This is a genomic window from Streptomyces sp. F63 (genome assembly GCF_018070345.1).
Classification (GTDB): domain Bacteria; phylum Actinomycetota; class Actinomycetes; order Streptomycetales; family Streptomycetaceae; genus Streptomyces.
This window is the reverse complement of sequence record NZ_JAGPXX010000006.1, coordinates 1-56825: the sequence shown is the minus strand read 5'-3', so window position 1 is coordinate 56825 and position 56825 is coordinate 1. Positions and strand designations below refer to the sequence as shown.

The 56825-nt window shown below is 69.5% G+C and carries 50 protein-coding genes and 3 pseudogenes (1 of these 53 running past the window's edge); 21 read left to right on the top strand and 32 right to left on the bottom strand.

The features are described from left to right. The 4 genes from KBZ10_RS08895 to KBZ10_RS08880 all read left to right on the top strand — a co-directional run. On the top strand, window positions 1-1893 hold the end of the coding sequence (locus KBZ10_RS08895; protein ID WP_210986967.1) for a non-ribosomal peptide synthetase. The gene continues 3210 nt to the left of window position 1, outside the view; the window shows 1893 of its 5103 coding nt (coding positions 3211-5103); its start codon lies beyond the left edge, outside the window; it ends in the stop codon at window positions 1891-1893. A 29-nt stretch (window positions 1894-1922) separates the two neighbouring features. Beyond that, on the top strand, window positions 1923-2204 hold the full coding sequence (locus KBZ10_RS08890; RefSeq protein WP_210986966.1) for an acyl carrier protein: 282 nt from the start codon (window positions 1923-1925) through the stop codon (window positions 2202-2204). After that, entirely contained in the window at window positions 2201-3544 is a 1344-nt protein-coding gene (locus KBZ10_RS08885; RefSeq protein ID WP_210986965.1) for an NAD(P)/FAD-dependent oxidoreductase, read from the top strand. Before KBZ10_RS08890 ends, KBZ10_RS08885 begins: the two co-directional genes overlap by 4 nt. A gap of 126 nt (window positions 3545-3670) precedes the next feature. Next, entirely contained in the window at window positions 3671-4654 is a 984-nt protein-coding gene (locus KBZ10_RS08880; RefSeq protein ID WP_210986964.1) for a MarR family transcriptional regulator, read from the top strand. Here KBZ10_RS08880 and KBZ10_RS08875 read toward each other — a convergent pair. The 5 genes from KBZ10_RS08875 to KBZ10_RS08855 all read right to left on the bottom strand — a co-directional run bounded on the left by KBZ10_RS08875 (window position 4584) and on the right by KBZ10_RS08855 (window position 18169). Continuing rightward, window positions 4584-5099, bottom strand: a complete 516-nt coding sequence (locus KBZ10_RS08875; RefSeq protein WP_210986963.1) for a flavin reductase family protein — start codon at window positions 5097-5099, stop codon at window positions 4584-4586. The genes KBZ10_RS08880 and KBZ10_RS08875 overlap by 71 nt on opposite strands. Window positions 5100-5204: 105 nt before the next feature. After that, window positions 5205-6755, bottom strand: a complete 1551-nt coding sequence (locus tag KBZ10_RS08870) for a tryptophan halogenase family protein (RefSeq protein WP_210987122.1) — start codon at window positions 6753-6755, stop codon at window positions 5205-5207. A 403-nt stretch (window positions 6756-7158) separates the two neighbouring features. Next, window positions 7159-12432 (bottom strand): type I polyketide synthase, encoded by a 5274-nt coding sequence (locus KBZ10_RS08865; protein ID WP_210986962.1) that lies wholly within the window; start codon window positions 12430-12432, stop codon window positions 7159-7161. A 23-nt stretch (window positions 12433-12455) separates the two neighbouring features. Beyond that, window positions 12456-13517, bottom strand: a complete 1062-nt coding sequence (locus tag KBZ10_RS08860; protein ID WP_210986961.1) for a ketoacyl-ACP synthase III family protein — start codon at window positions 13515-13517, stop codon at window positions 12456-12458. Window positions 13518-13606: 89 nt separating this feature from the next. After that, window positions 13607-18169, bottom strand: a complete 4563-nt coding sequence (locus tag KBZ10_RS08855) for a non-ribosomal peptide synthetase (RefSeq protein WP_210986960.1) — start codon at window positions 18167-18169, stop codon at window positions 13607-13609. 212 nt (window positions 18170-18381) lie between these two features. Here KBZ10_RS08855 and KBZ10_RS08850 point away from each other — a divergent pair, with 212 nt between their 5' ends. From KBZ10_RS08850 to sbnB, 3 genes are all read left to right on the top strand, one after another. After that, complete coding sequence (locus KBZ10_RS08850; protein ID WP_210986959.1) at window positions 18382-19326, top strand: TauD/TfdA family dioxygenase; 945 nt, start codon at window positions 18382-18384, stop codon at window positions 19324-19326. Window positions 19327-19472: 146 nt separating this feature from the next. Continuing rightward, a complete protein-coding gene (locus KBZ10_RS08845) occupies window positions 19473-20402 on the top strand; it encodes a cation:proton antiporter (protein WP_210986958.1) in 930 nt (309 codons plus the stop codon). 34 nt (window positions 20403-20436) lie between these two features. Beyond that, entirely contained in the window at window positions 20437-21477 is a 1041-nt protein-coding gene (gene sbnB / locus KBZ10_RS08840) for a 2,3-diaminopropionate biosynthesis protein SbnB (RefSeq protein WP_210986957.1), read from the top strand. On the opposite strand, the gene KBZ10_RS08835 is transcribed toward sbnB, so the two are convergent. Beyond that, on the bottom strand, window positions 21468-22199 hold the full coding sequence (locus KBZ10_RS08835; RefSeq protein ID WP_210986956.1) for an AfsR/SARP family transcriptional regulator: 732 nt from the start codon (window positions 22197-22199) through the stop codon (window positions 21468-21470). The two genes, sbnB and KBZ10_RS08835, sit on opposite strands and share 10 nt — an antisense overlap. A 989-nt stretch (window positions 22200-23188) precedes the next feature. Here KBZ10_RS08835 and sbnA point away from each other — a divergent pair. Together sbnA and KBZ10_RS29250 are read left to right on the top strand one after the other, a co-directional pair. Continuing rightward, complete coding sequence (gene sbnA, locus KBZ10_RS08830) at window positions 23189-24136, top strand: 2,3-diaminopropionate biosynthesis protein SbnA (protein WP_210986955.1); 948 nt, start codon at window positions 23189-23191, stop codon at window positions 24134-24136. 136 nt (window positions 24137-24272) lie between these two features. After that, a pseudogene (locus KBZ10_RS29250) lies at window positions 24273-24545 on the top strand (IS4 family transposase); the annotation flags it as partial. Between the two features lie 164 nt (window positions 24546-24709). On the opposite strand, the gene KBZ10_RS08825 reads toward KBZ10_RS29250, so the two are convergent. Then, the gene (locus KBZ10_RS08825) at window positions 24710-26407 is read right to left on the bottom strand and encodes a lamin tail domain-containing protein (protein WP_210986954.1); all 1698 of its coding nucleotides are present in this window, start codon (window positions 26405-26407) and stop codon (window positions 24710-24712) included. A gap of 282 nt (window positions 26408-26689) precedes the next feature. Here KBZ10_RS08825 and KBZ10_RS29245 point away from each other — a divergent pair, with 282 nt between their 5' ends. After that, window positions 26690-27139, top strand: coding sequence for a helix-turn-helix domain-containing protein (locus tag KBZ10_RS29245; RefSeq protein ID WP_374223326.1), 450 nt, complete (start codon window positions 26690-26692; stop codon window positions 27137-27139). Between the two features lie 127 nt (window positions 27140-27266). Here the strand turns inward: KBZ10_RS29245 and KBZ10_RS08815 are convergent, their stop codons facing one another. Together KBZ10_RS08815 and KBZ10_RS08810 are read right to left on the bottom strand one after the other, a co-directional pair. Further along, window positions 27267-28385 carry an acyl-CoA desaturase gene (locus KBZ10_RS08815; protein ID WP_210986953.1) on the bottom strand — a complete coding sequence of 373 codons (1119 nt, stop codon included), beginning with the start codon at window positions 28383-28385 and terminating at the stop codon, window positions 27267-27269. Window positions 28386-28392: 7 nt separating this feature from the next. Continuing rightward, the gene (locus KBZ10_RS08810) at window positions 28393-29448 is read right to left on the bottom strand and encodes a ferredoxin reductase (RefSeq protein ID WP_210986952.1); all 1056 of its coding nucleotides are present in this window, start codon (window positions 29446-29448) and stop codon (window positions 28393-28395) included. Window positions 29449-29534: 86 nt separating this feature from the next. Between KBZ10_RS08810 and KBZ10_RS08805 the strand changes: the two genes are divergently transcribed. Next, window positions 29535-30674, top strand: a complete 1140-nt coding sequence (locus tag KBZ10_RS08805; RefSeq protein WP_210986951.1) for a CdaR family transcriptional regulator — start codon at window positions 29535-29537, stop codon at window positions 30672-30674. Window positions 30675-31082: 408 nt separating this feature from the next. Here KBZ10_RS08805 and KBZ10_RS08800 read toward each other — a convergent pair whose 3' ends face one another. After that, window positions 31083-31283: a hypothetical protein gene (locus KBZ10_RS08800; RefSeq protein WP_210987151.1), complete on the bottom strand. Its 201-nt coding sequence runs from the start codon at window positions 31281-31283 to the stop codon at window positions 31083-31085. Continuing rightward, window positions 31282-31669 (bottom strand): annotated as a pseudogene (locus KBZ10_RS08795) (IS5/IS1182 family transposase); the annotation flags it as partial. The gene KBZ10_RS08800 and the pseudogene KBZ10_RS08795, both read right to left, overlap by 2 nt. Before the next feature lie 183 nt (window positions 31670-31852). On the opposite strand from KBZ10_RS08795, the gene KBZ10_RS08790 reads away from it, so the two are divergent. After that, on the top strand, window positions 31853-32248 hold the full coding sequence (locus KBZ10_RS08790; RefSeq protein ID WP_210986950.1) for a VOC family protein: 396 nt from the start codon (window positions 31853-31855) through the stop codon (window positions 32246-32248). Between the two features lie 158 nt (window positions 32249-32406). Here the strand turns inward: KBZ10_RS08790 and KBZ10_RS08785 are convergent, their stop codons facing one another. Together KBZ10_RS08785 and KBZ10_RS08780 are read right to left on the bottom strand one after the other, a co-directional pair. Then, complete coding sequence (locus tag KBZ10_RS08785; protein ID WP_210986949.1) at window positions 32407-32853, bottom strand: NAD(P)-dependent oxidoreductase; 447 nt, start codon at window positions 32851-32853, stop codon at window positions 32407-32409. Further along, entirely contained in the window at window positions 32850-33629 is a 780-nt protein-coding gene (locus KBZ10_RS08780; RefSeq protein ID WP_210986948.1) for a ScbR family autoregulator-binding transcription factor, read from the bottom strand. The genes KBZ10_RS08785 and KBZ10_RS08780 overlap by 4 nt, the downstream gene beginning before the upstream one ends. 180 nt (window positions 33630-33809) lie before the next feature. On the opposite strand from KBZ10_RS08780, the gene KBZ10_RS08775 reads away from it, so the two are divergent. Together KBZ10_RS08775 and KBZ10_RS08770 are read left to right on the top strand one after the other, a co-directional pair. Then, window positions 33810-34205, top strand: a complete 396-nt coding sequence (locus KBZ10_RS08775; protein ID WP_247702080.1) for an AfsA-related hotdog domain-containing protein — start codon at window positions 33810-33812, stop codon at window positions 34203-34205. Then, on the top strand, window positions 34187-34360 hold the full coding sequence (locus KBZ10_RS08770) for a hypothetical protein (protein ID WP_210987150.1): 174 nt from the start codon (window positions 34187-34189) through the stop codon (window positions 34358-34360). Before KBZ10_RS08775 ends, KBZ10_RS08770 begins: the two co-directional genes overlap by 19 nt. 117 nt (window positions 34361-34477) lie before the next feature. Here the strand turns inward: KBZ10_RS08770 and KBZ10_RS08765 are convergent, their stop codons facing one another. Then, window positions 34478-35413 carry a LysR family transcriptional regulator gene (locus tag KBZ10_RS08765; protein ID WP_210986946.1) on the bottom strand — a complete coding sequence of 312 codons (936 nt, stop codon included), beginning with the start codon at window positions 35411-35413 and terminating at the stop codon, window positions 34478-34480. Window positions 35414-35561: 148 nt separating this feature from the next. Here KBZ10_RS08765 and KBZ10_RS08760 point away from each other — a divergent pair, with 148 nt between their 5' ends. Beyond that, window positions 35562-36620, top strand: a complete 1059-nt coding sequence (locus KBZ10_RS08760; protein ID WP_307847293.1) for a DMT family transporter — start codon at window positions 35562-35564, stop codon at window positions 36618-36620. Beyond that, window positions 36617-37135, top strand: a complete 519-nt coding sequence (locus tag KBZ10_RS08755; RefSeq protein ID WP_247702056.1) for a cyclase family protein — start codon at window positions 36617-36619, stop codon at window positions 37133-37135. Before KBZ10_RS08760 ends, KBZ10_RS08755 begins: the two co-directional genes overlap by 4 nt. 69 nt (window positions 37136-37204) lie before the next feature. Here KBZ10_RS08755 and KBZ10_RS29240 read toward each other — a convergent pair whose 3' ends face one another. From KBZ10_RS29240 to KBZ10_RS08710, 10 genes and pseudogenes are all read right to left on the bottom strand, one after another. Beyond that, complete coding sequence (locus tag KBZ10_RS29240) at window positions 37205-37567, bottom strand: hypothetical protein (RefSeq protein WP_247702055.1); 363 nt, start codon at window positions 37565-37567, stop codon at window positions 37205-37207. Next, on the bottom strand, window positions 37564-37851 hold the full coding sequence (locus KBZ10_RS08750; RefSeq protein ID WP_210986945.1) for a colicin immunity domain-containing protein: 288 nt from the start codon (window positions 37849-37851) through the stop codon (window positions 37564-37566). The genes KBZ10_RS29240 and KBZ10_RS08750 overlap by 4 nt, the downstream gene beginning before the upstream one ends. 366 nt (window positions 37852-38217) lie before the next feature. Further along, window positions 38218-38916 (bottom strand): contact-dependent growth inhibition system immunity protein, encoded by a 699-nt coding sequence (locus tag KBZ10_RS08745; RefSeq protein ID WP_210986944.1) that lies wholly within the window; start codon window positions 38914-38916, stop codon window positions 38218-38220. Window positions 38917-38955: 39 nt separating this feature from the next. Then, the gene (locus KBZ10_RS08740; RefSeq protein ID WP_210987120.1) at window positions 38956-39261 is read right to left on the bottom strand and encodes an RNase A-like domain-containing protein; all 306 of its coding nucleotides are present in this window, start codon (window positions 39259-39261) and stop codon (window positions 38956-38958) included. A gap of 29 nt (window positions 39262-39290) precedes the next feature. Continuing rightward, window positions 39291-39992 (bottom strand): hypothetical protein, encoded by a 702-nt coding sequence (locus tag KBZ10_RS08735; RefSeq protein ID WP_307847291.1) that lies wholly within the window; start codon window positions 39990-39992, stop codon window positions 39291-39293. Window positions 39993-40017: 25 nt separating this feature from the next. Further along, window positions 40018-41745, bottom strand: a complete 1728-nt coding sequence (locus KBZ10_RS29235; protein ID WP_247702054.1) for an RNase A-like domain-containing protein — start codon at window positions 41743-41745, stop codon at window positions 40018-40020. Continuing rightward, window positions 41745-42059 carry a WXG100 family type VII secretion target gene (locus KBZ10_RS08725; protein WP_210986943.1) on the bottom strand — a complete coding sequence of 105 codons (315 nt, stop codon included), beginning with the start codon at window positions 42057-42059 and terminating at the stop codon, window positions 41745-41747. Before KBZ10_RS08725 ends, KBZ10_RS29235 begins: the two co-directional genes overlap by 1 nt. Window positions 42060-42117: 58 nt before the next feature. After that, entirely contained in the window at window positions 42118-42549 is a 432-nt protein-coding gene (locus KBZ10_RS08720) for a WXG100 family type VII secretion target (protein ID WP_210986942.1), read from the bottom strand. A 113-nt stretch (window positions 42550-42662) separates the two neighbouring features. Then, window positions 42663-42916 (bottom strand): annotated as a pseudogene (locus KBZ10_RS08715) (RNA polymerase subunit sigma-24); the annotation flags it as partial. A gap of 89 nt (window positions 42917-43005) precedes the next feature. Continuing rightward, window positions 43006-43308: an integrase core domain-containing protein gene (locus KBZ10_RS08710; protein ID WP_210986941.1), complete on the bottom strand. Its 303-nt coding sequence runs from the start codon at window positions 43306-43308 to the stop codon at window positions 43006-43008. 81 nt (window positions 43309-43389) lie between these two features. Between KBZ10_RS08710 and KBZ10_RS08705 the strand changes: the two genes are divergently transcribed. Both KBZ10_RS08705 and KBZ10_RS08700 read left to right on the top strand, forming a co-directional pair. Then, the gene (locus KBZ10_RS08705) at window positions 43390-44328 is read left to right on the top strand and encodes a MerR family transcriptional regulator (RefSeq protein WP_210986940.1); all 939 of its coding nucleotides are present in this window, start codon (window positions 43390-43392) and stop codon (window positions 44326-44328) included. 98 nt (window positions 44329-44426) lie between these two features. After that, the gene (locus KBZ10_RS08700) at window positions 44427-44969 is read left to right on the top strand and encodes a GNAT family N-acetyltransferase (protein ID WP_307847314.1); all 543 of its coding nucleotides are present in this window, start codon (window positions 44427-44429) and stop codon (window positions 44967-44969) included. Window positions 44970-45004: 35 nt separating this feature from the next. Here the strand turns inward: KBZ10_RS08700 and KBZ10_RS08695 are convergent, their stop codons facing one another. The 7 genes from KBZ10_RS08695 to KBZ10_RS08665 all read right to left on the bottom strand — a co-directional run bounded on the left by KBZ10_RS08695 (window position 45005) and on the right by KBZ10_RS08665 (window position 49508). After that, on the bottom strand, window positions 45005-46132 hold the full coding sequence (locus tag KBZ10_RS08695; protein ID WP_210986938.1) for an IS256 family transposase: 1128 nt from the start codon (window positions 46130-46132) through the stop codon (window positions 45005-45007). Between the two features lie 163 nt (window positions 46133-46295). Next, on the bottom strand, window positions 46296-46754 hold the full coding sequence (locus KBZ10_RS08690) for a hypothetical protein (RefSeq protein ID WP_210986937.1): 459 nt from the start codon (window positions 46752-46754) through the stop codon (window positions 46296-46298). A 573-nt stretch (window positions 46755-47327) separates the two neighbouring features. Continuing rightward, window positions 47328-47546, bottom strand: coding sequence for a hypothetical protein (locus tag KBZ10_RS08685; RefSeq protein ID WP_210986936.1), 219 nt, complete (start codon window positions 47544-47546; stop codon window positions 47328-47330). A gap of 121 nt (window positions 47547-47667) precedes the next feature. Then, the gene (locus tag KBZ10_RS08680) at window positions 47668-48030 is read right to left on the bottom strand and encodes a hypothetical protein (protein WP_210986935.1); all 363 of its coding nucleotides are present in this window, start codon (window positions 48028-48030) and stop codon (window positions 47668-47670) included. Beyond that, window positions 48027-48299: a colicin immunity domain-containing protein gene (locus tag KBZ10_RS08675; RefSeq protein ID WP_210986934.1), complete on the bottom strand. Its 273-nt coding sequence runs from the start codon at window positions 48297-48299 to the stop codon at window positions 48027-48029. The genes KBZ10_RS08680 and KBZ10_RS08675 overlap by 4 nt, the downstream gene beginning before the upstream one ends. Beyond that, window positions 48299-48457, bottom strand: a complete 159-nt coding sequence (locus KBZ10_RS30495) for a colicin D domain-containing protein (protein ID WP_374223329.1) — start codon at window positions 48455-48457, stop codon at window positions 48299-48301. Before KBZ10_RS30495 ends, KBZ10_RS08675 begins: the two co-directional genes overlap by 1 nt. Window positions 48458-48503: 46 nt before the next feature. Further along, window positions 48504-49508 (bottom strand): IS3 family transposase, encoded by a 1005-nt coding sequence (locus KBZ10_RS08665; protein ID WP_210987117.1) that lies wholly within the window; start codon window positions 49506-49508, stop codon window positions 48504-48506. Window positions 49509-50591: 1083 nt separating this feature from the next. Between KBZ10_RS08665 and KBZ10_RS08660 the strand changes: the two genes are divergently transcribed. The 3 genes from KBZ10_RS08660 to KBZ10_RS08650 all read left to right on the top strand — a co-directional run bounded on the left by KBZ10_RS08660 (window position 50592) and on the right by KBZ10_RS08650 (window position 55779). Beyond that, entirely contained in the window at window positions 50592-50903 is a 312-nt protein-coding gene (locus tag KBZ10_RS08660) for a CU044_2847 family protein (protein WP_210986932.1), read from the top strand. 5 nt (window positions 50904-50908) lie between these two features. Continuing rightward, window positions 50909-51730 carry a trypsin-like serine protease gene (locus tag KBZ10_RS08655; RefSeq protein ID WP_282107792.1) on the top strand — a complete coding sequence of 274 codons (822 nt, stop codon included), beginning with the start codon at window positions 50909-50911 and terminating at the stop codon, window positions 51728-51730. Window positions 51731-52857: 1127 nt separating this feature from the next. Continuing rightward, window positions 52858-55779: a BTAD domain-containing putative transcriptional regulator gene (locus tag KBZ10_RS08650; protein WP_210987116.1), complete on the top strand. Its 2922-nt coding sequence runs from the start codon at window positions 52858-52860 to the stop codon at window positions 55777-55779. A gap of 656 nt (window positions 55780-56435) precedes the next feature. On the opposite strand, the gene KBZ10_RS08645 is transcribed toward KBZ10_RS08650, so the two are convergent. After that, complete coding sequence (locus KBZ10_RS08645; protein ID WP_210986930.1) at window positions 56436-56642, bottom strand: hypothetical protein; 207 nt, start codon at window positions 56640-56642, stop codon at window positions 56436-56438. Window positions 56643-56825 lie beyond the last annotated feature (183 nt).

Sequence of the window (56825 nt, the reverse complement as noted above, 5' to 3'; positions counted from 1 at the left end):
CACACCCCGGCACCCGAGGTGACGGCATCCGTGCCGGCGCTGATCGCGGCGCGGGCCGCGGCCGAACCGGACGCCACGGCGCTCGTCGCCGACGGTGCGACGGTCACCTTCGCCCAACTCGACGCCCGGGCCAACCAATTGGCCCGTCTGCTGCGCGGGCTCGGCGTAGGGCCCGAATCGGTGGTCGGCGTCCTGGCCGATCGGGGCATCGACCTGCCGGTGGCCCTGCTGGCCGTGTGGAAGGCCGGCGCCGCCTACCTTCCGCTGGACCCGTCCTTCCCCGTGGACCGCGTCAGCGGTGTGCTCGCGGACGCGCGCGTGCGGGTGGTGGTGACGGGGTCCCGGCACCGGGAGCGGCTCTCCGGCGCCTTCACCGGACGCCTGGTGACGACCGACGGTGACGCGGACCTGATCGCCGCCCAGCCCGGCGCACCACTGGAGCATCCCGCACACCTGGCCCCGGAGGCGGGCCGGGATCTGGACCTGCTGGCGTACGTGATCTACACCTCCGGTTCCACCGGCCGGCCCAAGGGCGTCCAGATCACCCATCGCGGGCTGGCCAACCATGTCCGCTGGGCCGCCGGGGAACTCGCCTCACGCGGTACCGGCGGCGGCGCGGTGTTCTCGTCGGTGGCCTTCGACCTCGTGGTGCCGAATCTGTGGGCACCCCTGCTCGCGGGTCTGCCCATGCATCTGCTCCCCCAGGATCTGGATCTGGCGGAGCTGGGATCGCGGCTGCGGTCCGCCGCTCCGTTCTCCTTCCTCAAGCTGACCCCGGGGCATCTGGAGATCCTCGCGCAGCAGCTCGGCCCGGAGCGGCTGGCCGAGCTGGCCGGGGTGATCGTGGTGGCCGGCGACACGCTGCCGGTCCGCCGGGCCGACGCGTGGGCCCGAGCGCTGGGCCCCGGGCGGCTCATCAACGAGTACGGGCCGACCGAGGCCTCCGTCGGCACCTGCATCCATCCGGTGACGGCTCCTGTGCACGGCGCGTCGGTGCCCATCGGACGGCCGCTGCCGGGTGTGACGATGCATGTCCTCGATGACCTGATGCGTCCGTCGCCGACGGGAGTGGTCGGCGAACTGTATGTCGGCGGCCTCGGCGTGGCCCGGGGGTACGCGGCCCGTCCGGAGCTGACCGCCACGAGTTTCGTGCCCGACCCGTACGGTCCCGCGGGGGCCCGGCTCTATCGCACCGGCGACCTGGTGCGGCTGCTGCCCGGCGGCCTGGTCGACTTCGTCGGCAGGCGGGACGGCCAGGTGAAGGTCCGCGGCCACCGGGTGGAGCTCGGCGAGATCGAAAGCGTGCTCGGCACACACCCCGCCGTCGCGGACGTGGTGGTGACCGCCGTCGGGGACGCGGACGGCAACACCGGCCTGGCCGCCCACTGGGTGCCCGCCCCCGGGACCCCGGAACCGGCGCAGCTCCGGCAGGAGCTGGCGGCCCATGTGGCGGAGCGGCTTCCCGCTTACATGGTCCCCCGTACGTTCACACCGATCGACCGCATCCCGCTGAACGCCAACGGGAAGCTGGACCGGGCGGCACTGCCCGAACCCCGGGAGGCGGCGGACGAACTGGTCGAGCCACGCGGCGTCGTGGAGGAACGCATCGCGGGGATATTCGAAGAACTTCTCGGGATCCGGGCCGGCGCGCACAGCCATTTCTTCCGCAGCGGCGGAAATTCGATTCTCGCGATCCGGCTGATCGCCGAGCTCCAGCAGGCGTTTGACATCGACTTCCCCACCCGAGCCGTCTTCGAGGGCGGCACCGTCGCAGAACTGGCCGAGGCGGTGGAGGCAGAGGTTCGCGCGGAGATCGATCAGATGTCGCAGGAGGATCTGATGACGGAGGCACGGGAGTGGGGCGAGCACCACTCGCCGAACGGCAACACATGAAAACCGGAATACGCAGAAAGGGAATACTTGTGACCGAAGAGGACTACGCATCCGCGCTCATCAAGTTCATCGGAGAGGAATTTCTCCCGGAAGATGAGCGGACGAAGCTGAACGACGTGTCCCCGCTCATGGAGTCGGGCGTCCTGGACTCGCTGCGGGTCGCTCTCCTGCTGACCTACATACGCGACGAACTGGGCCTGTACGTGTCCCCCGCGAAGATCGACTTCGATCATTTCAAGGACATCCGGACCATCGCCGGCATGCTGCACGAGCTGTCCCTGGACCCCGACGCCCAGAAGGAGCGGACATGAACGCCGACTTCGACATCGCCGTCGTCGGGGGTGGGCCGGCCGGCTCGACCATGGCCTCCTACCTCGCCCGGGCCGGCCTCTCCGTCGTCGTGTTCGAAAGCGAGACCTTTCCCCGGCCGCACGTCGGTGAGTCACTGGTCCCCGCGACCACCCCCGTGCTCCACGAGATCGGGGCTCTGGGCAAGATCGACGAGGCCGGGTTCCCGAAGAAGTACGGCGCCTCGTGGACCTCCGCCGAGTCGCGGGACATACCGCGCCTGGGATACAGCGGCCTCAGCCACGGCTGGACCGCCGACATCGCGTTCGTGGAGCGCAACCAGCCGGGTGTCGACCGCGACTACACCTTCCACGTGGACCGCGGCAGGTTCGACGCCATCCTGCTCCGGCACGCCGGCGAACAGGGCGCCACCGTCCTCAACGGCGCCCGGGTCCTGGAGGTGGACTTCGCCGACCCCGAACTGGTACGGCTGCGGGTGCGACTGGCCTCCAAGGAGACCGGGTTCACCGCCCGTATGGTCGTCGACGCCTCTGGCCGCAGCACGCTGCTCGGGCGGCAGCTCAAGGTGAAGGTTCCGGACCCGGTCTTCGACCAGTACGCCGTCCACACCTGGTTCGAGGGCCTGGACCGCGAGGCGATCGCCGCCGACGCCGCCCAGGTGGACCACATCTTCGTCCACTTCCTGCCCATCAAGGACGCCTGGGTGTGGCAGATCCCGATCAGCGACAAGATCACCAGCATCGGTGTGGTGACACAGAAGAAGCGCTTCACCGCCGCGGCCAAGGACCGCGCGGGGTTCTTCTGGGACTTCGTCGCCAGCCGCCCCGAACTGCACGACGCCCTGAAGAGCGCCGAACGGATCAGGGATTTCAAGGCCGAGGGTGACTACAGCTACGCGATGCAGCAGATCTGCGGCGACCGCTTCGTGCTGATCGGGGACGCGGCACGCTTCGTCGACCCGATCTTCTCCAGCGGTGTGAGCGTCGCCCTGAACAGCGCACGCATCGCCGCCCAGGACATCGTCGCGGCGCACGGGGCGGGCGACTTCACCAGGAAACGGTTCGAGACCTACGAGAGCAAGCTCCGCCGTGCGGTGAAGTACTGGTACGAGTTCATCTCCATCTACTACCGCCTGAACGTCCTGTTCACCGCCTTCGTCCAGGACCCGCGTTATCGCATCGACGTGCTGAAGATGCTCCAGGGCGACGTCTACGACGGGGAGGAACCCAAGGCGCTCGCGGCGATGCGGGAGATCGTGGCGGAGGTGGAGAGCAACCCCGGTCATCTGTGGCATCCCTACCTCGGCACACTCCGGGCACCGGCCTCGGCGCCCGGTTTCTGACCGGGCGGGCCGTCCGCCGACGGCCCGCCCACCGGTGCCGTTCTCCGCCCGGCGACCGCCTGCCGCGGCGCCGGGAAGAGGGAGCCGGTGGGCGCGCCACTTCCGGAACCACCAACGGGGGCGAGCATGCAGAGAGTTCACTTCAGCGCGGCCGACCTGGCCCGCACCCGGCTGCGGAGCACGCTCGGCCCGGTCGCCGAGGGCGCCTTCGCACTCGGGGTACTGGCCGGATCCGGCCATGCCGACTACGCGCGATGGCGTGGCGACGCCCACCACCGCCTGCTCCAGCGGGCGGCACCCCGGACGCCGTCCGCCCTGCTGTCGCGCACCGTCAAGGCCCCGGACGACCTGCTGTTCCTGCTCGACCGGACGGCGGCGCCGGACGACGGGACACCGCTGGGACTGAGCCGCGCGGACGCCGTCCGGCTGGCCCTGGACGTGTGGCGGGCGGCGGTCGCCCCGTACTGGGACCGCATTGGTGAACGGCTCCTGGCCGAGTGCGAGGCACGCGGCCGGATCGTCATGGCCGGCGGCGTGGAGGAACTGCTCGCCACGCTGCACCCCAGGATCGTGTGGACCGGCTCGGTGCTGGAGATACCCGACGGTCCCGACCGCGAGATCCGCCTCAGCGGCCGGGGCCTGCTGCTGTGCCCCTCCGTCTTCCTGCCCGGGAAGGTCGGCCGGGTCGTCGAGTGCGAAGCGGACACGGGTATGGCGGCGCTCGTCTTCGCCGTCCCGCCGGCCGGCACCCGGGCCGACGACCTGTGGGGCGGCCCCGGGCCCGACGTCCAGGCGCTCGGCGCCCTCGTAGGCCAGACCCGGGCGGCCGCGCTGCGGGTGCTGATGACGACCGCGTGCACCACCGGTCAGCTCGCCGCCCGTCTGGGCATCTCCTCAGCGGGCGCCAGCCAGCAGGCCGCCGTGCTGCGCCAGTCGGGGCTCATCACCACGCGCCGGGTGCGCAACAGGGTGCTGCACACGGTGACGCCCCTCGGCCTGGCGCTGCTCGGCGGCCGGCTGCGGGCCGGCACGGGTGTGGTCACCGCTCCGGCCAGGGCCGGAACTGCCGCAGGCCGTACAGCAGCGGGATCCGCTCACCTCGCCGGGTGACCCGGCGGACCTCCCCGTACACCGTCACATGGTCGCCCACGGGCTGCGCCGACCGCACACCGCAGTCCGCGACGGTGTGCGCGTCCCGCACCAGGTGCGGGCCCGCCGCCCCCGGCCCCGTCTCCCAGACGACCTCGTCGAAGCGGTGCGGATCGCCCGAGGCGAACAGCTCGGCCGTGGGCCGGGCGTCCGCGTGCAGCAGGTTCACCGCGAAGGTCCCGCGACCCAGCACCGCCTCCAGCGTGGGGCTGCCGACCCGCAGGCACACCAGCAGGACGGGCGGGTCGAGCGACACTCCGCACAGGGACGAACAGGTCATGCCGCGCTCCACGCCGATGGTGTCCGTCGCGGTGACGACGGCGACCCCGGTGGGGAAGCCGCTCATCAGCGTCCGGAACTGGTCCGGAGTCGCCGGGACCGGCGTCGGTATGGTCGATTCGTTCATCGCACTCCGCTCTCCGCCGGCACTGCTGCCCGGGCAAGGCCTGCCGTGGCGGGCCCGCACGGCGGCCCGCCACGGTCTGCGTGAGGTGACGGCACCACGGCCGCGTCAGTGTGCCCGTGTGAAGTAGTCGTACGCCTTGGGCAGCGTGTTGACGAGTTGCCCGGTCTTCTCCCGGATCGCCTCGAACTCGCGCTGGGCGGCGGCCGGATCGGCCAGCGCGAGCGCGGGCGACGGCTTCAGGCCGATGCCGCCCATGCCCAGCAGGATGCACATGTACGAATACGGTGGCAGCCCGTGGTAGTAGGGGAACACCGTCTCGCTGTCCGGCAGTTGCGTACGCCACTTCTCGATGCGCTCGGCGAGCCCGTCCGGGATCGGACGCGTGTTGGTGTCGCGCCAGTACTGCGTGTCGGACCGTTTGGCCGACACGTAGTGCAGCACCAGGAACTCCCGTACTCCGTCCATGACACGGGCGACGGCGTCGTTGTACCGGTCGCGGTGTGTGGGGTGCCAGTCGGGGCCGGGGAAGTTCTTGGCCAGCTGCTCGATCGCATGGTGGATGAAGAAGATCCCTGTCGACTCCAGCGGCTCGACGAAACCGCTGGCCAGCCCGATGGCGACACAGTTCTTCACCCAGGAGTTGCGGCTGCGGCCGATGCGCATCCGGATGTGGTTGGCCTCGGCCCCGGCCGCCGCCGGACCGACGAACTCGCGCAGTGTGCGCTCGGCCTCCTCGGGAGAGAGGTAGTCCCTGGCGTAGACGTAACCGGTGCCGACCCGGCCCGTCAGCGGGATCGTCCAGATCCACCCGGCGTCCTGGGCGGTGGCCGTGGTGCAGGGGCGGATACCGCGCCGCTCCATGTCCATCGGGACCTGGAGCGCGACCGCGCTGTCGTTGGGCAGGGTGTCCTGGTAGGAAATGAACGGCTCCTCCAGGGCCTTGTTCAGCAGCACGCCGCGAAAGCCGGTGCAGTCGATGAACAGATCACCGGTGAGCGCACCGTGCCGAGCCGTGCGGACCGAGCTGATCCAGCCCCGTTCGTCGAGGTCCGCCGCCTCGACGTCGTCGATCACATGTCTGACGCCGCGTTCCGTGGCGTACGTCGTCAGATACTCGGCCAGCAGCGCCGCCTCGAAGTGGTACGCGTACGGGAACTGGGTCTTGCCCTGGTGCTCGGACATCGTCAGGCCCTGCGCTTCCTCCGCGTTGTCATCGAACGGAGTGTCGAGCAGCGTGCCGTCGAGCCTGCGCGGGCTGAGCCCGGCGTCGATGACCGAGGCCATGACGAAGCAGTCCTTGTCGAACCGCTCGGTGGGGCCCTGCTGGAGCCACCAGTCCGTCAGCGGATGGCCGTTGACGGAACGCATCTGCTCGAACGGGTGATAGAAGTAGTGACCCTGCTCGCGCCAGTTCTCGAACCGCACGCCCAGTTTGTACGTGGCGTTGCACGCCGGCATCCAGTCCTTCTCCTTGAGCCCCAGAAACTCGAAGAAGTGCCGGATGTCGCTGAAAGTGGCTTCCCCCACCCCGATGGTTCCGACTTTCGCGGACTCCACCAGCGTGATATCGATGCGCTCCCCGAAAGCGGCCTTGAGATACGAGGCGGTCATCCAGCCCGCCGTACCCCCACCCACGATGACGACCTTGTTGAGCATGCTCATCCCCTATCCCGAATCCACGAGGGCCAGATGGAACTTGACATTAGAAGCGCGGCACAAGCCCTGGAAGGTCCTTAAGCGACCACTGAAAATCGCAGGTGATTCCCGAGGCCGCCCCCGGCCGCAACGCGGCGCGTTTCGCCCCGCCGCGCCCCCGCGTTCCGGAAGCGGGGTCATATCCCGGTGCACACCGTCTCGGAGAACCTCACAAAGGAGTTCCGGACGCCGCACACCGGACGCGATACCGGCGGTGGAAGCCGGTCAGCGGCACCGGGACGCGCGGGGCCCGCGGCAAGACGGCCCCCGCGTTCGTCCCGCCGGACCCGGCGACGGCCGAGGCCGCCCCCGCTCCGGCCGGAGCGGGGGCGGCCTCGTGAGGGGGCGGCCGTGCGAGGCGGACTCAGTCCGCCGACAGCAGCTCCGCGACGTGCTCGCTGATCGCCCTCACCGTCGGCTGGTGCCACAGCAGTGTGGCCGGCAGCTTGTGGCCGAAGCTCTTCTCCAGACGCCTGCGGATGACGATCGTCATGACCGAATCGAGCCCCTGCTCCACCAGAGAGCGCCGGATGTCCAGTGACGCCACGGGGAGCCGCATCTCGCCGGCGATCTGCCCGGCGATCTCCTCGGTCAGCCGCTCGCGCAGCTCCTCGCCCGTCAGGCCGGCGAACGGGTCCCCGCTCCCCCGCCCCGCACCGGCCCCGGCGGGCTCCACGGTGCCGATCTCCCGCAGCAGCGGCAGTCGTTCGGTGCCCGCCTCCAAGGGGACCGTCCGCAGCACCGGGAAGTGGCCCGTGCCCCGGCGCGCCGCGTGGTCCCAGGCCGCGAAGGCCTCGGACAGCGAGATGTCCGTCACACCCCGTTCGCGGAGCTCCAGGTCCACCACCTCGTTGACCGCCATGCCCTGGCCGCGCCAGGAGGTCCAGCCGAAGCTCGTGGTGTCACCGCGGTGGTGCGCCAGGGCGTCCAGAAACGCGTTGGCGGAGCCGTAGCCGGCCTGGCCGGGCAGGCCGAGCAGCTGACCGCAGGAGGAGAACAGCACGAGGAAGTCCAGACTGCCGGCCGGGAACAAGTGGTGCAGCACCCACGCGCCCTGCGCCTTCGGCCGCATCACGGCCCGCAGCGATGCCTCGTCCACGTCCGGGACCATCCGGTTGTCGAGGACGCCCGCCGCGTGCACCACTCCCCTGATCGGCGGCATGCCAAGGGCGTCCGGCGTGAGCAGCCGGGCGGCGTCGGCCGCGTCGGCGATGTCCAGTGCCACCACGCGCACGGTGACCCCGAGCGCCTCCAGCGCCCGCACACCCGCGATCCGACGCCGCACCGCCTCGTTGGTCACACCGTCCCACTCCGCCCGCGGCGGCAGTCCGCGCCGCCCGGCCAGTACCAGCCGCCGGGCCCCCCGCTCGGCCAGCCAGTGGGCGACCTCCAGGCCCAGGACACCCAGACCACCGGTGATCAGATACGTGCCGTCGGACCGGCAGGCCACGGCTTCGTGCCGCGCCTCCCGCCCGGTGGGGGCGAGCCGGGACACCTCGGCTCCGCCCGCCGCCCGCAGTGACACCACGTCCTCCTGCGGCGCCGCCCGCACCACGTCGAGCAGCGGATCCGCCACCTGCTCCGCGCCGTCCTCCGCCGGAAGGTCGACGATGCCGCCCCACAGCTCGCCGTGCTCACCGGCGATGACCCTGCCGAGCCCCCACAGCGGGGAGTGTGCGGGCCCCGTCGCTCCCCGGCTCTCCCGCACCCCCGTGGTCACGGCCCACAACCGGGGGAACCGGAGGGTGTCCAGGGCGGCCAGCCGCTGTGCGGTTTCCAGCAGCAGCCAGGCGTTCGCGGCCGCGGCCTGGGGCACCGCGTCATCCGGCGCCGCCGGCGGCGGCAGCACCAGTACGTCCGTGTCCGCGCCGAGCCCCACCGCCGGTCCGTCGAGATCACCGGGCCGCTTCAGGGCCAGGAACCGGCGTCCCCCGGCGGTGACGCGCTCGCGCAACGCCCCGGCCAGCGGATGGTCGACGGCGCCGATCAGCACCACGTCCCGGCCGGCGCTCCCCGTGGCGGCCCCGTCCTCCGGCGTCCGTTCGAGCGGACGCCATACGACCTCGTGGACCAGGTCGCGGGGTGACGCGGCCACCATCGACTCCTGGCCGATCGTCCCGTACCGCACGCCGGTCAGCGCGGCCGCCACCCCGCCGTCCGGGTCCGCGACCAGCACGTCGACCGTGCCGGTCGCCGCATCATGGGTCACCCGGATGTCGGCCACCGGCGGCGGAGTGCCCTCGACACGCAGCCCGGCGAGGCCGGCCACCATGCGCAGCACGGCCGGGCCGGGATACGTGGAGGGGGCGAGGGACAGCGCGGCGTCGAGGATCGGGGCCCAGGTCACCGGTGCCCGCTCCGTCCGGCCGGGCCGTACGCGGGCGTGCAGCGTGCCCTCGGCTCGCAGGAGGCTCTCGACGGTCCAGTCGAAGCCCATACCCGGGACCCCGACCGAGGCGAGATGCCGCTGGATCTCGCCGGGGTCGGCGGGGACCAGCCCCTCGGGTGCCACGGGCAGGACACCTGGGGGCGTCTCCTCCGCCGGGCCCGTGGTGGCGGTCGTGTGGATGAGCCAGGAGCCGTCGCCCTCCGCCGGCCGGGAGGACAGCTGAAGCCCGTCGTCCTCCCGCACGACTTGGAGTTCCCGGCGCTCGGACACCGTCAGGGGCAGTCTCAGTGCGACGTCTCTCAGGCATCCGGCGCTCTTCTCCTCCGCGGTGGCGGAGCCGTCGGCCGCCGCGGCCAGGAATGTGGTGAGCAGCACGGCGGCCGGGACGATCTCGGTCCCGTTGATCGTGTGGCTGCCCGGATAGGGCCGGTTCGCGTGCTCCAGGAAGGTGCGCCACAGGCGCAGGGAGCGGCCGGAGACGGCCACGGGCTGCCCGAGCAACTGGTGCGCGTCCACATCGTGTCCCCCGCCCCGGCCGGCGCCGGGGAAGGACGTCTCCCGCCAGTGCGGCCGCCGCTGCCAGGCAACCCTCGGCAGGGCGACCGGATCACCGGCCGGCTGGAGGCGTGACCAGTCGAGCCCGACGCCGTGGGCGTGGGCGGCGGCCAGGGCGGAGAGCAGGGTCTCCGGTTCGGGCCGGTCGCGCCGCAGGGAGGAGCCGACGAAGGCGTCCTCGATGCCTTCCTCGGCCAGCGTCTCGCCGATCGAGTGGGCGACCACGGGGTGCGCCGAGATCTCCAGGAACGCCCGGTGGCCGTCCTCCGCCGCGGCCCGGGTCGCCGCCGCCAGCCGGACGGTGTTGCGCAGGTTGGCGGCCCAGTAGGCGCCGTCGGCGGAGGGAAGGGTGCGCGGGTCGGGACGCGCGGTCGAGTACATCGGAATCCGTGGCTCACCGGGGCGCAGGTCCGCCGCGGCCGCGGCGAGTTCGTCCAGCAGCGGGTCCATCTGCGGGCTGTGGAAGGCGACGTCGGACGCCACCCGGCGCGTCTGGATCCCCTCGGCCTGCCACGTCCGGACGAGCTCCTCGACGCCGGCGATGTCGCCCGAGACCACCGTGGAGTGCGGGGACGCCGCGATGGCGGCCACCACGTCGCTGCGACCCGCGAGCCGTTCCACGGCCTCCTCGACGGAGACCGAGGCCATCGCCATCGCGCCCTGACCGGCCACCCTGCGCAGCAGCTTCGACCGGCGGCAGATCAGCCGGGCGCCATCGGCGCGGGAGAGCAGGCCGCAGGTCACGGCCGCGGCTATCTCTCCGACGGAGTGGCCGATCACGGCGTCCGGCTCGACTCCGCGGGCCCGCCAGACCTCCGCGAGGCCCAGCTGCACCGCGAAGATCATGGTCTGGATGCGGTCGACGGTGCCGAAGTCGCCGTCCAGCAGGACCTGCCGGGGGGAGAAGCCGATCTCCTCCCGGAAGACCGGTTCCAGTTCGTCGATGACCGCCGCGAACGCGGGTTCCGACGTGAGCAGTCCGCGTCCCATGCCGGCCCACTGCGAGCCGTGGCCCGAGAACACCCACACCAGGCTCCTGCCCGGCGCTGCCGGGGCAGTGCCGACGACCACCGTGCGCGACTCGTCGCCGTCGGCGACCGTCCGCAGTCCGGCCACCAGTTCCTCCCGGTCCCGCGCGACGATCGCGGCCCGGGTGTCCAGGTGCGAGCGGCGCAGCGCCAGGGTGTGTCCGAGGGAGTCCAGGGACACGCCCCGGCCCTCCGCGGTCAGCCATCGGGCGAACTCGGCGGCGTACTCGCGCAGGGCGGCCTGCGATTTCCCGGACAGCGGGAACAGCCGTGGGCCCGCCTCCTTCGGCGGCGCCGCGGAGGGGGCGGCGGGCTCGGGCGCCTGCTCCAGGATGACGTGGGCGATCGTGCCGCCGTATCCGAAGCCGGAGACACCGGCACGGCGTGGCCGGCCCCGGTCGGGCCACGGGGTTCGCTCGGTGACGACCCGCAGCCCGCCCGACTCCCAGTCGACGGCCGGGTTGCCCCGGGTGTGGTTGAGGGTCGGCGGGATCTCCCCGTGTGCGAGGGCGAGCGTGGCCTTGAGCAGACTGGCGACGCCCGCTCCCGCCTCCAGGTGGCCCACGTTCGGCTTGACCGAGCCGATCAGGACCGGTTCACCGGCGGGCCGTCCCCTGCCGTACACGGCGCCGAGAGCGCCCGCTTCGAGAGGGTCGCCGAGCCGGGTTCCGGTGCCGTGGGCCTCGATGTAGTCGACCGATGCCGCGCTGACGCCCGTGCGGCGCAGGGTTTCCTCCAGCAGCCGCTGCTGGGCCGCTCCGCTGGGGGCCATGATGCCGTTCGTCCGGCCGTCCTGGCTGACGTGGCTGCCCCGGATGACGGCGAGTACCCGGTCACCGTCGCGCTGCGCGTCGGCGAGCCGTTTGAGGACGAGGACCGCGCCGCCCTCGCCCCGCCCATAGCCGTTGGCCGAGGCGTCGAAGGGCTTGCAGCGTCCGTCGGGGGCGGTCGCGCCCGCGGACTCCAGGGTCACGGAGAGGCCGGGCGAGATGATCAGGTTGACGCCGCCGACGAGGGCGATCCCGCTCTCCCGGGCCCGCAGGCTCTGGCAGGCCAGGTGGGTGGCGACCAGCGACGCCGAGCACGCCGTGTCGACGGCGACGCTGGGACCGTGCAGATCGAGGGCGTACGAGATCCGGTTCGCGGCCGCGCACATCGCGCTGCCGATGCCGGTCCAGGCCTCGATCCTCGGCAGGTCCTCCAGCAGTCGCCGCCCGTAGTCGTCCGAGCCGATGCCGACGAACACGCCGGTGTCGCCGCCGGCGAGGCCGTCCGGTGGGATGCCCGCGTCCTCGAGCGCCTCCCACACCACCTCCAGGAGCAGTCGCTGCTGCGGGTCCATCAGCTCCGCCTCGCGGGGTGTGAGGCCGAAGAAGGCGGAGTCGAAGCCCTCGATGTTCTTGATGTAGCCGCCCGGTACGTCCGCGCGGCGGACCGCGGAGCTGTGCTCCGGCCCCAGATCCCGGTAGATGCCCCAGCGGTCCTGCGGCATGTCGCCGATTCCGTGACGTGCCGACAGGAGCATGTCCCAGAACTCTCCGGGAGAGTCGGCGTCGCCCGCCAGGCGGCAGCCGGTCCCGATCACGGCGATCGGCTCCGGCGGGCTCCCGGGTGAGGTGCTGGTCTCCGCCCCGGATTCGGCTGCGGGTTTGTCTCGATTGGACACGACTTCGATCTCCTTAGCCTTGGTCAGCTGCACCACGGGGCCGAGTCGCGGATCCGCACCACCGCGCTCGACAGGGTGACGCCCGGCCCGACGCCGAGCATCAGCAGGTGGTCACCCGGCTTCAGTCCACCGGTGAGCAACAGGTGGTCGAGGGACACGATCTGATCGCTCGCACCAAGGTGTCCGACCGTCCGGCCGAACTCCCAGGTGGACTTCTCCATGGGCAGGCCGAGGGCGGCCATGCACCGCTGCTCGACGATCTCCCGGGAGTAGTTCATGTAGGCGACCCGGGTGACGTCGGACATTCCGATGCCCGCTTCGGACAGCGTCCGCTCGACCAGTGCCAGCGTCATCCCGTGGACCTTGACCAGTGCTCCGGTGCCGGTTCCCCCGTCGAGCGCGGCCTGTTTGAACTCGGCGTTGCGGGCCCGGAAGTCGAGGGAGCGGCCGACGGTCGGACCGGGCGGGAAGAGCGGTTCGGCCCCCCGGTGCATCTGCTCGGCCTCGGACACGGCGACCGAACCCACCGCGAGCAACTCGGCGAATGACGGTTCGGTGGTGAGGAGGACGGCGCTGGCGGCGTCGCCGGCCACATAGCCCGGCCCCATGGTCCAGCGGTCCATCATCGGGGTGCCGAAGTTGTCGGACGCCACCAGCAGCGCGGTTGTCGCCGCTTCGCCGTCAGCCGCCGCGGCCCGGCCCCGCACATGGGCGGCGGCCAGTTGCAGCGCGGCGAACATGCCGTTGCAGCCCTGCCGCACCTCGACCGAGAGCACGTCGCCGCCGACCAAGTGCCGTTGCAGGTAGTACTGGGGCTGCCAGCCGTCGGGCCCCTGGTGCCAGGAGTCGGCGTAGAGCAGGACGGCGGTGTCCTCGGGCCGGTGACCGCAGCGTTTGTACGCCTGCTGCGCAGCCCGCAGGGCCATTTCGGGCGCGGGGATCTCGCCGGCCACCGCCGCACCGGACAGGTCGTGCAGTTCGGCCTCGACGGCCGGGTAGTGCCCCTGCTCGACGGCCTCCGCTATGGCGACCGGGTCGGGCACGAAGGTGCCGAGCCCTTTGATGAACACGTCGGGCGTACGCAAGGCCGCCTCGCCTCCTCGGGATGGGGTGGGGATGGGGTGGGGATGGTGCGGGGTCTCGTGCCGGCAGCCGGTCAGCCGGTCCGTGCCGGTCAGTGCCGGTCGGGGAGCGTCTCCAGCGTCTCCACCAGCCGGGCGAGCAGCCGCTCCGCCTCGGGGCGGGAGAAGGCGTCGGCCCGGTAACCCAGCCGCAGGGTCAGCGTGCGGCCCGCCAGAGCGACCAGCCGGAGCGGGAAGTGGGTGCCGTCCTCCACCTCGAAGGCGGTCAGCCGAAGCCCGTCGATCCCGGTCGGGCCATCCGCTTCCAGGGCGCGGTTGACGAACGTGATGGCGGTGTCGAAGAGCGCGCCACCGCTGTAACCGAGCCCGGCACCCTCCCCGGGGCCCGTCGCCTGCCGCTGGATGTCGGCCAGCCCCAGATGGTGGTGCGGCACCAGCGCCAGCTGCTCCTCCTGCAGGCGTGCCAGCGTCGTGATCACAGGCTCCCCGGGCCGCAGCCGCAGCCGGACCGGAACCGTGTTGGTGAGCAGGCCGACGATGTTCTCGACGCCCGGCAACTGTGCGGGACGTCCGGAAACGGAGGTACCGAACAGCACGTCGTCGCTTCCCGTGATCCGGGAGAGCAGCAGCCCCCACGCACCGTGCACGGCGGTACTCACCGTCACCCCGTGGGCGAGGCAGTACGCGGTGAGCTTCCCGGTCGGTTCCCCACCGAGTTCGTGGGTGAGGTGCTGCTGGTGTCCCTCGGCCGGCCCCGTCACGTCGGCGGCGACGTGGGTGGGCCCGGGCAGACCGCGCAGTGCTCCGGCCCAGGCCCGCCGGGAGACGGAGCGGTCCTGGGCGGACAGCCAAGCCAGGTGGTCACGGTGCTGCGGTACGGGGGGCAGCCCGGTGCCGTCACCCCCACGGCCGTACAGGGTGAACAGTTCGCGCATCAGGATCGCGGTGGACCAGCCGTCCCACAGGATGTGATGTGCCGTCAGCACCACCCGGTGACGGCGGTCGGCGAGCTTCAGCACCAGGAATCTGAGCAGCGGTGGCGCCGTCATGTCGAACTTCCGCCGCCGCTCCTCCGCCGCGAGTCGCAGCGCCTCGGTCTCCCGGCCTTCCTCCGGAACTCCGGACAGGTCGCGCTCCGCCCAGGGCGGCCGCAGCCCCTCGCAGACGATCTGCACGGGGACCTCGGTGTCGGCGTGCCGGAACGCCGACCGCAGACCCGCATGCCGCTCCAGGAGTGCGGTGGCGGCCGCTCGCAGAGCCGCCGTGTCCAGCGGGCCGTCGAGGTCGAGACGGAGTTGTGCCGCGTAGGAGTCGAGGCCGTCCATGGCCAGAACACTGTGGAAGAGCAGCCCTTCCTGAAGGGGTGTCAGCGGCAGCACATCGGACATTCCGGGGTGCGCGGCACGCAAGGCGTCGATCTCCGCCTGGTCCAGCCGGACCAGCGGCAGGTCGGCGGGGGTGAGGCCGGCGGCGCCCGCCGGGCGGCAGGGCTCCGGTCGGCCGCGGACCGCGGCCGGAGGGCTCCCTTTGCCCACGGCCCCGGCCGGATCCTCGACGCCGGTGGCCAGACGCGTGTGCGGGGCGAGTTGCGCGACGGTCGGATGCCGGAAGACCTCGCCCACCTCGAACTCGAGGCCGGCCCACTGTGCCTGCGCCACGAGTTGCAGCGCGGTGATGCTGTCGCCGCCGCGGCCGAAGAACGAGTCCTCCACGCCGCACCGGTCCAGCCCGAGCACCTGCGCGAACAGCGCGCACAGGATCTCCTCCCGGTCGCCACGCGGCGGCCGCCCGGTCCCGGCCGACGAGAAGTCCGGTGCCGGCAGCGCGCTGCGGTCCACCTTGCCGTTCGGAGTGACCGGCACAGCGTCCAGCCCGACCACCATCGGGACCATGTGGTCCGGCAGCGAGCGCGCGGCCACCCGGCGCACCTCCTCGGTGTCCAGCACCGTGCCCGGCGCCGGCACCACATGGGCGACCAGTTGTCTGCTGCCCGGACGGTCCTCCCACACCGCGGCAACCACCGCCCGGACCGACTCCTGGCGGGCCAGGGCCGCCTCGATCTCACCGAGTTCGATGCGGAAGCCGCGGATCTTGACCTGGCTGTCCGTCCGCCCGAGGTACTCGAGCTGGTCGTCGGCCCGCCAGCGCACGAGATCACCGGTGCGGTACATGCGCGACCCGGGCGGACCGTACACGCACGGTACGAACCGCTCGGCCGTCAGCTCCGGCCGGCCCAGGTAGCCCTGGGCGATCCCGGCGCCTTCGATGTACAACTCCCCCACGGCGCCCGGCAGTACCGGCATCCCGGCGTCGTCCAGGACGTAGACCCGGCAGTTGGCGATCGGGCGGCCGATCGACGGCGCGCCGGCCGGATCCAGGGGCGGGCTCACGGTGGTGGTGACCGTCGCCTCGGTGACTCCGTACTCGATGAAGATCCGCCGGCCCCCGGTCCACCGTCGCAGCGTCTCGGGGGCAACGGGCTCTCCCCCGGTGACCAGTACGCCGAGTTCGGGCAGGTCCTCGGCCGGTGTCCGGGCCAGGAAGACCGGGGGGATCGCGGCATGCGTGATCCGCTGCGTGCGCAGCAGACCGGCCAGGTCCTCACCCGTCATGGTCCGCCCCTCCGGGGCCAGGACCAGTCGGCCGCCCGCCAGCAGGGTCGGCCAGATGTCGGCCATCGCGACGTCGAAACTCGGCGACACCAGCTGCAGCACGCGGCTTTCGGCATCGAGGCCGTACCGCCGCGCACGGTCCTCAGCCAGGTTCCCGAGGCCCCGGTGCGGCACGACGACGCCCTTGGGCCGGCCGGTGGAGCCGGAGGTGTAGACGACGTACGCGGGATGGTCCGGGCCCCCGTCGGGCGGGGGCGCCACGGAGCGCGCCCGGTCCGACGGGAAGCCCGTGCCGTCGACGAGGAGGCGGGGCGTGCCCTCGGGCACTCTCGTCTCGTGGCTCGTCGTGATCACGTAGGCGGGGGACGAGTCGTCCAGGGTGTGGAGGAAGCGCTCGACGGGATAGGACACATCGACGGGGACGAAGGCGGCGCCCGCCTTGAGTACGGCCAGCATGGCGACGATGAGTTCCGGCGACCGCGGCAGCGCGAGGGCCACCAGATCACCGGCGCCGATGCCCCTGCCGCCCAGTTCGCGAGCGAGCAGGTCCGACCGCGCGTCGAGCTCACGGTACGTCATGGTGCCGGGGCCGTGGACGAGCGCGATGTGCAGGGGGGCGGCAGCGGCCCGTCTCCTGAACAGCTCGGGAACCGTCTGGTCACTCAGGGGCACCGCGGTGGCGTTGAGTCCCGCGAGGAGCCGCTGCCGTTCGGCCGCACTGAGCACGTCGATCGAGGCGAGGGCGGTCTGTGGCGTGGCGGCGACGGTACGGATGAACGTCATCAGGCGTCGCTGGTGCTCCGCGAGGCTCTCCAGGTCGTGCTTCTCGGGATTCCCGTCCAGGACCACGGACATGGCTTCGCCGCCGGGTTCGGGACGAAACGTGATGAACAGGTCGAGGACCGGCCCCGAGGCCAGGTTGTGGCTGGTGGCCGGGGCGTCTCCGAAACGGAGCGGTCCGCCGTACGGCATGAAGTTGACGATGGGGCCCATCAGTGCGCCGACTCCGTCGTCCGGGGCCACTTCGCGCTGCAGATCTTCCAGCCGGAAGCGTTCGTGTTTCAGCGCCGCGCCGACCTCCTTCGTCAGACCCGGCACCAGATCCGTCAGGCCGGCGCCCGGCGCGATGTCCAGACGCACGGGGACGCTGTTGGTCGCCATGCCGGGGATCCGGCGGGCCGCGGCGCTGCGCCTTCCCGTCACGGGCACGCCGAGAATGACGTCCCGGCGGCCCGTCACCCGGTGGACGTAGGCACCGACGATCGCCATGAGCACGATCTGCCACGTGGTGCCGGCCACGGCCGCGGTCTTCCGCAGTTGTTCGAGGTCGTTCTCGGGGAGCCGGGTCGTCAGTCGCAGTCGCAGCCGCTCCTCCGGCAGACCCGGTTCGCCGCCCGGGCGGCAGGGGATCCGCAAGGGCGCCGGCCGGTCGCCGAAGCGCTCCACCCAGTACGCGCGGTCGGCCTCGAAAGCCTCGGAGGCCCGGTACCGGGCCTCGTCGTCGAGAAGGTCTTTCAGCGGGCCGAATACCCGGGGAACCCGGGTATGCCCCGCGGCCAGTACGGAATATATCTCGGCCAGCCGCCGGCCCAGCAGATGGACCCCGTAACCGTCGATGACGACATGGTGCATGCGGTAGTAGAAAAAGAACCTCGTCGCGGAGAGCTTGATCAGAGCGAAGGAGGAAATCGGGCCCCTGCTCAGTTCCACGGGGCGCCGGACGTCGTCCCGCATCCACCGCTGTGCCCGGACGTCCGGGTCATCCGCGTCGGAGACATCGACCAGCAGCAGGTCAGCCGCGTGGTCCGGGTCCAGCACCTGCCACAGACCGTCCTCCTGGACCACGGACTTGATGCGCACGACATCGGCCTCGGCGCGCAGCTCGGTCCAGGCCGCGCGGAACAGGGCGACATCCACCGGACCGTCGACAGCGATGTACTCGGCGCAGTTGTACTTCCGCCCGGAGGGGTCCAACTGATGGGCGAACCACACCCCTTGCTGGCCGGCGGACAAAGGAAGCCGGATGGCGCCCCGGTCGATCATTCTCGACTCCGTCGCTCGCGTTTCCAGGGAATCCCGCGCACGGGACTGCACGGTGCGAACCACCCTGGGTATCACGGCTATAGACCGCCTATACACACTCCGGGTCCGGAGCGGCCGGAGCACCGGGAAAAGGACGATAGGCCGGGTAGCGAAGAAATATAGAAGTGCTCTCCAGGGTCGGACCGACCACGGTCCTGCCGCGAGGAGAAGCCATGACGGACGGTTACAGTGCCTGGGCGCCGCTTGTCGTCACTCCGGCCGACATCGGGGCCGAAGCCGCCCCGGGCGGCCTGATCGGTCATCTGCGTGGCCTCGACGATGTGGAAGCCCTGCTGATCCGGGAGAAAGCACTGGTCTTCCGCGGGTTCCGGGTCACCGGGGCCGAACTGGAGACCGTGATGGACCTGCTGCTGCCGAACCGGCTGGCCTACGTCAACGGCAACTCGCCCCGCACCAAGGTCGGGCAGAACATCTACACGTCGACGGAGTACCCGCCGGAATACACCATCTCGATGCACAACGAGTTGAGCTACGCCCACCGGTGGCCGGCCCGGCTGCTCTTCTTCTGCGAGCGGGCCGCCGAGACGGGCGGCGCCACTCCGGTGGTGGACGGGGTGCGCTGGCTGGAGGCTCTCGATCCCGAGGTGCGCGAGCGCTTCGCCGGTGGGGTGTGCTATTCGCAGCACCTGCACGGCGGCAGGGGCTTCGGCAAGAGCTGGCAGGAAACCTTCGAGACCGCTTCGCGCACCGAGGTCGAGGCGTTCCTGACCAGCACCGGCGCGAGCCATGAGTGGACCCGCGACGGCGGGCTGCGGATCAGCCAGGTACGGCAGTCCACGGTGAAGCATCCGGTGACCGGTGCCGAGGTCTGGTTCAACCAGGCCGACCAGTGGCACGCCGCCGGACTCGGCGACGAGACGGCGGCCGCACTCCACCGGATCATGCCGGAGAAGGACCTGCCCCAGTCGGTCTCCTTCGCCGACGGCTCACCCATCCCGGCGGAGTACGTCAGGCAGGTGCGCGACCGCGGTCTGGAGACCGCGGTCGACGTCGACTGGCAGGCCGGTGACGTGCTGCTCATCGACAACGTCCTGGTGGGGCACGGCCGTCGGTCGTTCACCGGCCCGCGCCGGGTCCTGGTCGCGATGTCCGGCTGATCCGGGGAGGAGATCCGTGGTGATCGCGTCGGGGCCGGTGCCCCCGCTGGGCGGGCATCCACTCGCCGTGTTCCTGGCCCAGGTCGCGCTGCTGCTGGTCGCGACTCTGCATCGCCGCGGGATGTCCGCTGCCCGCCTCGCTGCTCGTGGAGGGCTCCGACCGGACGGTCTTCGCGTCCTTCCTCGGCATCGCGATGTGCGTGAGCGCCATCCCCGTCATCGCCAAGACGCTGATGGACCTCGGCCTGCCGCACCGCACCGTGGGTCAGCTCGTCCTCATCTCGGGACCGGTCGACGACATGCTGGGCTGGTTCGGCCTCTCCGTCGTCACCGCGATGGCCACGAGCGGACTGCAGGCCGGGACCATGTCCCGGCCGGCCGGTCCCCTCCTCTTCGTCCTCTTCCTCGCGGGCGCGGCGCTGATCGGCCGCCCGCTGGTGCACCGTGCCATGCGGGCGACCGTCAGGCCGGCCGAGCCGGGGGTGCCCCTCGGCGTGGCCGTGACGTTCCTGGTCGCGTTCAGCGCGACGACCCACGCGTTCGGCTTCGAGACGGTCCTCGGTGCGCTGGTCGCCGGAGTCCTGATCCGCGGGGCGGGCGAGCGCGTCCTGACCCGGCTGGCGCCACTGCGCACCTTCGTCGTGGCGGTGCTGGCGCCGGTGTTCTCCGCGACAGCCGGCCTGAGGATGGATCTCACCGCGCTGGCCGATCCGGCCGTACTCGTCACCGCGCTGGTCCTGCTGCTCGTCGCAGTCGCCGGCAAGGTCGTGGGGGCCTTCATCGGAGCCTGGCTCAGCGGTCTGGGCCGCTGGGAGGCGATCGCCCTCGGTGCGGGCATGAACGCCCGCGGTGTCGTCGAGGTGATCGTGGCGATGGCCGGTCTCCGCCTGGCGGTGCTGAGCACAGCGATGTACACGGTCCTCGTGCTGATCGCGGTGGTGACCTCGTTGATGGGACTCCCGATCCTGCGCCGGGCCGTGCGCCGCACCGAATCGACCGCCGATGAGGAACGACGGAAAGCCGAGCTCCGGTCCACCCTCCCCAAGGTGGACCTCAGGCCCGCGGAACAGACATAGCCGAGCATCAGCCGAACCCGCCCGAAAGGCAGCCATGAACCAGTCCGCCCTTTCTCCCGCGCCTTCCTTCAGCGTGATCCCCGGCACTCAGGTCCACGAGGTGCTCAAGGGAAAGGAGGATGACGTCACACGGATCGTGGAGGCCGCCTACCGCTTGCACGGTACCGGGCGGACAGTGAATCCAGATTCCTATTTCCTTACTTTTCCGGACCGTCCGTCGTCGCGGATCATCGCGCTGCCCGCGTCCCTGCGGGGCGAAGGGGGTGTGCACGGGATCAAGTGGATCTCGAGTTTCCCGGAGAACGTGGACGCCGGAATCCCGCGCGCTTCCGCGGCCCTGATCCTCAATGACGCCCGTACGGGCTATCCATTCGCCTGCCTCGAGGGCTCCATCATCAGCGCGGCGCGAACTGCGGCATCCGCCGCACTGGCAGCCGCCGAGCTGAGCGGGCAACGGGGCGCACGTCCGACCCGGGTGGGGTTCTTCGGCACCGGGCTCATCGCCCGTTTCATTCACTCCTACCTTGCCGGAAACGGCTTCACCTTTGACCGGCTGGGCATTTACGACCGCTCCGTCCGGCATGCCCAGGATTTCCGCGGGTACCTCGAACGGACCGAGAGCGGAGAGATCACGGTCCATGAGACGGGGGAGGATCTGGTCAGGTCCTCCGACTTGCTCGTGTTCGCCACCACCGCGGCGCAGCCGCATGTGACCGACCCGGAGTGGTTCAGCCACCATCCCCTGGTTCTGCACATCTCATTGCGCGACCTGTCACCAGAAATCGTGCTGGCTTCGCACAATGTCACCGACGACACCGAGCACTGCATGAAGGCCGGCACCTCACTGCACCTGACCGAGCAGCGGACCGGCGACCGCGCGTTCGTGGCCGGCACCCTGTTCGACCTGCTGACCGGGCGGGTGGCCTGCCCGCCGGACCGGCCGGTCATCTTCTCCCCCTTCGGCCTCGGAGTCCTGGACCTGGCTGTCGCCGATTACGTCTACCGCCAGGTGTCCGGGAGCCGCTCCCTGCACGAGGTCCCCGGTTTCTTCAGCGAGTTGAAGCGCTACGGGTGACCGACCCCGTTCACCGCGAGGAAAAAGGACTCGGGGCGCGGCAGAAGGAGGTCGCCGATCGAGTCGCGCTCCGGCAGTCCGGTCAGCACCTCCCGCTCCATTTCGTCGACCTTGCCGGTGAGGATCGCCTGATAGGTCCGGCGGAGGGCCGAGCCCGGGTCCACCCCGAGCTCCTCGTCGAGCAGCTGCCGGCCCTCGTGGAAGACGGTGAAGGCGTCCGCCTGCCGGTCACTGGCGTAGAGCGCCAGCATGAGCTGGGCCCGCAACCGCTCACGGAGCGGATGGGCGTGCACCAGGCCGACCAGCTCCGAGGTGAGCTGAGCGTGCTGGCCGAGCGCCAGGTTCGCGGAGATGCGGCTCTCCAGCGTCTCCATGTAGGCCTCCTCGATGCTCGGCCTCTCGGTGTCCCCGAGATGTTCGGTCACATCGGTGAGGGTCGGGCCCCGCCAGAGGCCGAGGGCGGCGCGCAGCGACTCCGCGGCCCGTAGGTACCTGCCCTCCCGCAGCGCGGACCGGCCGGAGCGGGACAACGCCGTGAAGTCGCCGTAGTCGAAGCGCCCTGTGGCGATCCGCAGCACATAACCCGACCCTTTGCGTACGATCTCGGCATGGCTCTCCAAATGCTGCCGAAGGCGCGAGGCGTACGTGTATATCTGCGCCTGGTAGGTGCCCGGTGGCTGCTTCCCCCAGAGAGCCTCGCCCAGTCGGTAATCAGGTAGCACGCGCTCGCCGGCTAACAATAAGGCCGCAAGCATGGTGCGCTGCTTGGTTCCACTCAGCGGAATCTCCCTACCTTTCACCCATGCGCCGACCGGGCCGAGGATCCGGAATTCCATCACTTTTGAACTCCTTCTTGATGTCACATCGGGGGACATATGGCACGCGACGGCGGGAAGGCTGGTCGCTGGTGCGCAGAAGAACAAGCCCAACAGATCGGTGAATTCTATACGCGGGCGTTGGCCGCGGGATTGGGTACGGGCCCGGAGAGCGGGGGCGAGCAGCCGGGATCGAACGCCGGCGCGGCAGCACGGCACAGCACGTACCGGATCTGCACCATGAGCAGGCGCTTTGCGCCCGAAGTCCAGGACAACGCGAAATATCGCCGCACACGCAAAAGAAACACAGGCCCCCGCCCCCCGTTCCTGTGAGCCGAATTCACCCGGCTCCGCGGTCGATTCATCGCCGCAGCAGCGACTGTAGGCACGCCCCGTACGGGAGTCAAGAAGGATTGGATTACGGCCGACCGCCCGCCCACCCTGCGCCCGGACCCCCGAGTGACCGAATAGTGAGGGATGAATTCACCCCAGAAAAGAGCCGAATGGCGCAATTCGCACACTATGCCCGAATCCGGGTAACAACCGACCGGCCGTGCACGAATCATCGCCACCCATTGACCCGCGAGAGGATTCTCCAGACCACCTGCAATAAATAATTGGCACGTACACTGCCGGGCGACGGATCCGGCACGGAGCCCCGGACCTTGCCCCGGCGGCCTCCGGCACACGGCAGCCGGGCACCCCGCAGCCCCTCCCAGGGCCTCTGCACGGCCCGCAAATGTAACCAGCGAATGAACTCCGGAGCGGGGTCCGGCCCGTCGATAGATTTCGTATAGATGGAATATTGGAGCAATTGTAAGTATTGACATGCGAGTCGAGAAGAGTTTCTTGACGAGAATGGGTTGCGTTACGTGACGGCTATCATCTCGAACCCCATGGATTTCAATGTCGAAGATCTTTACGTGGATCTCCGGCCGAGCGTGGGGCGCCGGCTCTTCCTGAAGTGCGAAGGCTTCAACTTCGCCGGCTCGATCAAGCTCAAGGCTGCCACCGAGATGGTGGAGGCCAAGGAGCGTGCCGGGCTGCTCCACCCGGGTGCGACGCTGATCGAGTCCTCCTCGGGCAACATGGGTGTCGCGCTGAGCATCGTGGCGGCAAGTCGCGGCTACCGGTTCATCTGCGTGACCGACGTGCGCTGCACGCCCACTGCCCGGCGGTTGATGGAAGCGCTCGGCAGCGAGGTGCGTGTCGTCACCGAGCCGGACCAGGAGAACGGGTTCCTCGCAGCCCGGTTGTCGTACGTGCGACAGTTGTGCGCGGCGAACCGCGACTACCTGTGGCTCAACCAATATGCCAACGAGGGCAACTGGATGGGCCACTACAGGACCACGGGAGCCGAGATCGCCAAGGCGTTTCCCCTGCTCGACGTGTTGTTCGTAGGAGCGGGGACGACCGGAACCCTGATGGGGTGCGCCAACTACTTCCGGGAAAACCAGCCGTCGGTCACCATCGTGGCCGTCGACTCCGTCGGTTCCGTGACGTTCGGTGAACCTCCGGACCGGCGCCTGATCCCCGGTCTCGGCACCAGTGTGCGGCCGGGCATCCTGGACATGTCGTACGTGGACGACGTCGTCCACGTCTCCGAGACCGACACGGTCAGGATGTGCCGCAGGCTCGTGAGCCGTGGCTTCCTCTTCGGCGGCTCGACCGGAACCGTGGTCAGCGGTGCGCTCGCCTGGATGACGGCGAACGGCGTGGGCCACGATGCCACAGCGGTCGCCATATCGCCGGACCTCGGAACGAACTACCTTGAGACGATCTACAACGACGAGTGGCTTTCGCGGTCGTACGGATCGCAGCCACTGCCGGACCGGACGCCGTAGACGGACAACGGGTCGATGCCTGCCGCCCCCGGCCGCGAACCGCCCGCCGGTTCCCTCCGGCTTGCTCCCGGTGCGCCGGCGACCGCGGCCACCGCCTCCCGGACAGCGGTCAACTACTCGGCCCTGGAGGCAATGCCGCGTAGTCAAGCCGCGGGCGGGCAAGGCACTGTTCGAAGTACTGGCCGGGCCACTGGCTCAGCCTTCGACGCCCGGTGTGTGCTACCGGCGCCGGCGGACCGTGGCCTTCGACGGCTGCGGGTCACTCAAGGCCCCCGACCAGCCACGCATCCGCGCTCTCCTCGGCAAGATCCAACATCACTGGGGCCTGGCAGGCTACCCGGCACTGCGGCTGACGGCCCTGTGCGAGACGGGAACCCGTGGGCTGCTCGGCGCGGTCTTCGGACCGACGGGCACTGGGGTGGGCTTGATTCGCTTTGACGGACATCAGAGATCAGGGGCTTCGGCCCCGGAAGGAATGCACCGTGCTCATGGAGCACTCCCCTGCGCGGCTGCGACGCAGCCGGGGATCGCGGCGGCGCCGCGATCCCCGGTGTTCGCCGATGCCTGCCTGCCTCAGAACTCCGTTCCGTTGGCGCGCCGGCCCAGCGACTGCGCCAGCGAACTGATCGTGTTGTGCTTGACCCAGGCTCCGGATGCGGAGAGGTCGGGACTGCGGTTGGCCGACGTGCCGTCGGTGTTCGACAGGCTCGAGGAGTAGCTCATCGACTGGACCGTCGCACCGGCCGGATCCTTGAGGATTACCTGATCACCGCTGTTGGACAGGTTGAGGCCACCGGTGCTCGCAGCCACCGCCACGATGCCGCCAGGGATGGCGGAGGCACCACCGAACACGGTGATCGCCTTGCCGGGCTGCACCGTCGTCCCGGACGCGAAGGTGTGGCGTACTGCCGCCCCGTCGCGGATGGTCCAGCCCCCGATGTCGATCGCCGTGCCGCCGGTGTTCACGATCTCGACGCCCTCGCCCGCGGTGTTGCCGCCCGGCTCGTTGGCCAGCACTTCATTGATGATGACGTTGGCCGGGCCCCCTCCGCCGCCCGCCGTGACGGTGACGTTCTTGGTCATGGTGTGCGTGGCGCCGCCGTTGTCCGTCACGGCCAGCGACACCGGGTAGGTGCCCGCCGACGCGTAGGTGACGCTCGGGTTGGTCGCGCTCGACTTCTGTCCGTTGCCGAAGTCCCAGCTGCGACTCACGATCGTGCCGTCGGCGTCGGTGCTGCCGTCCGTGAAGGTGCACGCGAGATCGGTACAGGAGTGCGTGAACGACGCGGTGGGCGGCTCGTTCGCCCCGCCTGTGCCGCCGGTGACGAAGTTGTAGCGGGCCAGGACCGGGTAGTGATCGCTGGTCGTGGTGACGTAGTTGGGAACGTACGCCTGGGGCTGGAAAGCGGTCGCCGAGCCCGGGACGTACTTCGCCTGGACCTCGTCGGTGTTGAGCTGGTGGTCGATGAAGTCCGGGTAGCCGGCCGTCGACGACACCCCGGCCAGCGACAGTGCACGCGTCGGGAAGCCGTAGCGGGCCGTGTCGTTCACGAAGTTGGCGTAGGGCGACGCCTTCCCGGACACGATCGACGTGTCGACGTCGTCGTTCCAGTCGCCGACGACGAAAACGTTCTGCGTCGGGTACGTGGTGTCGAGATAGGATTTGAGAGCCTGCGACGCGGGGTTGCGACGGTTCCACGCATCCGTGGTGGCCCCGGCCTTCGCGTGCAGGACGATGAAGACGAGGTCCCGGCTCACGCCGTCGAAGGTTCCCCGCAGCGTGAACTCCACCGGCGGGCGGCCTGCGAAGTTGCTGTTCTGGTCCGTCAGGATGACCTTCGCGCTCACCAGCGTGGCCATGCTGGTGCGCCATACGAGCGCGACCTTCTGCTCGGTGTTGCCGAAGTCGGAGTAGTACTGCGCGCCGTTCGTCACGACCGGGTCGTTCGCCACGACGCCGGTGTAGCCGGGCATGCCGGCGACGAGCGTGTCGAACGCCGAGGTGCTGACGACTTCGGACAGGCCCCACACGTCCATGTCGGCCCCCGACATGACATCGCGGACGTTCTCCTGCTGCAGCGCCTCGTTGGTCGGGCCGAAGTCCGGCGCGCCGAACCACTCGACGTTCCAGTTGCCCACGTCGAGCTGCGTCGGTGATCCCTGGGACGGGATGGGGGTGGTGGCTGCGCCCACCGCCGGAACGGCAGTGACGGACGCCAGCGCCACGGCGGCGACCAGCGCACATATGAGTGCGCGGAGACTGACTCTCATCGACAACGACCCTTTCGGTGTTGTGTGTTGCTGAGCTCCTGCTACTCCTGCTCACGTGTGAGACAGGCGCAGGGAGCATCCCGTCTCGGCCGATGGGTACACAACCGTCGCAGCGAAACGCGGAGTTACATTTACGTGCACAGCGGGGGCGCGCGGCTCTTTGGCAGCGCGACCGCACCGGAAGCCCGGTCCGGCCAGGCGAGTTGATACATCATGCGGATGCGGGAAGTCAGGGCGGATTCAATCGGTCGTCGCAACACCTCGTGATCAGCGAGGTGTGGGATGGTTCGTCGTCAGCAGGCAGCCGATCGGGCGGTGCGGCCGAAGTTGAGGTCTCCGGGGCATCCGAAGTACCAGCGTCATATCGAGGCGGCGTTCTGGGATGAGATCGCCAAGGGTCTTCTCGCGGAGGAAGCGGCCGGGGTCATCGGCGTGGCGCCAGCGGTGGCCACGCGCTGGTTTCGGCAGTGTGGCGGCATGCGACCGTTCGATCCGAAGCCGCGTTCGGGCAGGTACCTGTCGTTCTCTGAGCGAGAGGAGATCGCGCTCCTCAACGCCCAAGGCAAGGGCGTTCGTGAAATCGCTCAGCAAGTCGGCCGCGATCCGGGGACGATTTCCCGCGGGTTGCGACGCAACGCGGCCACCAGGGGCGGGAAGCTCGATTACCGGCATCGCTCGTGCCAGGGACGGCGGCGCCGGCAACCGGCTGGGCCCGGCCGTACCGATGGCTGACACTACCGCCGAGAAGGAGTACGGGACCGCTCTGGAGCCGGTGGAGCTGGTCGACGCCGAGCTGGTGGTCTCCCTGAACCCGGCGGTGACCCCGGTACGGCCGGGAGATCCGAACCGATACCGGGAATCAGGCGGCGAGGAGCTCCTGCTCACGGTCCGGTGTTTTGATCTTGGGCTTCTTGTTCGGCAGCGAGAGCCGGAAGACCTTGTGCCATGCGGAGAACACCTGCTTGGGCAGCGGGCCGGTGACGTATTCCAGCTCGTACTTCTGGAACAGCGCGCGCACCTTCACCGCGACCTCGGCGTACCGGTTGCTCGGCAGGTCCGGGAACAGGTGGTGCTCGATCTGGTGCGACAGGTTGCCGGTCATGAAGTGCATGGCCTTGCTGCCGCTGATGTTCGCCGAGCCCATCATCTGGCGCAGGTACCACTGGCCGCGCGTCTCGCCCTTGATCGATCGGCGTTCGAAGACCTGTACGCCCTCGGGGAAGTGCCCGCACATGATCACCGAGTGGGACCAGATGTTGCGGACCACGTTCGCGGTGAACGTGGCGGCGAGCGTGGTGAGGAACGACGGGCCCGACAGCAGCGGGTGGATCACGTAGTCCTTGAGCACCTGCTTGCGGATCTTGCGGCCCACGGCCTTGGCCCGTGCGCGGAACTCCGGGTTCTTGCGGCGGCGCTTGTGCAGGTTCTTGCCGAGCTCCAGGTCGTACGCCGCGATGCCGTACTCGAAGAAGCAGGCGTTGATGAAGTTCCACAGCGGCTGGCCGAGGTGGAACGGGTGCCACTTCTGGTCCTCGTCGACGCGCATGATGCCGTAGCCGAGGTCGTTGTCCTTGCCGATCACGTTGGTGTACGTGTGGTGCAGCTCGTTGTGCGAGTGCTTCCACTGATCGGACGGCGAGACGTGATCCCACTCCCAGGTGGTGGAGTGAATCTTCGGGTCGCGCATCCAGTCCCACTGGCCGTGCAGGACGTTGTGGCCGATCTCCATGTTGTCCATGATCTTCGCCACGGACAGCCCGGCGGTGCCGAGCAGCCACGCGGGCGGGAAGATCGAGAACAGGAGCACGCCCCTGCTGGCCAGCTCGAGCTTGCGCTGCACCGAGATGACCTTACGGATGTAGGCGGCGTCCTTTTCGCCGCGGTCGGCGATCACCTCGTCGCGGATCGCATCCAGCTCGCGGCCCAACTCCTCGATCTGCTCCGCGGTCAGGTGGGCGGTGGGGTCGATGGCGGTCAAGGTGCTCCTACCGTTCGATGTCGCAGGGGCCCGCCGCAGCGGACACGCAGGTCTGGATGAGGACGCCCGGCCCGGCCTCGGTGATCTCGCCGGTGCGCAGGTCGCGGATGGCGCCCGCCTTGAGCGGCGTGACGCAGCCGAAGCAGATGCCCATGCGGCACCCGGAGGGCATGAGTACGCCGGCCTCCTCGCCGATGTCCAGCAACGGCGTGGCACCGTCCGCGTCGACGGTCTTGCCGGTGGCGCTGAACGTGACCTCGCCGCCGTCGCCGGCGACGACGATGCCGGGGCGGAAGCGTTCGGTGTGCAGGCGCTCTTGGACGCCGTGTTCGGTCCAGTGTTCTTCGGCGGCGTCGAGCAGGCCCGCGGGCCCGCAGGCCCAGGTCTCGCGCTCGGTCCAGTCGGGCACGAGTTCGTCGAGACGGGCGATGTCGAGCATGCCGTCTGTGTCGGTGTGCACCTCGGTGAGCCGCAACTTCTTGTCCGCGACCAGGCCGTGCAGTTCGTTGCGGAAGATCACGTCTTGCGGCTGTGGTGCGCAGTGGACCATGACGACGTCGTCGAGCTCGGTGTCGCGCAGCATGCCCATCACGGGCGTGATGCCGCTGCCGGCCGTCAGGTAGAGCACCTTGGCGGGCTTGGCCTGCGGCAGCACGAAGTCACCGGTCGCCTGGTCGAGCTGGATCAGCGTGCCCGGTTTCGCCCTGCGGACCAGGTGGTTGCTGACCTTGCCGTCCGGGATCGCCTTCACGGTGATCGTGATGCGGCCGTCCTGGCGGTTTGCCGGCGAGGTGATGGAGTAGCCACGCCACAGGCGCACCCCGTCGACGTCGACCCCGATCCGCACGTACTGACCGGCTGTGTGGCCGCGCCAGCCCCGTCCCGGCCTGATCACGACAGTCGCGGCGTCGCGCGTCTCGGGGTGCACGGCCTCGATGCGTCCGCGCAGGTCAGCGCCCGTACGCAGCGGGCTGACCAGGTCGAGGTAGTCCGACGGCAGCAGCGGCGTCGTGACCATCTCAAGCAGTTTCCACGCCCTGCTGCGGAGGGCTGTACTCGTCATGGCTCCAGCTTGCTGTGCCTGAAGGCGTAAAGTCCTGACCGCAGGACGTAAATCTGCTCGGATAGATTGTTCGCAGGGAACAGAACGTGAGCCATGCAATCCGGAGGGCCAGCGAACTGGCCCTGGATGAGACGACGGTCACCGCACTTCGGGCCGCGCTGAAGACCACCGCCGACGAGGTCGTCCAGGCGATCATCGACGAGGTCCCTCCGTACGCCAACGCCCTTTCGGGCCGCATGGGCGGCACCATCCGCCGAGCCGTCCGCACCGCCCTGGGTCACTACCTGGACCTCGCGAGCGGGAAGGCCACAGGCGGCGACGGCGGTGACGCAGCCTACGAGTTGGGCCGCGGCGAGGTGCGCGACGGCCGTTCGATGGACGCCCTGCTCAGCGCCTACCGCGTCGGCGCCCGCGTGGCCTGGCGATGCCTGGCCGCGGGTGCCGTACCCGCAGGTCTGCCCGCCTCCGAGGTCGCCAAGTTCGCCGAACTGACCTTCGCCTACATCGACGAGCTCTCCGCCGCGAGCGCCGCGGGCCACGCCGACGAACTGGCCGCCCGGGGCAGGGCCCACGAGCGCCACCTGGAACATCTGGCCCGCGACCTCCTCGCCGGCGCGAGCCCGGACGTGCTGCTGGCCTCTGTTCAACGAACCGGGTGGCAGCCTCCTGTCTCGCTGACCGCGGTCCTGCTGCCCGCCGCCCAGGCCCGGCCTGCCTACCGCGCGCTCGACCCGGGCACCCTCGTCCTCGACGATCTGCCGGATGCCGCCGGTGTGCTGCTCGTCCCCGATGCCGACCGATCACATCTCCTGCGGCAGCTGACCGGCCGCGCCGCCGTGGTCGGCCCGGCCCGGCCATGGACTCGTGCGTCCGCCTCGTACGCACGAGCCGTACGCGCCCGGTCCCTCTCCTCCGATATTCGCGACACCGAGGAGCACCTGCCGGAGCTGGTGCTGAGTGCCGACATGGACGCGTTCACAGACCTGCGCACCCGAGCCCTCGCACCGTTGCGGACCTTGCCTGCCGCGACCGCACAGCGGCTGGAGAAGACATTGCGGGCGTGGCTGCTGCACCAGGGCCGGCGGGAGGAGGTGGCGGCGGAGTTGTTCGTCCATCCCCAGACGGTCCGGTACCGGATGTCGCAGCTGCGGGAGCTGTTTCCGGACCTCGCATCGCCCCAGCGGGTCCTCGAACTGACGCTGGCGGTCGGTCTTCGGGCCGGCTGACGCGTACTGACCACCGTCATCGAGGGCACCGTGCACCGGGCGTGCCCGCGCCCGCACACACGCCTCCGCCCTCTATCTCGCCCACTGCACCGGATGCGGCGCCGCCTGCACCGGCCCGTGGAAACAGCTGACCTTCCCATCCCGCGCCGCCTGAGGGGCCGTAAGGCGTTCGGCTCTGTCTCACTTCCGGTGATGACGGACAGTAACAGCAATGATGAGCAGGTCGGCGGCCGGAACCAGCAGGTCCGCGCACCGTGGCGGTCGTTCTCCGGTACCGGCTGATCGGCTCGGCGTGTCCGCGAGAGTCTGGCACGACAAGCTCAGCGACCTCGGTCCGCTGCCACCCGTTCGAACTATCGTGGTCAGAGAGCCGGTCGCACCCTCTGTCACGGCAGCTGTAGTTCTTCATCACGGTTGGTCGTGGCGGTGGTGTCGTTGCTGGTGGCAGGCGGTCGCGACGGCTTGGTGACGGCGTCGCCAGGCGGTCCAGTGCAGGACGTGCTCGCGGTCGCGGGCGGGTGGCGGCAGCACGAGGGCTCGCAGGAGCCGGAGGAGCTCGGGGCAGCTCAGCGGGACAAGTGCGGGCTCGTCCTCGGCGGCATCGTGCACGGAGGTCGGCCCCTTTGGGGACCGGGGGCGGCGACGCGGTCAGTACGGATGACGGTGCCGTCCAGGTTGAGATGGGTGCAGCCGGCGGCTGCCGCCTGTTCATGCGCGGTGGACAGATCCGGGGCGTGGTCGGCGAGCACGGTCAGCCCTTCGTGCAACTAGCGGGATGCGGTGGGCACCGAAACCCCGTTGTCCCGGGCGAGTTGAATCAGCCGGGTCCCCTCGACGAAGCACCGCAGCACCAGGACACTCTGCTGGAAGACGCCCAGAGCGCGGGTCGCCCTGCAGGTGCCGAGCCGTTCGCGGTGCTCGCGCAAGAGTTGGGCGAGAGTCTCGGCGGTCCCCTTGCCGACGTCCAGTGTTGCGGTGTAAGTGATACTGGTCAACGCGTGAGCCTCCGGGTTCCGGAACGTGATCTTCGCAGACCTGTTCCCACCAGGGGCTTCTCGCATATCTGATGCCGGGTCGAGTCCGTCTGACGGCCCTGGTCAGCCAGGAAGATCGCGGATCTGTCGGACGGGCGGCCCGGCCAATACTCTGAGCCCCATCCGCACTGCCTGGGGAGAGTCATGACAAGTAGGTTCACCGAGTTGGCCGTTGACTGCCACGAGCCGGAGAGGCTCGCGGCCTTCTGGTGCGAGGTCCTGGACTTCAAGGTGATCGACCGGAGCGAGGGCAAGGTCGAGATCGGCTCCTGGGTGCCGACCGTCGAGGATGTTCGGGCCCGTCAGATGCCGCCCACCCTGCTGTTCATCAAAGTGCCTGAGGGCAAGACCGCGAAGAACCGGCTTCACCTCGACGTCAGCCCGATCGACGGCAGCACCGAGGACGAGGTGACCAGATTGCTCGGCCTCGGCGCCACCAAGACGGATGTGGGCCAGGGCTCAGACCGAAACTGGGTGGTCATGGCAGACCCCGAGGGCAACGAGTTCGACGTCCTACGCACCCTGGCACCGCAGACCTAGGCCGCTGGCGGGCACCCGGTCACACACCGCAACCGCCACGTTGCCGACAAGACCTCAGTAGGTGCCGGCATCCAAGAGTGAGCGGTCACGTGGTTGTCCGACGAGCGCTGCTCCGGCTGAAGAACGCGGGGACCCGTGCCCACCGCCCGGGCCGCTCGTCACTGCGCGGATGGTCTCGGCGGTTCAGGTGCCGACACGGGCTCGAGCACCACCCCGTCCACGGGGACACCGCGGTGCGGCCCGGGGCCGTAGACCGCCGTCGTGGACAGGTGGACGAGACGCGGCACCCCGGCGCGCCGGGCCTCCTCGACGAGGGACCGGGTGCCGCCGACGTTCGTCCGCTCGCACTCCTCGGCGTCCCCGTCGACCCGGCAGGCGAGGTGGATTACGACGTCCATGGCGCGTGCCGCGCCGTCCAGCGACGCGGCATCGGCCAGGTCCGCGCACACCCACTCCGCTCCCGCCGGCGCGTCGGCCGGTACGCGGCGGGCGATCGCACGCACCTCGACGGGCCGGCCGTCCGCGCGCTCACGCAGCAGCCGGGAGAGGACCGCTCCGCCGACGAAGCCCGTCGAGCCGGTCAGCAGCACCCGCAGGGGCCTCATGAGGAACCGCCCTTCGCCGCCGTTCTCTTCCTCGCGGGCTTCCCGGCCGCCGCCTGCACCGCGTTCGCTTCGGCCTCCTGCTCCGGCTCCGGCTGGTGCTCCGCGTCCCGTTCCGCCCCCAGCCCGTGCTCCTTCTCCGGGACCTTCTCCTTCTCCGCCGGCACCGCCCCTGCCCCGCGGAACTCCAGCGCGGCGATGACCTCCGCGGGCGCGAGGGCCGGCAGCAGGCATCGCAGCATGTTCTCTATGCGTGCGGGCAGGTCGGCCCGGCCGGACTCGAGGCGGGACATGATCTGAGAACCGGTGTACGCGGCCACGATCACCTGCGGGTAGGCATCCTCGTCCACGTCCGGGTGAAGCTGGCCGAGTTCGCGGGCCTCGGCGAGATGGGCGCGGAACTGCTCGGCCCACCAGTCGTAGATCGAGTAGTCGAGCAGGTTCACCTCGCTCTGCTCGACGGCGAGCCGCACACCGGCCCTGAACAGGACGTTGGACCGCATCTCCACGGCCAGGTACTGGCAGACGTCGACCAACTGCTGCAACCCCTTGTGGTCGACGGGCCAACGGAGTTCGGCGGCCTGTTCCACGACGACGGCCCGCGCCAGGTCCGCCTTCGACCCGAAGTGGAAGTACATGGCCCCGGTCGTGGTGCCGGCCTTCTGCAGGATCGCGTTCAGCCACGCCCCGTGGTAACCGGACTGGTCGAACACCTCGGCTGCTGCCCGAATGAGCGCGAGACGGGTCCGTTCCGCTCGCTCCTGCCGTTGCCGCGCCATCGGCAGACTCCCAACCCGGAGACAAACAAAAAGAACGATCTCTATTTCATTTACGTCGGCGCCGGCCTGTCACTTCGGACGCCTTCGCTTCGCCTGCGCGTGCCCATTGAGAGCGCCACCGCACCAGGGGGACCCCCCATGCCCATCAGCCCTGCCCAGCACACCCTCGGAAGCCGTTTGATGACGATTGAAACCGCTTTCACCCACAAGACGAACCCGGACGAAGTGCTGCTGCGCGACTGGCGCAGAACCGCGCCCGACGCCTACACCGCCACCGCGGCCTGGCCGACCGCGCACCCGTTCTACGCGGACCGCCTTGGCCTGCACGATCCGCTGCTGCTGAGCGAAACCGTCCGCCAGACGCTGCCGCTGCTGTCCCACGGCGCCTACGGGGTGCCGTTCGGCCACCATCTGCTGTGGAAGGACTTCGGCTGGGAACTCGACCCGGCCGCGGCCCGCGCCGACGGGACTCCGGCCGCACTCCAACTCTGCTCCTGGAGGCCGCCCGCCAGGCCGCCCTGGCCACGGCGCACCCGCAGCCGGTGTTCGTCACCGGCATGCACTCCGACTTCGTGAAGTACGCCGAGATGGACGCCCCCTGCTGGCTGGAAGCCGAGCCGACGGCGGAGCCCGGCCGGGTCCGGGTCGGCGCGCACCAGCACGACCGGGAGATCTTCTCGGCCGTGGTCACGCTGGCCGCACCGCCCACCCACTCCTCCCGCACCGCCTGACGTGCGCGCCCGCCGCCCGCACCGCCGGGGCACGGCCCGTGCGCGGGACTCGGTCCGCCGCGGCAGCGGCGGACGGGTCGGGCCGGGCGGACCGGTCGACCCGGCGCTCGGATCGCGCTATCCCGCGGACAGGCCGGTCCCCACGGACGGGTCCGGCCCGGCGGATGGGTCGGCGGCGGCCCGCAGCGCGTCCAACAACCCCCGCAGCGCGGGCTGTTCGAGAGCGGTCTCCCGCACAACGGCCGAGATGACCCGGAGCGGCTCGGGGTTGCGGATCGGGCGCACGACGACACCCGGATGCCGGTTGCGGAGCCCCAGCCTCGGCATCAGACCGACACCGAGCCCGGCCGCGACGAACCCCTGAGCGGTGGCGTAGTCCTCGCTCCGGATCACGAAGTCCGGGCTGAAGCCCGCTGCCGCGCAGGAGTCGATCACCGGCTCCAGGCACGGACCGGGCGGCTCACTGCCGACCCACTGTTCACCGGAGAGCTCGTGCAGGTCGACGACCTCCCTGGCGGCAAGCACGTGACCGAGCGGCAGGACGGCGTCGTACGGATCATCGAGGAGGTGGACGACCCGGAAGCCGGCACCGACACGGTCCCGCACCTGCACGACGACGGCCAGGTCGGTCCGGCCCGGCGCCACGCCGTGGAACGGCTCGTCCACGTCGTTGAGTTCGAGGTCGATACGGACGCCGGGATGCTCCGCCCGGACCTCGGCCAGGGCGGGCGCCACCAGCGTGGAGCCCGCCGTGGCGAAGTAGCGGACCGCCAGACGGCCGGTCCGCCCGGCCCGTAGATCACCGAGCGCCGTCTCGGCCTGGGAGACCGCCGCACCGATCAGGGCCGCGTGCTCGGTCAGCAGCAGCCCCGCGGCCGTGGGGCGCACCCCCCGGCCGGCCCGTTCGAGCAGGGGGGTGCCGGCCTGCTTCTCCAGGGCCGCCACCTGCTGGCTGACGGCCGAAGGCGTGTAACCGAGATTGGCCGCGGCGGCGGTGACCGTGCCACTCGTGACCACCGCACGCAGGACTTGCAGTCGCCTCACATCAAGCATGTAGCACAGCTTAACAGAATGATTAGAACCATTCGCTTGTCCGTAAGGCTCGGCTGAGGCACCTTCGAAGAACGGGCACCGCCCCGCACCACCCCGTGACAGCCGACCCCGTCCCGCAACGACGGACGAACCCGTGGAGGAAGCATTCGTGAACAGCAGCGCACAGAGTCTGTGGGGCGGCTTGCGGGTGGCCGTGCTCGCCCTGCTCTGGGGTTCCACGTTCCTCTGGATCGAACTGGCACTGAGGGGGCTCTCACCGCTCCAGGTCACGTCCGTCCGGTGCGCGCTGGGAGCCCTCGTCCTCGTGGTCGCCTGCTACGCGACGGGGCACCGGTTGCCCCGGGGCGTTGCCGTGTGGCGGCACATAGCGGTCGCGGCGTTCTTCTGCAACGCCCTCCCCTTCGCGCTGTTCAGCCTCGGTCAGCAGACCGTTGACTCCGGTCTCGCGGGCGTCCTCAACGCGACGACACCACTCTGGTCGATCGCCCTCGGTCTGGCCCTCGGCTCGGAGCGGGGAATCCACCGGGTGCGGCTGACCGGTCTCCTACTCGGCTTCGCGGGCACGATCGTCATCTTCGCCCCCTGGCAGACCACCGGCGGCGCCGACTGGGGCGCCCTCGCCATCCTCGGCGCGGCCGCCAGTTACGCCGTCGCGTTCACCTATATGGGCCGCACGCTGGTCCGCAAGGGAACCCCGACCATCTCGCTTTCCGCGGCCCAGCTCCTCGCCGCGACCGGGCTGACGGCCGTCGCGATGCCCGTCGGCGGGCTGGAGCGGATCGACCCGAGCCTCACGGTGGTGACGGCCGCCGTCGCCCTCAGCGTCCTCTGCACCGCGATCACCTTCCATCTCACCTACCGGATCATCAACGACGAGGGGGCCACCAACGCCGCCGTGGTCGGCTATCTGCTGCCCGTCGTCTCCGTGCTGCTCGGCGCCGTCGTCCTCGGCGAGGACCTCGGTATGCGGGTGGTGCTGGGTATGGCCGTCGTCCTGCTGGGGGTGGGGATGACACGGCGGCCGGCCGCGACGAACGCCGGGAAGCCGGCACGCGGGGAAGCGGACTCCGGGGAACCCGCCGCCGGTGGACCCGGTCCCGCGGCCCTCGCGGGCGGCGCAGCAAACTCCGGGGTTCCGGCGGGTGCCGCCCCCACCCCGGCGGCCCCTGTCGCGGCGGCCACCACCCCGCCGGAGGAAGCCCGATGAGCGCCCGAATGCCGGAGCACCGGCTGTGGTCGGCACACCGCGAGCTGATCGAAACGGCGGTCCGCACCGACCTCACTCACCCCTTCCGGCCGGGGCAGCCGCACTTCCCCGGGTTCGGGGACGAGCGGCGCGAGACGGTGTTCAGCCTGGATGGAGGCGACGGCTTCACCGTGCACCGCTACACACTGGTCGGCCAGTGGGGCACTCATGTCGACCCGCCGTCGCACTTCCTGGCCGGGGCCCGCACGCTGGACCAGATCCCGGTCGAGGAGATGATCCTGCCCCTGGTGTGCTCCACGTGGCGGATCGCGTCGGCACCGACCCCGACACCACGCCCACCCTCGACGACCCGCAGCCGTCAGGACCAGATAGCTCGGAGGGTCGTCCGGGAGCTCCTGGACGAAAACGTAGCGTCCCTGTTCGTCGCCCGAGGCGATCCGCCCCAACGTTTCCACTTGGACCATTCTCCATGCTCCCGAAGTGCGGGGCTGCGGGTCCGGGTGGCCGGCAGCTGAGGCTCCCGGACGTACGTAGGCCCCGGCCGACAGAGGCCGGCCGAGGCGCACGGTGTCAGGATGCGACGCTCACCGCTCCTGCTCGCACATCCCTTCCTCCAGCTCCTGGATGTCGCGGTCGCCGGAGGCCACGCAGATCCAGCGGGTCGGCTCCTCGGTGTACTCCCAGCTCCGGGGATCGGCGAGTAGCTCGTCCAGCTCCTGCCCGGTGACCTCCTCGCCGGTGTGGTCCGCGGGCCACTCGTCCGACCGGAACACCTTGATGAACCCGAGCCGGCTCCAGCAGGCGATGAGACGGACGAAGCGCGGAATGTGCTTCGCCCACGCACGCTCGTCCTCACTGTCGGACCAGTCCGCGAGCAAACTCCAGAGGTCCGAGCACTCACCGCCGTTGACGTAGAGGCAGTACTCGTCGTCCGCCCACTCCTTCACGGCCGACCGCCCTCGATGCGGTGCAGAAACTCCCGCACCGCGTCCAGTAGTTGCTCAGCTGTCGCGTCGCCTGGATCCCGGTCGGCCGCATCCGGGACGTAGTCCTCGACCACGTGGAAGAGTTGGTTCAGGATGCCGAACTCGTCATCCGAGAGCCCATCGGCCTCTTTGAAGAGCGCCAAGAACTCCGCCTCGAACCCTTCGAGTGTGAGCTGCCCGGCGACGGCTCGCCGGGCGATTTCTACAAAGGGGTCCAATGGTCCCGGCATCACAGACTTCCTCATTCGAGAACGTTCTCCGCCCGATCGTTGCGCCCGGGAGAGGCGTGTGGCACGAGTTTCGGTGAACTGACCCGCGACGCCGAGCCGTCCGGAACCGATTCCGTCGCGGACCGGACGCGGTCCCACCCCCGGAGCTACGCCGAACGCGACGGCCGGCCAGGAGCCGCCGTCCGGCACCAGGGCTCCCGGCCACCATGCCGTTGACCAGGATCGATCCCGGTACGATCCCATGCGCCGGAACCCGGAACAGGTGGCACCGGTACTCGTCGGGGAGATACGGCTGCGGTCGGCGTGCGAGAGAACGGCGTTGTCGGGATCGGCCAGGGAGAGGACGTCGTCCTTCCGACCGCCGGACGCCGGCGAAAGACGCTACTCCTGCCGCCCCGCCCGCGGCGGCGGTCCGTACTCCGCGCCCGGCTGGGCGAGCCGGTGAGCGAGATGGGCGAGCCAGCCACTCGGTGAGTACGGCGCCGGGGGATCGACCTCCATGCCCAGCTCCGCCACGGCCAGGGCATGGTCCGACTCGTCGAGGTCCAGGGCGAGCAGCTCGTGCAGCTCACCGACGAGGCGGGTGACGAGCTGCGGATCGGTGGAGGCCCGGTAGTCCGCGATGGCCGCCTCGTGGTCCTCGAACTCGTCCGGCATGTCCTGCGAGAACCACCCGCCGAGGAACTGGCCGAGCTCCGGGAACCGGGCGTGCCACTCCCAGTGGGTGGCGGGCACGGCGGGCGGCGGCACCTCGCCCTCCTCGATGCTGTGCCTGATGTGGTCGGCGAGCGTGTGCAGCCACTCCTGGACTTCTCCCTCCGGCAGGCCCACGTCGGGGATGGCGTAGAACTCGCCCAGGCGCAGCCGGAGCCGTCCGGGCGGGTTCTCGGCGTACTCGCGCGCCTGGCGCTCGGCGACCGCCAGCGCCCGGGGACGGGTGTGCCAGGTGTGCCGGAGGTATGCCGTCAGGGCTTGGCCGGGTGTGTCCGGGGTGTCGTCCGCCGGCTGCCCGACGTAGGCACGGATCAGCTCGTCCAGCTCGCCGTAGCGGCGGTCGTGTTCGAGAGGGCTCAGGGGCACGGGGTGGGGCCTTTGCGAATGATGGGCGGAGGGTTGTGGCTAGAGGTGGACGGGAAACGTGGCGTGGACGACGAAACCGTGCGGGGCCGCGGTGTCCCGCTTGAGCACGACACGCGCGGCGCGTACGTCGATGGGCTCCCGCCCGGCCAGCATCATCGCCTGCAACAGCACCCGGCCGACCGGCTCGGGCCGCGCGGGCCAGGACGCCTCGATGGTCAGCCGCGGGCGCGTGCCCTGGGCGAGCCAGCGGTGGATGAGCTGCTCGTTGACGGTGACGACCTGCTGCGTGGCCCATCGGGCGGTTTCACGGTCCGGGTAGGTGGCGGACCGGTTCCGGGACGGCATGGCGGGAGAGACCTCTGAAGGGTGTGGTGTCATGACAGGACGGTGTGCTCTCGCCGCATGTGGTCGTCGACAGCCTGGAGCAGTTGGCGCAGTGCCTCCGGGGACACCCAGCCGATGACGGCGGACAGGCTGTGCTCCATCGCTCGCTTTCCCGGGAAGAGCACGAGAGCGGACTGGGCCTCGGCCGCGAGAGGGGCCAGGAACTCGCCGCAGTAGGGGTGCTCGGAATCGATCGCGGCTTGAATGGAGTCATGGAGAGTCGCGTATTCCCCGTCGTACACCCAGTTGGCTCCGAAGCCGGAAAGCCGGGGGAATCCGACTTCGATTTCCCAGCGGGCCAGGGGAAGCTCGTCGTAGTCGTCCTGCGGGTCCTGTTCCAGGGTCCGAAGCTTCCCCGCCAGGGAGTGCAGGTATGCGGAGGCCTCCGTTCCCCCGCCGGCTCGTTCCAGCTGCCGGCAGAACTCCTGCGGCAGCGCTTCCATACCGTCGGCGCAGAGACCGGCGACGTGGTCGAGCAGCGCGGCCACCGTGGCGATCGGACACACCCAGTCCGTCACGCCCGTCACCCGCGTGGTCCGGATGAAACGCCGCAGCTCCTCGTCGAGGGACAGCGTCTCCCCGGAGTCCCGCACCGCGGCGGCGATATCCAGGACCCTCCTCACCGGACCGTCGATGAAGAGGCGTGTGGTGTGCGAGACCACGTGGTCACCGTCCTTGTTGCCAACAGACACGAAACGCGAACAAAACTACGGACTGCTAAGGACTGACAGGGTACGACGTGATGACGACGAAAGGCGGGTCGAGGCCCTTCTTGTACCTCAGCGCGACCTGCATGGAATGCACCTCGCTCGCCGGGGCGTTCATACCGTGCGACGTGTAGTCACCGCGTTCCACGGTGCGTCCCGTCACCTCGTTCACGGTGAGCTTGAGAGCCGGGTCGATCTTCGAGTTGTCCGGGTTCCAGTTCGGGTTGTTGGCCATCCGTCTCTCCACCCTCTTGATCCAGTCCTCGACGCGCTGGGCGTTGTCGATGTCGTCGAGTGCCGCCTGCGTCAGACGCTGCGCGGACGACAGATCCTTGTACGTGGAAGCGGACGGGGCGTTCCCCTGGTCCCGGAGGCGCTGCGTCAGCTGGTCATCGGTGAGCCCGATGTGCTTGTCGACGCCGTGGCTTCCGTGGATGCCCTCCTGACCTGCCAGGTCCAGTGGGTAGAAGTGGTTCCTGGGATCCTCCCCCGGGACCGTGTACATGTGCTCGGGCTTGAACTCGTTCAGTGCCCGGGCGCCGAACGCCTGCGCACGCGCCTCCTCCGCGTGGAAGGTGGGCGCGCTGCGGTAGGCCTCGTCCAACGGTCCCGTCAACGCGTCGAGCCGAGGCACCAGCGCATTGACCCGCCGGTTGTACTCCGTGACGATCGCGTTCAGCCGGCCGGTGTCGATGTTGAGGACGATGCCCGCGCCGAGCTGGCCCGCCCCCTTGGCGACCCCCTTCACCACGCCCTTGATGAGGCCCCTGACATCGTCCATCCCGACGCCGTCCTTCAGATTCACCTCCACCTTGGGGATCGCCTCCCGGATCGCGTCGACGTAGACGTCCCACACCTCCCGATTGAGGTAGACGGCGGCTTCGGCGAAGTCATACAGCAGGTCACCGACCTTCTGGGCGGTGTCGAACAGCACCGTCATCACGGGGTGCGAGGCGGTCTGCGACGAGGCCGAGTCGTGCCTCCACTCATAACCTTCCCGGCTCGTGCCCCACGCGGTCGTCCCCCAGAGCGCGCTGCAGAACTGCCGCATGGCGTCGTGCCATTCGCTGTTGCTCTGCTGCGTGATGCTGCTGAGGTTTCCGGTCAGCGCGCTCTCGGCCATCGAGAGCGTCGAGGTCATCGCCATCCACGCCTTGGACAGCGAGTTGAGGTAGTGCTGCTGCGGATAGGGGTAGACCTCCGCCACCTTCCCCATGCGGAAGGCGTGTTTCACGACGGGGCGCAGAACCTCGCGGACCGGCTCCGGCACCCACTCCAGCAGGCTGCGGATGAAGTCGTCACCGCCGTCGTCATCACCCCACTTGAGGTTGGGTACGGAACCATAGGACGGAGCCCTGTCGATGACCCGCGGCACTGGCTGGGTGACCGCCCTCGTCCGCCCCGAGGGGTCATTGGCCGCCTCCGCCTTCGCATAGTTGTTGGCCGTCGTGGTGAACCCGACCGCCGCGCCGCCGATGCTCACGACACTCTTGGCCCACACCTCGAGGAAGCGGTTGCCCACTTTGACATACGAGGTGGCGAACGCCTGCGGAGCGGTTCCGTAACCGCCGGCGTCCGGGTACTTGTTCAGCTCGCCCAGAAGGGTCTTGGCGCCCTTGTCCATCGGCGTCTGCTGGGCGGCGACACCCCCCGACACCCGGTAGAGGTCGGACGGCTTGACGTCGATGGTGCCGGCCTGCCCTCCGGGCCCCGGTGTGCCCGGCTGCGGACCGGCCATCAGCGCGCGCCCCAGCCCCGCAGCACCGCCTGGTGCGCGGCCGTGTAATTGACGTGGCTGGTGGTCGCGCAGGCGTGTAACCACTTCTGCGCCGCCTGTAGGTCCTGCGCCGAGCGGTCCCACTCGTCGAGTTTGTCGACGAAGACTTCGCGGGCCTCCCCCTCCCACGACAGCACGACCGGGATGACACGGTCGTAGATGTCGTCAAGCTTGTTGTTGAGCTTCTCGAGGATGTCCTCCAGTTCGCCGGCGAGTTCGCGGAGACTGGCAACGTACACGGTTATGTGGTCGTCACCGGACGGCCCGGTCGTCATGATTCCCCCGTTTCATGATCGGAACTGTGCTCGTGGAGGGTGGCTCCGGCGGCGGGCGTCAGAACGAGTCGAGACTGCTGCGCTGACGCCCGGTAGCCTCGCCGCCCCGCGCGTCCGGGTGCGCGGTGGACAGCCTGTCGACCTCGCTGTCGATGTCCACCCGCACGCTGCGCATCTGCTGGAGCACGTCCAGCTCATCCTGCGTGAAACCGTCACGGCTCAGGCGCACGGCCCGCTCCAGGTGGCGCAGGACATCCCTGATGCGTACGGCGTCCTCGGCGGCCGCCCGGTGAAAGCCGCGGTACGCGGTCCCGGCCGGCCCGCGCCAGCCCTTCTCGATGCGGTCGACGATCGAGTCCATACGCCGGACCTGTCTGTCCAGGTGGTCCTGCATATCGTCGAGGTCGTCAGCGAGTTTGGTGAGGTCCTCGCTTGACGCCCGCAGGTCGGCACCGCCAACCGGCCCCGCCCCTGTGTCGCGTATGCCCATGCCACCAGCTCCCCCGCCCCGTGGTTTCAACAGCTCACGTCACATGACAGACGATCATACGCGTCATGTCTTCGCGCCTCGACGGAGACGAACTCCAACACCTCGCCCAAGGCGCGCAGAACGCAGACCGCACGTTCCGTCGGTGTGAGCCGCACCAGCAGCACCAACAGCGCCGACGACACGACGTCGCGCTGCTCGGCGGACCCATGGGACCGAGCGATCCATCCTGCGTGAACACCGGTTCCGGCAGCCACGGCCCCACGTACTCCTCGCGCTGCGCACGGGCCGAGGTGAGCCGGTTGAGGCAGAGGTTGGTGACGACCCCGGCGAGCCAGGCCCCCGGGTACTCAATCGCCGCGCGGTCAGCGCTGCGCCGTGTCGGTTCCATGCCTGACCAGCCGGCGCCCGGCTTCCCTGGCCCGCGCCCCCTGAACCGCTCCGGGTTCGGTAGAGGTCTCAGATTGTGGTGATGACCTGGGGTTTCGTGAGTTCGGTGTAGTGGTTGGCTTCGTATTCGACGGGCGGGATGTGGCCTGTTTCACCGTGGAGTCTTCGGTGGTTGTACCAGTCGACCCACTCAGCGGTGGCCAGCTCGACCTGGGAGAGCGTCTTCCAGGGACGCTGGGGCTTGATCAACTCGGTTTTGAACAGGCCGATCGTGGACTCCATGAGGGCGTTGTCGTACGCGTCACCGACGGATCCGATGCTCGCCGCGATGCCGGCGGCGTCCAAGTGCTCGGCAAGCTGAGGAATTGTCAAGACTTGTGGATGAGGAGTGGTTGGCTGCTGGCAGGCATAGGGGCTTGAGTCTCCAGTAGGGGGAGACGCAAAGGTGGGGGCATGGACGGCGACACGCTCTACTCGATCGGCGAGCTCGCTCGGCGGACCGGTCTCACGGTCAAGACCATTCGGTTCTACTCCGATCGCGGAATCGTGGCGCCGACGGACCGCAGCCCGGCCGGCTACCGCCTCTACAACATCGACGCCGTCGCACGCCTCGACCTCGTGCGGACCCTGCGCGAGCTGGGACTGGACCTTCCCACGATCCGCAAGGTCGTGGACCGCGAGCTCTCGCTTCCCGAGGTCGCCGCGGCGCACGCCGAAGCACTGGCAGTGCAGATCCGCGTCCTGCGTTTGCGGCGCGCGGTGCTGACGGCGGTGGCCGAGCGCGGGTCCACACCTGAGGAGACGGAACTCATGCACCGGTTGGCCCAGCTCTCCGAGGACGAACGCCGACGTCTGATCGGTGATTTCCTCGACATCGTTTTCGGTGGTCTTGACGCCGCCCCCGCATTCGCGGGGGTCATGCGCTCGATGACCCCCGAGTTGCCCGACAACCCGGAAGCGGAGCAGGTCCAGGCATGGGTAGAGTTGGCCGAAATGTCCCTGGACCCGGATTTCCGCGCCGCCGTGCGGCGGATGGCCGAGGACCAGGCAGCCGAGCAAGCCCGAAGCGACACGATGGGCCCGCGCCGCGACATCGCCGCAGTCGTCCGTGACCAGGCCGGCCCGGCCCTGACCGCCGGCATCGACCCGGCCTCGCCCCAGGCCGATCCGATCGTCGCGGCGTTCACGGCGCACTACGCGCACCTCCTCGGCCGCCCCGACGACGTCGAGCTTCGCCGCCGGCTGGCGACTCGGCTGGAGAGCGTGAACGACCCCCGCAGGGAGCGATACCTCCAGCTGCTCGCAGTGGTCAACGGCTGGCCGGCCCCGGAGAGTCTGGCGCCGGTGTTCGACTGGTCCGTCCAGGCTCTGCACGTCCGGACACAGCAATGACGGGGTGGTCGCAAGGCGGCATAGGCCGGACGCGGCTGGCGTCGGGTGAAAAGGCCGCCGCATATGATCGGTTGGTGAATGCCCCCGTCGTACTTCAGGTGGCCGCGACGCCGGCCTCTCCCACTCTCGTTCTTCGCCCCTGGCGCATGGAGGACGTTCCCGCATTGGTCGAGGTGAGCCGGGATCCCGCATTGCGCCAGTGGGCGAGCTCTGTCGTGGACAACGATGCTGACGGGGCACGGTGGGTGCAGGCCCAGCAGCGGGGCTGGGCAGCGGGGGGTCGGTTCGGCTTCGCCGTCCTTGAGGCACAACCCGGTTCAGTTCGCGAACAGTTGGTGGGCAACGTGGTCCTCAAGGAAGTCATCTCCGGCAAACCGGCGGCCGAGGTGGGCTACTGGACCGCGGCGCACGCTCGCGGGCGGGGAGTGGCCCCCCGCGCTCTGGAAGCACTCACCAGCTGGGCCTTCGACACCTTCGAGGGCGACGGGCTGGAGCGTCTCGAACTCCTGCACCAGGTGGACAACCTGGCATCGTGCCGGGTTGCGCAGAAGAGCCGGTACGACTTTGACAGCGTCCTGCCCGCGGCGCCGCCCTCCTTCCCTCGCGATGGCCACCTGCACGTACGGCGCACGAGTGCCTGAGATCCTCCCGGCTTCTGCGGATCGGCTGAGGCTGCTCACGCCGCGAGGGTCTCGGGGCGTTCGACGAGTTGGCCGCGTTCGAAGCGGGCCCCGGCACGGACCGGAGCGACGAGGTGGGGTGCGTTCACGGCCCGCCAACGGGCCTGGGCGGACTCGACCAGCTTGAAGACCATGGCCAGCCCGGCGGCCCGGCTGCCGGCGCCCTTGGTCACCTTGGTCCGCAGCCGCACGGTCGCGAAGGTCGACTCGATGGGATTCGTGGTCCGCAGATGGACCCAGTGCTCGGCGGGGAAGTCGAAGAACGCCAGCAGCTCGTCCTCGTCGTCCGTGATCTTCTTGACCGCCTTGGGGTATTTCGCGTTGTACTGCCGGGTGAACGCGGCGACGGCTTTGCGGGCCCGGTCCTTGGCCTCGGCGTTGTAGATGTCCTGGATCGCGCGCTTGGCCGCGGGCTGGGCCGACTTCGGCAGGGAATCGAGAACATTTGCGGTTTTGTGAACCCAGCATCTTTGTTCGCGGGTGTCGGGGAACACCTCGGCCAGGGCCTTCCAGAAGCCGAGCGCGCCGTCCCCGACGGCCAGCACCGGGGCGCGCATGCCCCGGCGGGCACAGTCGCGTAGCAGGCCCGCCCACGCCTCCGTCGACTCGCGATATCCGTCGGCCAGCGCGATCAGCTCCTTGGTGCCATCCGCCCGCACGCCCATCACCACCAGCACGGCGGCCTTGGCCTCCTCCAGGCGTATGCGCAGGTGAATGCCGTCGGCCCCCACGTACACGTAGTCCATGGCCGACAGATCGCGGTCCGTGAAGGCTGCGTGGTCGGCCTGCCACTGGGCCGTCAGCCGCGTGACCGTGGCCGGCGAAAGCCCGGCCGAACTACCGAGGAACTGCTCCAGCGCAGGCACGAAGTCCCCAGACGACAATCCGTGCAGGTAGAGCAGTGGCAGTACCTCGCTGATCTTCGGGGACTTCCGGGTCCAAGGCGGCAGGATCGCCGAGGAGAACCGCCTGCGTTCCCGCTGGTCGGCCAACTCGGCGATGTATGCGTTGACCTCGGCTTCCAGTGCGGCGGCCAGCATCCTGCGGGCGCCCTCCCGGACGATGTCGTCCAGCAGCGACGACCCGTCTCGCGTGGCGCCGTCTTCGTTGACTACGGTGAGCACGAACGTGCCTTCCCGACCGACGCCGCGAACGTCAGTCTTGCTCGGTGACCTATCGATCAATCACCCGGGAAGGTACGTCCTCCCGGGCCCGATCCACAGGATCTGAGCATTGCTCCCACTCCGGGGACAGTCCGGAGTCTCCAACAAACCCGGATCGGTTCAGTCAAGCCTGGATGGCAGCGGCATCCCGGAGTGCGTATGCGTAGCCTCTGGAGTTCTCCGGAATCAGTTGGGACATCCACTGGAAGAAACTGGTGGCTTCTTCTTTGATGGCCGCACTCAGTTCCTTCCTGGAACAGGATGCTACGCGTCGACCGTCTCCAGCGTCGCAGGTAACCAACATGCGCCCATTGCGCCCGTTTTCCAGGGTCAGCCGAATGGGCTGGTCAGGGAACAGGGTCTCGCTTTGGCCGGAAGTAGACGCCTCGCCGACCAAGCGGACAAGATAGGCCCACAACTGATCGACATAGTCGTACATGTCGCAGTCGATAATGGGGACATGGTTGATCGTCAGCTCTATGGCACCTTCCACATAATCGCGATCTCCGTCGTATGTGGAAACCTGGTCGACCGGGTGAAATTTTCCGTCTTCACCCATGAGATAGCTCTTCGCTTCAATCACGACTGCGGCACCTCCGTATGGCCAGAATTCGAAAATTTACACGCCCATAGGCGGCGGGCTCCGCCGACCTCAACGACGATGCCCGCCAAGCCCGTAAGCGGCTGTCCGTAATTCCTGGCGGGCGCGCGACGCCAGCTACAGGCCCCCCAGCCTTCGCGGTGGTGCCCCACGCCGCTGTGCCGGAACATCGGGTCTGCTGCACGACAAGTGTCATGCGGGGCTACGACCTGGTCCCGCCTGGGCAAAACCGGCCCTGGTCACGCTCCCCGTCTTGGCGCTCCTCTGCCTGGCCTACACCGTGCCCCCTGATCGTCACCCACCACCGTGCCAAAAGGAAGGCGCGTCACGAACGAACTGAGCACGCGCAGTGTGCCCGGCACTATCAGCAGCCTGGTAGGGCCGACCACCTTCGCCCCCTGGACAACACCCCGGGTGCAGCCACCGACGGACCACGGCGGCTGCCACTTGGCGCGACAGCCACTCGGCCAACGACTGGCAGACCTTGGACAAGAGCACGTCTACACCATCGAGGGCAGCGGCCGGGCCGCACGCCTGGCCAGCGGTGATCCCCACTCAACTCAGCCACTCGACCACCCAACGACCTTCCTCGAAGAAGGCCTCCAAAGAGGCAAAATCCTCCACCCACTCGTCACCACCGGCGACTTTCAGATCCGCGTCCTCAGCAGTCAGGACGAGATAGCTCGGAGGGTCGTCCGGGAGCTCCTGGATGAAAACAAAGCGTCCCTGTTCGTCCCCCGAGGCGATCCGCCCCAGTGTTTCCACCTTGATCATTCTTCATGCTCCCGAGCTGCGGGGGCCGCCGGTCCGGGTGGCTGGCGGCTGAGGTTGCCGGGCCTACGCGGGCCCCGGCCGACAGACGCCGGCCGGCGCCCACGGTGTCAGGATGCGACGCTCACCGCTCCTGCTCGCACATCCCTTCCTCCAGCTCCTGAATGCCCCGGTCGCCGGAGGCCACGCAGATCCAGCGGGTCGGCTCCTCGGCGTATGCCCAGCTCCGGGGATCGGCGAGCAGATCCTCCAGATCCTGCCCGGTGACCTCCTCGCCGGTGTGGTGCGCCGGCCACTCGTCGGACCGGAACACCTTGATGAACCCGAGCCGGCTCCAGCAGGCGATGAGACGGGTGAAGCGCGGGACGTGCTTCACCCACTCCCGCTCGTCCTCACTGTCGGACCAGTCCGCGAGCAGACTCCAGAGATCGGAGCCCTCGCCGCCATTGACGTAGAGGCAGTACTCGTGGTCTGCCCACGCCTTCACGGCCGGCTGCCCTCGACGTGACGCAGAAACTCCCGGACCGCGTCCAGTAGTTGCTCAGCTGCCGCGTCGCCCGGATCCCGGTCGGCCGCATCCGGGACGTAGTCCTCGACCACGTGGAAGAGTTGGTTCAGGATGCCGAACTCGACATCCGAGAGCCCATCGGCCTCTTTGAAGAGCGCCAAGAACTCCGCCTCGAACCCTTCGAGTGTGAGCTGCCCGGCGACGGCTCGCCGGGCGATCACCACAAAGGGGTCCAATGGTCCCGGCATCACAGACTTCCTCGTTCGAGAACGTTCTCCGCCTGTTTCCTGTTGAGCTTCCACCCGCTGATGAACTGCCCATTGCGGTCGGTCATCACATTCAGCCTCTTGGTCGGATCGTAGTAGTGCACGACGTCATCGCCCCGATAAGTTCCTCTGATCTTCATTGTTCCGGTGGCGGTGCCTGTCAAGTCAAATGAGACGAATATGATGCTATGAACTCTGTTGTTCGGTTTGGCGTCGCTTGGCGGGGTCGTTGATCCATGCCTGGCGGGGGATCGATGGCGGGACGGGGCGGCGGTTGAACCGCTCCGGATGCCGTTCGTAGGCGGCTGCGAGGGTGGCGGCTCGGTGCTCGCGTACCAGTTCCGCGGTGCCGAAGTGCACGCTGGCCGGCGTGTGATAGCCGATCCCGGAGTGCCGGTGGACGTGGTCGTAGTAGCTGATGAAGCCGTCCATCCACTCCCGGGCGTGTGTCAGTGAGTCGAACCTCTGCGGGAAGTCGGGCTGGTACTTGGTGGTCTTGAAGTGGCTTTCGCTGTAGGGGTTGTCGTTGCTCACCTTGGCGCGTGAGTGGCTGCGGGTGACTCCGAGGTCGATCAGCAGTTGCGAGACCTTCTTGGAGGTCATGGAGGTGCCCCGGTCGGCGTGCACGGTCTCGGGCACGATGCCGTTGCGTTCGATGGTCTCGCGAATCAACTCCTCGGCGCGGTCGGCCGATTCGGCACATTCCACCGTCCAGCCGACGATGTAGCGGCTGTAGATGTCAATGATGACGTAGGCGTGGTACCAGATGCCCTTGTCCGGACCGGCCAGCTTCGTGATGTCCCGGGTGAACACCTGCGAAGGGGCGTCAGCGACCAGTTCGGGCACGGTCTTGGCGCCGTGGGTGGCGATCCGGCGCCGCTCGCCGTCCTGCCCGGCCTCCTTCAGGATCCGGTACATCGTGCGCTCGGAGCAGTGGTAGCGGCCCTCGTCCAGTTCGCGGGCGTAGATCTGGGCCGGCGGCAGTTCGGCGTACTCGCCGCTGTTCATCAGCGCCAGCACTGCGGCTCGCTCGGTGGCCGACAGCGCGGTGACCGGGGCCGGACGCGGTCGCTTGGGTGCCGGCGGTTTGGGGTGCAGCCGCCGGTGGTGGGTCGCCCGGGAGCGTCCGGTGATCCGGCAGGCGTCCACGATGCCCACCAGCGGCCTCAACTCCTCGACCGCTGCGTGCAGGTGGCCGTCCAGGACCTGGCTCAGTCCGCGCTCTTGGACAGTGACTGCAAGAGCGCGTGTGTTTTCCCAGCACCTCCAGTGCCGCCTTCTTCTGGTCCACCTCCGCACGCAGCCGCTCGTTCTCCCGCCGCAGCCTGGCGTTCTCGGCCTCGGCCGGGTGCTTCCTGGGGCGGGCAGGGCTGGTGCGGTGGTCGGTCAGCTGCGCGAGCGCGCCGGCGTCACGGGCGGCGCGCCACTCGAGCACGTGAGAGGAATACAAGCGCTCGCGGCGCAGGATGGCGCCCTTCTCGCCGGCCGGGGCGGCGTCGTACTCGGCGACGATCCGCAGCTTGTACTCGGCAGTGAAGGTGCGGCGCTTCGGCATCGGCGCCGGATCGGGGCCGGAACCGCTGGTGCCGGTCATGCGGGAGGTTCTCCTGCTCGTTCGTCCACCCAGGCTAACTGATCACGCCGGGGTGTCTCACCCAACAGTGTCAGGGAGGGGCGCGACCGCAACCACCACATCGGCCCAGTGCTGATCTGCCATGACCACGACCTCGTACAGATTCTCCTCACCTCCAGCGCAGCCACCGATGCCCTGCGCAACCTGCCCGCAGTCGCGGCCATCATGGAGAACACCACCGACTGCGGACCCCACCGACGCCCACCCACCTGGGTCGTCCCCGGCCACAGCCGGGGCGCGGCAGTCCGCACCGACGCAGCAGCCCTCCGCACCGTCCTCACCGGGCCGACGCCCGCCATCAGGAGCACAACGCCCGGACCTCCGCTCACCCCCGCCGGAGAGCCGCGACCTTCCGAACCCTGCCTGTCCCACGACACTGTGCATCAAGGCTCCGAGGCCCGCTCGTCATCCCCAGAGTAGGTTCGCCGTTGCGGGCCAGGGCGAGCGCCTCCGCGAGGGCCGATGGTCCAGTCTGCGAACCTGAGCACGGCGACCGTCTGTACCGGGCCGCCTGGTACGCAGTTCGGCCTGCCGGCCCGGTACGTCCGAGAAGTGGTCGCACCGCCCGGGCCGCGCGGCTAGGCTCGCGTCGGGATTACCTACCACCGACGAAGGTGCCGGGACACGGGGGAAGTACGTTCATGGCCGATGTCAGGGTCGAGACGGTCGCGCTCGACACAGCCGGGAACAGGCAGATCTCCAGCCGAACACGGACGACCTCGTCCCTCGGTGAGCGCGCAGCCGAGATCGAGGAGGCGATCGTCCAGGCCTCCTCCCTCGCCCAGCAGTCCCTGGCGCAGGTCCCCGAGCGCGATGGCTGGCGGATCACCAGCCTGGACGTCACCTTCGGTCTGACCCTCGCGGCCGAAGCCGGAGTCATCCTGTCCAAGGCGTCGGCTGAGGCCTCGTTCGAGGTCACCCTCACCGTGGAGCGCACCCCGAGGAACCCGTGACGGGCATGGGCTACTGGGTCGACTTGTACCAGGCTCAGCAGCGGCTGGGCGGTGGCTTCCTGCTCACCCGCCGGTTCGTGCTCACCGCACTGCACTGCCTGCGCGGCTTGGCCCTCAACGAAGACGTCGACATCGAACTGGCGGGCGGAGAGCGGGTCGAGGGACGCATCTGCCGCCAGGACAAAGAAGCCGACCTGGCCCTCGTCGAGATCGGCGCCGAGCACCAGGTCACCCTGCCGATCCCCACGGCCGACGTCGCCCGCGACGGAGACCGCTGGCGCGGCCCCTACCGTCCTGCCGCACACGAAGCACATCTCAGCGGCCGGGTCAACGCAGGCGCCACACCGCACCTTTGCGTCGGGGGCGCGACCATCGAAGCGCTGCAGCTCACGGCGGACCAGCATCTCGGCGACTACTCCGGCTACTCGGGAGGGCCGATCGAAGGTGTGGGGGATGACGGCACCCGGCAGCCTGCGGTCGTCGGCATCCTCATCGAGCAGGCCCCGGACCGGGCAGCCGAGGCGCGCGCCGCCAACGTGCTGTTCGCCGCCACCATCAGGGAAGCCATCCGCCGCTTCGACCACCTCGATGTCGTCCACCTCATCGACGTGCTCAGGCCGCCGGCCCCCGACCGCCCGGGCCCCGACCGTGACCCGCCCGCTCGGGACGGTGCGACGCCTGCGCGGTTCGTGGACACGGAGGCGCTGTTGCTCCAGCTCGATGCCTGGGCGCAGCGCAGCCTCATCGATCCGTCCCAGATCGCCGAACTCAAGTTCATGGCCGTGAAGGCGCTCATCGAAGGCGAGAGGAACGAGGGCGGCGCATGAACGATGCCTGGCAGGACGCCCTCTATTACGCCACGCTCGCGGTGCGGGGCGACAGCACCGCGACCGCGCAGACCATGCTTGCCGTGGAACGTCTGAGTACGGACGAACACGTGCTGCGCCACCCGACCCTCAGCCACGATCTCGCCCTCCTGACGGCACTCCTCGACAGCCTCGGCCGGCACATGGCGTCGCAGGCCCTCTTACAGCACGTGGTGTCCCGACTGACGTGGGACGCCGACGGGCTGAACCTCGACATCGCCTCGCGCAACCAGTTGGCCGTGACGCTGGCCGACCGCGGGTATCTGGCCGCCGCCGCGACAGTGCTGTCCTCCGCCCTCCAGTTCGACCCGGACCACCCGGACCCGGACCGAGGCGCGACGGCCGCGCGCACGCTCGCCAACCTCGCGGCGCTCAAGATGCGGCTGAGAGACGGGGAAGGGGCCGACCGGACGGCCAAGCAGGCTCTGGAGCGGCTGGCTGCAGCGGAGCACCCCGAGGACGAGCCGGAAGTAAGCCTCTTGGTGCTGTCCATTCTCACGGAGACGGCACGGCGACAGGGCCGCCACGAAGACGCGGACCGTTTGCTGGATGCCCTGGAGCGGGCCGTCCGCCGCTTAGTGGCCCTGCTGGGCGGCGAGCACCCGCAGTCCCTGTCGGCGCTGGTCGCGCTGGCCACCGCCGAGTTCGAGTCTGCGCGAGCCGCCCGGGACCGTGACCGTATGCAACGCGCCGCGCACGTCCTGGCCGTGGCGTCCCAGAAGGCCGCGGCGACGATGGGGGCCAACCATCCGCAGTCGGTCGCCGCACTGCTCAGCCTCGCTGCGGTGGAAGGCGAAACGGCCCAAGACACGCGAGACAACCGCGGGATTGACGATGTCAGGGCCCTGTTCACGGAGGCCGCACGGCGCTGGGGCGTCATGCGACGGGGCGCCGGCCATGCTCCCCGAGCACCCATTCCAGCACCCGAGCCCCCAGGGCGCCGCGAGACCGACCTCCGGCGACCGGCACCCGAGCCAACAGCGTCTTGGGAAACCGACCTCGGGCGACCAACGCCGCCGCATTCCACCGTCAGGCCCATCATCACGGACCGGTCAACACCGGACCGGGGCGACGAGGGCACACAGGCGATGCGTTTCAGCGTGCTCGGTCCAGTTCGGGCGTGGCGCAACGCGGAGCAACTGCCCACCGGCTCTCCGCAACAACGAGCCCTGCTCGCAGCCCTGTTGCTGCATGGGGGGCGCACAGCCACGGCTGCCGAGCTGATCGACGCACTGTGGGGCGAGGAGCCACCATCAGCGGCCCTCGCCGCCCTACGTACGTACGCGGCCAGACTCCGCAAGGTGCTCACCGCAGAAGTGCTGGTCAGCGGGTCCGGCGGGTACGCGCTGCGTACCGGGGCCGGATCCGTTGACCTGGCGGATGCGCAACGTCTCGCAGCAGATGCGGAAAAGCTCCGATCGGCCGGGGAACGAGCACAGGCACGTGACATGTTCAACAAGGCCCTCGCTCTGTGGGACGGAGAGCCTCTAGCAGGCGTGCCCGGCCCTTATGCCGAAGCGCAGCGCGAAAGGCTGAAGGAGTGGCGGCTTCAGCTCAGCGAGACACGGTTGGGCTTGGATCTGGAACTCGGCCGCCACGCAGAGGCGGTCTCGGAGCTCACCGCACTCACCGCCGCCCACCCCCTGCGTGAGCGCCTGCGCGAACTGCTCATGCTCGCTCTGTACCGAAGCGGGCGCCAAGCCGAGGCGTTGGCCGTGTATGCGGACACCCGGCGCCTGCTCGCCGAGGAGCTCGGATTGGACCCGTGCACCGGCCTGCGCGAGCTGCACCAGCGGATCCTTGCTGCCGACCAGAGCCTTGAGTACGTGGCCTCACCGCGCCGCGAAGCGACATCGAGCAGCGTGCTGCCCTCGCAATTGCCCGCGACCGTCTTCGACTTCACGGGCCGAGCCGCCCTCGTACGGGAACTCGTTGGCCTCCTCGCCAGCTCCCCTGGGGCCGTTCTGGCCATCTCCGCCTTGGCGGGCATCGGAGGCGTCGGCAAGACCACCCTCGCCGTGCACGTCGCCCACCAGGCGCGCCAGGGCTTTCCCGACGGGCAACTGTACGTGGACCTGCAAGGAACCGGGGTCCGGCCCGCGGAACCCGAGACAGTCCTCGGGGTCTTCCTGCGTGCTCTGGGCATGGAGGACTCGGCGATCCCCGACTCGCTGGAGGAACGCTCGGCGTTGTACCGCTCGGTGCTGAACGGCCGCCGAGTGCTGGTCCTGCTTGACAACGCCCGGGATGCCGCCCAGGTACGCCCGCTCATCCCTAGCGCCGAGGGGTGCGCCACGCTTGTCACCAGTCGCGTCCGCATGGTGGATCTGGCCGGGGCTCATCTTGTGGACCTCGATGTGATGAGCCCGGACGAGGCACTGCAGCTGTTCACCAGGATTGTGGGCGGCGAACGTGTGGAAAACGAGCGCAGCGCTGCCCTTGACGTGGTCGCCGCCTGCGGGTTCCTTCCGCTGGCGATCCGGATCGCGGCCTCGCGCCTCGCTGCCCGCCGTACCTGGACCGTGTCCGTACTTGCCGCCAGGCTTTCCGATGAGCGCCGCCGCCTCGACGAGCTGCAGGCCGGCGATCTCGCGGTCAAGGCAACCTTCGAGATGGGGTACGGGCAGCTGGACCCGACGCAGGCGCGCGCCTTCCGTCTCGTCGGCCTCGCCGACGGACCGGACATCTCCCTAGCGGCGGCCGCTGCCATGCTCGACCAACCCCCCGAGGACACGGAGGACATCTTCGAAGCACTCGCCGACACCGGCTTCCTGGAGGCGGCGGCCCCGGGCCGCTATCGTTACCACGACCTCACCAGGCTGTACGCCCGCGCTTGTGCGGAGAGGGACGAACACTCCCAGGGTGAGCGGCGGGCGGCACTGACCCGCCTCCTCGACTTCTATCTGGCCACCGCAACCGGGGTGTACGCGGTCGAGCATCCCGGTGACCGGAGCGTGGAACATCTGGAATCCGCCCGGTATCCCGGCGTCGAATTCTCGTACCTGGACGACGCGCGGCGCTGGCTGGCGTCAGAGGCACAGTGCATCCTGTCCTGTGCCCGCCAGCTCGTTCACAGCTCCGAACTGCGCAGGGCGATCGACTTGCTGTGGAGCGTGAAAGACATCGTGGGATCCGGCAACTTCCGTCAGTACCAGGACACGGCGGCCGCAGCGCAGCGTGCCGCACGCGAGGCGCGCGACGCCCAAGCGGAGGGGCGTGCCTGTGCCGCGCTCACGGCGGTTCACCTGACGGCAGGAAACTTGCGGGAGGCCGATGCAGAGGCGCAGCGTGCGCTGGTGCTGGCCGTGGCGATCGACGACCCGGTGACCAGCGCCTGGGTGCCGTACGACCGAGGCGTCATTGCGCTCCAGGAGCGCCGCTACACGGAGGCGGACCGCTGCTTGCGGGAGGCCCTGTCACGGTTCCGCGAGGACGAGAATCCGTTCGGCGTGGCCAGCGCCCTGTGCCAGCTCTCCCATGTCGAGGCGAGCCTGGGCAATGTCCGCAGCGCGATCGCGCTCGCCGAGGAGGCCATCGAGCGGCTCGGCTCCGAAGCCGCCACCCTCGCCCTCGCCGAGTCGCGGTATGCGCTGGGGCTCGCCCTGTCCGCCGCGGGGCACATCTCCGAAGCGCTGGAGCAACTGGACCAGGCGCTCGGGATCTATGAGGAGTGCGCCCACGCGCTGGGGGAAGGCATGGTGCACCACCGGCGCGCCGAGATGCACCTCGGTGCGGGTCAGCCCGGCCGGGCTGCAGCGGAAGCCGAACTGGCGCTCGCGGTGCTGGGACGGGTGGGGGGCGCTCGGCGCAGAGCCGATGTCCTGGTCGTGCTGGGTGACGCCATGGAGGAGCGCGGGGAGTCCGCGCGGGCCCGGACCTGCTGGGCCGAGGCTCTCACGGTGTACGAGCAGGTGCCTGGGAGGGAGGGGTACGAACTGCGGGACCGTCTGAACGCACGGCTGGGCGGCCGGGCCGCGGGCAGGGAAACAGGTCGCCTCACGGGGACGTGATTCGTCGCGCCCGTAGTGCAGACGTCTCCGTGCTGCCAGCGGACCGGGGTGCGCCTACCGCCCTCTACTCGCTCCGCGCAAGCAGCAGGCTCTTCCGGAGCAGTCAGCGGTGCGGGCGGTTGACCCGCGCCTGGCCCGAGGGAACGCCGCATTGGCCACGCACTACGTGAAGACGAAGAAGGCATTGCCGATGACCCGGTGACTGGTCGGCCAACTCAGCGGCTGGCCTTCTCGGGCCAGCGGTGCAAAGCGATACGGCTGGACCCAGGCGGCACGTGCGTCACCCCAATCCTCCTTCGCCGGGCGTGCTCTCACATCGGTGCAGTGGCGGCGGTCGACGAGTCACTGGGCGCGCGAGCTTGGGCTGGCCCCCGCTACGCCGCTGCCGAGCTCGCAGTCCTCCAGTCGCCCAAGCCTTCAGACGATGAGAAACGCGAAGGGCCGGCCCCTCAGGGAGTCGGCCCTCCGGCTGCGGGGCGTGAGCCAACACGGCCCGCTGTGGGCCCCCGGACAGCTGTGGTTGGAGCCAATAGCAGTCAGGGCAGCGCCCGTCGCCCGAGCGCTTTCCGGATAGTTGCAGCGCGGGCTAAGGGCCGTCCCGTAATTGATGACCAGGCGTTAAGGGGTAGTCCGCGGGCTCGTATACAAGTCGGGGTTCACCTGCCGCCCGACTTGATCCATGGCCATTTGACGATGCAGACCACGACAGGGGCGACGAGCATGGCCAGCAGCCACAGGCCCACGCTCGCTGGAGAGTAGATGTGGTAGCGCCACTGCTCTGGCAGGGGCGACGGCGCGAGTAGGAGCAAGATCAGCGTGGCCCATGTGGCCAGCACGGCTGCCGCCATGCGCGCTGCGGTCATCTCTATCGGCCCCCTCAACGGTGCTCATCTCTTTGGATCGGATGATAGGGCGACTGAGAGGCCGTTCTCTTTCCGAACCTCATGTGCAGTTTCTGCTGGTCAGGCATGAGATAACGGTTGCTGCGGGAGTCTGGGTCCGTTGTTGGCCGAGATGTCCTGGGGGTGGCAGATGCCGTCGATGCG

What these genes read in the sequence shown, in the direction of transcription:
- KBZ10_RS08785 (WP_210986949.1), bottom strand. Translation starts at nt 32,853, where the DNA reads ATGAGGCCCCTGCGGGTGCTGCTGACCGGCTCGACGGGCTTCGTCGGC.
- KBZ10_RS08675 (WP_210986934.1), bottom strand. Translation starts at nt 48,299, where the DNA reads ATGCCGGGACCATTGGACCCCTTTGTGGTGATCGCCCGGCGAGCCGTC.
- KBZ10_RS08705 (WP_210986940.1), top strand. Translation starts at nt 43,390, where the DNA reads ATGGACGGCGACACGCTCTACTCGATCGGCGAGCTCGCTCGGCGGACC.
- KBZ10_RS08725 (WP_210986943.1), bottom strand. Translation starts at nt 42,059, where the DNA reads ATGACGACCGGGCCGTCCGGTGACGACCACATAACCGTGTACGTTGCC.
- KBZ10_RS30495 (WP_374223329.1), bottom strand. Translation starts at nt 48,457, where the DNA reads ATGAAGATCAGAGGAACTTATCGGGGCGATGACGTCGTGCACTACTAC.
- KBZ10_RS08825 (WP_210986954.1), bottom strand. Translation starts at nt 26,407, where the DNA reads ATGAGAGTCAGTCTCCGCGCACTCATATGTGCGCTGGTCGCCGCCGTG.
- KBZ10_RS08880 (WP_210986964.1), top strand. Translation starts at nt 3,671, where the DNA reads ATGCAGAGAGTTCACTTCAGCGCGGCCGACCTGGCCCGCACCCGGCTG.
- KBZ10_RS08855 (WP_210986960.1), bottom strand. Translation starts at nt 18,169, where the DNA reads ATGATCGACCGGGGCGCCATCCGGCTTCCTTTGTCCGCCGGCCAGCAA.
- KBZ10_RS08740 (WP_210987120.1), bottom strand. Translation starts at nt 39,261, where the DNA reads ATGCCGTCCCGGAACCGGTCCGCCACCTACCCGGACCGTGAAACCGCC.
- KBZ10_RS08780 (WP_210986948.1), bottom strand. Translation starts at nt 33,629, where the DNA reads ATGGCGCGGCAACGGCAGGAGCGAGCGGAACGGACCCGTCTCGCGCTC.
- KBZ10_RS08850 (WP_210986959.1), top strand. Translation starts at nt 18,382, where the DNA reads ATGACGGACGGTTACAGTGCCTGGGCGCCGCTTGTCGTCACTCCGGCC.
- KBZ10_RS08875 (WP_210986963.1), bottom strand. Translation starts at nt 5,099, where the DNA reads ATGAACGAATCGACCATACCGACGCCGGTCCCGGCGACTCCGGACCAG.
- KBZ10_RS29245 (WP_374223326.1), top strand. Translation starts at nt 26,690, where the DNA reads ATGGTTCGTCGTCAGCAGGCAGCCGATCGGGCGGTGCGGCCGAAGTTG.
- KBZ10_RS08765 (WP_210986946.1), bottom strand. Translation starts at nt 35,413, where the DNA reads ATGCTTGATGTGAGGCGACTGCAAGTCCTGCGTGCGGTGGTCACGAGT.
- KBZ10_RS08755 (WP_247702056.1), top strand. Translation starts at nt 36,617, where the DNA reads ATGAGCGCCCGAATGCCGGAGCACCGGCTGTGGTCGGCACACCGCGAG.
- KBZ10_RS08650 (WP_210987116.1), top strand. Translation starts at nt 52,858, where the DNA reads ATGCGTTTCAGCGTGCTCGGTCCAGTTCGGGCGTGGCGCAACGCGGAG.
- KBZ10_RS08645 (WP_210986930.1), bottom strand. Translation starts at nt 56,642, where the DNA reads ATGACCGCAGCGCGCATGGCGGCAGCCGTGCTGGCCACATGGGCCACG.
- KBZ10_RS08810 (WP_210986952.1), bottom strand. Translation starts at nt 29,448, where the DNA reads ATGACGAGTACAGCCCTCCGCAGCAGGGCGTGGAAACTGCTTGAGATG.
- KBZ10_RS08685 (WP_210986936.1), bottom strand. Translation starts at nt 47,546, where the DNA reads ATGATCAAGGTGGAAACACTGGGGCGGATCGCCTCGGGGGACGAACAG.
- KBZ10_RS08720 (WP_210986942.1), bottom strand. Translation starts at nt 42,549, where the DNA reads ATGGGCATACGCGACACAGGGGCGGGGCCGGTTGGCGGTGCCGACCTG.
- KBZ10_RS29235 (WP_247702054.1), bottom strand. Translation starts at nt 41,745, where the DNA reads ATGGCCGGTCCGCAGCCGGGCACACCGGGGCCCGGAGGGCAGGCCGGC.
- sbnB (WP_210986957.1), top strand. Translation starts at nt 20,437, where the DNA reads ATGAACCAGTCCGCCCTTTCTCCCGCGCCTTCCTTCAGCGTGATCCCC.
- KBZ10_RS08790 (WP_210986950.1), top strand. Translation starts at nt 31,853, where the DNA reads ATGACAAGTAGGTTCACCGAGTTGGCCGTTGACTGCCACGAGCCGGAG.
- KBZ10_RS08870 (WP_210987122.1), bottom strand. Translation starts at nt 6,755, where the DNA reads ATGCTCAACAAGGTCGTCATCGTGGGTGGGGGTACGGCGGGCTGGATG.
- KBZ10_RS08770 (WP_210987150.1), top strand. Translation starts at nt 34,187, where the DNA reads ATGCACTCCGACTTCGTGAAGTACGCCGAGATGGACGCCCCCTGCTGG.
- sbnA (WP_210986955.1), top strand. Translation starts at nt 23,189, where the DNA reads ATGGATTTCAATGTCGAAGATCTTTACGTGGATCTCCGGCCGAGCGTG.
- KBZ10_RS08655 (WP_282107792.1), top strand. Translation starts at nt 50,909, where the DNA reads ATGGGCTACTGGGTCGACTTGTACCAGGCTCAGCAGCGGCTGGGCGGT.
- KBZ10_RS08660 (WP_210986932.1), top strand. Translation starts at nt 50,592, where the DNA reads ATGGCCGATGTCAGGGTCGAGACGGTCGCGCTCGACACAGCCGGGAAC.
- KBZ10_RS08775 (WP_247702080.1), top strand. Translation starts at nt 33,810, where the DNA reads ATGACGATTGAAACCGCTTTCACCCACAAGACGAACCCGGACGAAGTG.
- KBZ10_RS08750 (WP_210986945.1), bottom strand. Translation starts at nt 37,851, where the DNA reads ATGAGGAAGTCTGTGATGCCGGGACCATTGGACCCCTTTGTAGAAATC.
- KBZ10_RS08885 (WP_210986965.1), top strand. Translation starts at nt 2,201, where the DNA reads ATGAACGCCGACTTCGACATCGCCGTCGTCGGGGGTGGGCCGGCCGGC.